Annotated in this window: 47 protein-coding genes (2 of these 47 cut by a window edge); 19 read left to right on the top strand and 28 right to left on the bottom strand. The window is 33.1% G+C overall.

Features of this window, described 5'->3' with window-relative positions:
- Positions 1-488, top strand: partial view of a uracil-DNA glycosylase family protein gene (locus I5M07_RS01370; RefSeq protein ID WP_200104398.1) — the 3' portion only. The gene continues 91 nt to the left of window position 1, outside the view; 488 of the gene's 579 nt are visible here — the last part of the coding sequence; its start codon lies beyond the left edge, outside the window; the stop codon is at positions 486-488.
- On the opposite strand, the gene I5M07_RS01365 is transcribed toward I5M07_RS01370, so the two are convergent.
- The 8 genes from I5M07_RS01365 to I5M07_RS01330 form a co-directional block, all read right to left on the bottom strand.
- Positions 485-1,186 (bottom strand): sulfite exporter TauE/SafE family protein, encoded by a 702-nt coding sequence (locus I5M07_RS01365; protein ID WP_200104397.1) that lies wholly within the window; start codon positions 1,184-1,186, stop codon positions 485-487. The two genes, I5M07_RS01370 and I5M07_RS01365, sit on opposite strands and share 4 nt — an antisense overlap.
- A gap of 21 nt (positions 1,187-1,207) precedes the next feature.
- Positions 1,208-1,657, bottom strand: coding sequence for a FixH family protein (locus tag I5M07_RS01360; protein WP_200104396.1), 450 nt, complete (start codon positions 1,655-1,657; stop codon positions 1,208-1,210).
- Positions 1,658-1,664: 7 nt separating this feature from the next.
- Positions 1,665-3,083, bottom strand: coding sequence for a cytochrome c oxidase accessory protein CcoG (gene ccoG, locus I5M07_RS01355; RefSeq protein ID WP_200104395.1), 1,419 nt, complete (start codon positions 3,081-3,083; stop codon positions 1,665-1,667).
- Between the two features lie 3 nt (positions 3,084-3,086).
- Positions 3,087-4,028, bottom strand: coding sequence for a cbb3-type cytochrome c oxidase N-terminal domain-containing protein (locus tag I5M07_RS01350; protein WP_200104394.1), 942 nt, complete (start codon positions 4,026-4,028; stop codon positions 3,087-3,089).
- A 19-nt stretch (positions 4,029-4,047) separates the two neighbouring features.
- Positions 4,048-4,224: a CcoQ/FixQ family Cbb3-type cytochrome c oxidase assembly chaperone gene (locus tag I5M07_RS01345; RefSeq protein ID WP_200104393.1), complete on the bottom strand. Its 177-nt coding sequence runs from the start codon at positions 4,222-4,224 to the stop codon at positions 4,048-4,050.
- A 4-nt stretch (positions 4,225-4,228) separates the two neighbouring features.
- Positions 4,229-6,418, bottom strand: coding sequence for a cytochrome-c oxidase, cbb3-type subunit I (gene ccoN, locus I5M07_RS01340; RefSeq protein ID WP_200104392.1), 2,190 nt, complete (start codon positions 6,416-6,418; stop codon positions 4,229-4,231).
- 8 nt (positions 6,419-6,426) lie between these two features.
- Complete coding sequence (gene ccoS / locus I5M07_RS01335; RefSeq protein WP_200104391.1) at positions 6,427-6,612, bottom strand: cbb3-type cytochrome oxidase assembly protein CcoS; 186 nt, start codon at positions 6,610-6,612, stop codon at positions 6,427-6,429.
- A 117-nt stretch (positions 6,613-6,729) separates the two neighbouring features.
- Positions 6,730-9,108: a heavy metal translocating P-type ATPase gene (locus I5M07_RS01330; RefSeq protein ID WP_200104390.1), complete on the bottom strand. Its 2,379-nt coding sequence runs from the start codon at positions 9,106-9,108 to the stop codon at positions 6,730-6,732.
- A gap of 197 nt (positions 9,109-9,305) precedes the next feature.
- Here I5M07_RS01330 and I5M07_RS01325 point away from each other — a divergent pair, with 197 nt between their 5' ends.
- Positions 9,306-9,986 (top strand): Crp/Fnr family transcriptional regulator, encoded by a 681-nt coding sequence (locus I5M07_RS01325; protein WP_200104389.1) that lies wholly within the window; start codon positions 9,306-9,308, stop codon positions 9,984-9,986.
- A 48-nt stretch (positions 9,987-10,034) separates the two neighbouring features.
- The gene (locus I5M07_RS01320) at positions 10,035-10,493 is read left to right on the top strand and encodes a DUF1801 domain-containing protein (RefSeq protein ID WP_200104388.1); all 459 of its coding nucleotides are present in this window, start codon (positions 10,035-10,037) and stop codon (positions 10,491-10,493) included.
- A gap of 78 nt (positions 10,494-10,571) precedes the next feature.
- Here I5M07_RS01320 and I5M07_RS01315 read toward each other — a convergent pair whose 3' ends face one another.
- From I5M07_RS01315 to I5M07_RS01295, 5 genes are all read right to left on the bottom strand, one after another.
- Positions 10,572-11,054, bottom strand: coding sequence for an ABC transporter ATPase (locus I5M07_RS01315; protein WP_200104387.1), 483 nt, complete (start codon positions 11,052-11,054; stop codon positions 10,572-10,574).
- A gap of 39 nt (positions 11,055-11,093) precedes the next feature.
- Positions 11,094-11,885, bottom strand: coding sequence for a (Fe-S)-binding protein (locus I5M07_RS01310; protein WP_200104386.1), 792 nt, complete (start codon positions 11,883-11,885; stop codon positions 11,094-11,096).
- A 64-nt stretch (positions 11,886-11,949) separates the two neighbouring features.
- On the bottom strand, positions 11,950-13,284 hold the full coding sequence (locus I5M07_RS01305) for a (Fe-S)-binding protein (protein WP_200104385.1): 1,335 nt from the start codon (positions 13,282-13,284) through the stop codon (positions 11,950-11,952).
- A 4-nt stretch (positions 13,285-13,288) separates the two neighbouring features.
- The gene (locus I5M07_RS01300; protein WP_200104384.1) at positions 13,289-14,245 is read right to left on the bottom strand and encodes an MlaD family protein; all 957 of its coding nucleotides are present in this window, start codon (positions 14,243-14,245) and stop codon (positions 13,289-13,291) included.
- 49 nt (positions 14,246-14,294) lie between these two features.
- A complete protein-coding gene (locus I5M07_RS01295) occupies positions 14,295-15,413 on the bottom strand; it encodes an N-acetylmuramoyl-L-alanine amidase family protein (RefSeq protein ID WP_200104383.1) in 1,119 nt (372 codons plus the stop codon).
- Between the two features lie 81 nt (positions 15,414-15,494).
- Here I5M07_RS01295 and I5M07_RS01290 point away from each other — a divergent pair, with 81 nt between their 5' ends.
- Both I5M07_RS01290 and I5M07_RS01285 read left to right on the top strand, forming a co-directional pair.
- The gene (locus tag I5M07_RS01290) at positions 15,495-18,185 is read left to right on the top strand and encodes a putative LPS assembly protein LptD (RefSeq protein ID WP_200105134.1); all 2,691 of its coding nucleotides are present in this window, start codon (positions 15,495-15,497) and stop codon (positions 18,183-18,185) included.
- 18 nt (positions 18,186-18,203) lie between these two features.
- Positions 18,204-18,584: a RidA family protein gene (locus I5M07_RS01285; protein ID WP_200104382.1), complete on the top strand. Its 381-nt coding sequence runs from the start codon at positions 18,204-18,206 to the stop codon at positions 18,582-18,584.
- On the opposite strand, the gene I5M07_RS01280 is transcribed toward I5M07_RS01285, so the two are convergent.
- The 5 genes from I5M07_RS01280 to I5M07_RS01260 form a co-directional block, all read right to left on the bottom strand.
- Positions 18,565-18,939: a methylglyoxal synthase gene (locus I5M07_RS01280; RefSeq protein WP_200105133.1), complete on the bottom strand. Its 375-nt coding sequence runs from the start codon at positions 18,937-18,939 to the stop codon at positions 18,565-18,567. The genes I5M07_RS01285 and I5M07_RS01280 overlap by 20 nt on opposite strands.
- A gap of 12 nt (positions 18,940-18,951) precedes the next feature.
- The gene (locus I5M07_RS01275; protein ID WP_200104381.1) at positions 18,952-19,803 is read right to left on the bottom strand and encodes an N-acetylglucosamine kinase; all 852 of its coding nucleotides are present in this window, start codon (positions 19,801-19,803) and stop codon (positions 18,952-18,954) included.
- A gap of 144 nt (positions 19,804-19,947) precedes the next feature.
- Entirely contained in the window at positions 19,948-20,952 is a 1,005-nt protein-coding gene (gap, locus tag I5M07_RS01270; RefSeq protein WP_200104380.1) for a type I glyceraldehyde-3-phosphate dehydrogenase, read from the bottom strand.
- A 38-nt stretch (positions 20,953-20,990) separates the two neighbouring features.
- Positions 20,991-21,977 carry a 6-phosphofructokinase gene (gene pfkA / locus I5M07_RS01265; protein WP_200104379.1) on the bottom strand — a complete coding sequence of 329 codons (987 nt, stop codon included), beginning with the start codon at positions 21,975-21,977 and terminating at the stop codon, positions 20,991-20,993.
- 276 nt (positions 21,978-22,253) lie between these two features.
- Positions 22,254-26,699, bottom strand: coding sequence for a translocation/assembly module TamB domain-containing protein (locus tag I5M07_RS01260; protein ID WP_200104378.1), 4,446 nt, complete (start codon positions 26,697-26,699; stop codon positions 22,254-22,256).
- A 218-nt stretch (positions 26,700-26,917) separates the two neighbouring features.
- On the opposite strand from I5M07_RS01260, the gene tsaD reads away from it, so the two are divergent.
- Genes tsaD through I5M07_RS01225 form a run of 7 tightly spaced genes read left to right on the top strand, consistent with a single transcriptional unit; the run spans position 26,918 to position 32,725 of the window.
- Complete coding sequence (gene tsaD / locus I5M07_RS01255) at positions 26,918-27,940, top strand: tRNA (adenosine(37)-N6)-threonylcarbamoyltransferase complex transferase subunit TsaD (protein WP_200104377.1); 1,023 nt, start codon at positions 26,918-26,920, stop codon at positions 27,938-27,940.
- A gap of 6 nt (positions 27,941-27,946) precedes the next feature.
- Positions 27,947-28,657 (top strand): 16S rRNA (uracil(1498)-N(3))-methyltransferase, encoded by a 711-nt coding sequence (locus I5M07_RS01250; RefSeq protein WP_200104376.1) that lies wholly within the window; start codon positions 27,947-27,949, stop codon positions 28,655-28,657.
- Between the two features lie 6 nt (positions 28,658-28,663).
- Entirely contained in the window at positions 28,664-29,308 is a 645-nt protein-coding gene (locus tag I5M07_RS01245; RefSeq protein ID WP_200104375.1) for a DUF4159 domain-containing protein, read from the top strand.
- Complete coding sequence (locus I5M07_RS01240) at positions 29,308-29,820, top strand: TrmH family RNA methyltransferase (RefSeq protein WP_200104374.1); 513 nt, start codon at positions 29,308-29,310, stop codon at positions 29,818-29,820. The genes I5M07_RS01245 and I5M07_RS01240 overlap by 1 nt, the downstream gene beginning before the upstream one ends.
- 59 nt (positions 29,821-29,879) lie before the next feature.
- Entirely contained in the window at positions 29,880-30,971 is a 1,092-nt protein-coding gene (locus tag I5M07_RS01235) for an AI-2E family transporter (RefSeq protein ID WP_200104373.1), read from the top strand.
- A 1-nt stretch (position 30,972) separates the two neighbouring features.
- Positions 30,973-32,151, top strand: coding sequence for a THUMP-like domain-containing protein (locus tag I5M07_RS01230; protein WP_200104372.1), 1,179 nt, complete (start codon positions 30,973-30,975; stop codon positions 32,149-32,151).
- A 7-nt stretch (positions 32,152-32,158) separates the two neighbouring features.
- Entirely contained in the window at positions 32,159-32,725 is a 567-nt protein-coding gene (locus tag I5M07_RS01225) for a hypothetical protein (RefSeq protein ID WP_200104371.1), read from the top strand.
- On the opposite strand, the gene I5M07_RS01220 is transcribed toward I5M07_RS01225, so the two are convergent.
- From I5M07_RS01220 to gyrA, 4 genes are all read right to left on the bottom strand, one after another.
- Positions 32,726-33,370, bottom strand: a complete 645-nt coding sequence (locus I5M07_RS01220; RefSeq protein WP_200104370.1) for a M15 family metallopeptidase — start codon at positions 33,368-33,370, stop codon at positions 32,726-32,728.
- 12 nt (positions 33,371-33,382) lie between these two features.
- Positions 33,383-35,656: an acyl-CoA dehydrogenase family protein gene (locus I5M07_RS01215; RefSeq protein WP_200104369.1), complete on the bottom strand. Its 2,274-nt coding sequence runs from the start codon at positions 35,654-35,656 to the stop codon at positions 33,383-33,385.
- A 146-nt stretch (positions 35,657-35,802) separates the two neighbouring features.
- Positions 35,803-37,080, bottom strand: coding sequence for a tetratricopeptide repeat protein (locus I5M07_RS01210; RefSeq protein WP_200104368.1), 1,278 nt, complete (start codon positions 37,078-37,080; stop codon positions 35,803-35,805).
- 35 nt (positions 37,081-37,115) lie between these two features.
- Positions 37,116-39,674, bottom strand: a complete 2,559-nt coding sequence (gyrA, locus tag I5M07_RS01205; protein WP_200104367.1) for a DNA gyrase subunit A — start codon at positions 39,672-39,674, stop codon at positions 37,116-37,118.
- 257 nt (positions 39,675-39,931) lie between these two features.
- Between gyrA and I5M07_RS01200 the strand changes: the two genes are divergently transcribed.
- The 5 genes from I5M07_RS01200 to I5M07_RS01180 all read left to right on the top strand — a co-directional run bounded on the left by I5M07_RS01200 (position 39,932) and on the right by I5M07_RS01180 (position 47,030).
- Positions 39,932-42,478 (top strand): ATP-dependent Clp protease ATP-binding subunit, encoded by a 2,547-nt coding sequence (locus I5M07_RS01200; RefSeq protein WP_200104366.1) that lies wholly within the window; start codon positions 39,932-39,934, stop codon positions 42,476-42,478.
- A gap of 140 nt (positions 42,479-42,618) precedes the next feature.
- Positions 42,619-43,989 carry a 30S ribosomal protein S6--L-glutamate ligase gene (gene rimK, locus I5M07_RS01195; protein WP_200104365.1) on the top strand — a complete coding sequence of 457 codons (1,371 nt, stop codon included), beginning with the start codon at positions 42,619-42,621 and terminating at the stop codon, positions 43,987-43,989.
- Positions 43,990-44,075: 86 nt separating this feature from the next.
- Complete coding sequence (locus I5M07_RS01190; RefSeq protein ID WP_200104364.1) at positions 44,076-44,600, top strand: hypothetical protein; 525 nt, start codon at positions 44,076-44,078, stop codon at positions 44,598-44,600.
- 18 nt (positions 44,601-44,618) lie between these two features.
- The gene (locus I5M07_RS01185; protein ID WP_200104363.1) at positions 44,619-45,095 is read left to right on the top strand and encodes a nuclear transport factor 2 family protein; all 477 of its coding nucleotides are present in this window, start codon (positions 44,619-44,621) and stop codon (positions 45,093-45,095) included.
- 192 nt (positions 45,096-45,287) lie between these two features.
- Positions 45,288-47,030 (top strand): APC family permease, encoded by a 1,743-nt coding sequence (locus tag I5M07_RS01180; protein ID WP_200104362.1) that lies wholly within the window; start codon positions 45,288-45,290, stop codon positions 47,028-47,030.
- On the opposite strand, the gene I5M07_RS01175 is transcribed toward I5M07_RS01180, so the two are convergent.
- Both I5M07_RS01175 and I5M07_RS01170 read right to left on the bottom strand, forming a co-directional pair.
- Positions 47,023-48,510 carry an aminotransferase class V-fold PLP-dependent enzyme gene (locus I5M07_RS01175; RefSeq protein ID WP_200104361.1) on the bottom strand — a complete coding sequence of 496 codons (1,488 nt, stop codon included), beginning with the start codon at positions 48,508-48,510 and terminating at the stop codon, positions 47,023-47,025. The genes I5M07_RS01180 and I5M07_RS01175 overlap by 8 nt on opposite strands.
- Positions 48,511-48,693: 183 nt before the next feature.
- Complete coding sequence (locus tag I5M07_RS01170; protein ID WP_233621905.1) at positions 48,694-49,986, bottom strand: BamA/TamA family outer membrane protein; 1,293 nt, start codon at positions 49,984-49,986, stop codon at positions 48,694-48,696.
- A 195-nt stretch (positions 49,987-50,181) separates the two neighbouring features.
- Between I5M07_RS01170 and msrA the strand changes: the two genes are divergently transcribed.
- Both msrA and I5M07_RS01160 read left to right on the top strand, forming a co-directional pair.
- Positions 50,182-50,712 (top strand): peptide-methionine (S)-S-oxide reductase MsrA, encoded by a 531-nt coding sequence (gene msrA / locus I5M07_RS01165; RefSeq protein WP_200104360.1) that lies wholly within the window; start codon positions 50,182-50,184, stop codon positions 50,710-50,712.
- A 3-nt stretch (positions 50,713-50,715) separates the two neighbouring features.
- On the top strand, positions 50,716-52,284 hold the full coding sequence (locus I5M07_RS01160) for a protein adenylyltransferase SelO (RefSeq protein WP_200104359.1): 1,569 nt from the start codon (positions 50,716-50,718) through the stop codon (positions 52,282-52,284).
- 202 nt (positions 52,285-52,486) lie between these two features.
- Here I5M07_RS01160 and ilvC read toward each other — a convergent pair whose 3' ends face one another.
- The 4 genes in view from ilvC to ilvD are tightly spaced (at most 55 nt apart) and all read right to left on the bottom strand, a layout consistent with a single transcriptional unit that may run on beyond the window.
- Complete coding sequence (gene ilvC / locus I5M07_RS01155; protein WP_200104358.1) at positions 52,487-53,956, bottom strand: ketol-acid reductoisomerase; 1,470 nt, start codon at positions 53,954-53,956, stop codon at positions 52,487-52,489.
- A 38-nt stretch (positions 53,957-53,994) separates the two neighbouring features.
- Complete coding sequence (gene ilvN / locus I5M07_RS01150) at positions 53,995-54,522, bottom strand: acetolactate synthase small subunit (protein WP_200104357.1); 528 nt, start codon at positions 54,520-54,522, stop codon at positions 53,995-53,997.
- Positions 54,523-54,526: 4 nt separating this feature from the next.
- Positions 54,527-56,224 (bottom strand): biosynthetic-type acetolactate synthase large subunit, encoded by a 1,698-nt coding sequence (gene ilvB, locus I5M07_RS01145; protein ID WP_200104356.1) that lies wholly within the window; start codon positions 56,222-56,224, stop codon positions 54,527-54,529.
- Between the two features lie 55 nt (positions 56,225-56,279).
- Positions 56,280-57,671, bottom strand: the 3' portion of a protein-coding gene (gene ilvD, locus I5M07_RS01140; protein ID WP_200104355.1) for a dihydroxy-acid dehydratase. 285 nt of this gene lie beyond the right edge of the window; 1,392 of the gene's 1,677 nt are visible here — the last part of the coding sequence; its start codon lies beyond the right edge, outside the window — the gene reads right to left on this strand; the stop codon is at positions 56,280-56,282.

Raw genomic sequence — 57,671 nt, 5'->3', positions numbered from 1 at the left:
AAAGTAAAATTATAATTGTTGGTCAGGCACCTGGACGAAAAGCGCATGATAGCCTTACACCTTGGAATGATATGAGTGGCGATAACTTAAGAAATTGGTTGGGGGTTTCGAGAGAACAATTTTACGACACCTCTAATTTTGCTTTAATTCCGATGGGATTTTGTTTTCCAGGCAGCGAAAAATATGGTGATGTTCCACCTCGAAAAGAATGTGCTCCTACTTGGCATCCTCCCCTTTTTGAAGCAATCGAAAATCCGGAATTAATTATTTTGATTGGGCAATTTGCAATGAAATATTACCTTCAAAAAAAAGCCTATAAAACCATTACCGAAAACGTAAGTCATTTTGAATCTTTTTTACCTGATTATTTTCCGTTGGTACATCCATCTCCTCGTAACCGAATATGGCTGAAAAAAAATCCTTGGTTTGAAACTACAATTATACCCGAATTACAAAAAATAGTGCATCAAATTCTTTTTAAAGACTAACGACAATGTGGAATTTCTTGAACAAACAAACTTACTGAAGAAGGTGAAATATAAGGAATTCCTAAGCCTAAACCCCGAAGAATAAATAAAATTCCGATGCAAACCCCAACATATGGAATTATTTTTTGGATTTTATTTCTAAAAGAAACCGAAATAAATTCCTTTAAATAAACTACAGCGCTCATTAAAGGCAATGTTCCTAAACCAAATGCCAGCATGTAAACAGCACCCCAACTTACACTTTGCATAGCCAAAGCGCCAAATAAACCCACATACACCATTCCGCAGGGCAACATTCCGTTTAAAATGCCAATTGTAAAAATAGAACTGTAGCTTTTGTTTTGAAATTGCTTTCCGAGTTTTGATTTTATTTTCCCAACAAAGCTAAAAACAGGTCTCGATAAATTGTAACCAGCTAATTTTTTTTCCGGAATTAAAATAACAACTATCATCAAAATACCGATAATTATGGATAAATTTTGTTGCAAACCAGCCACCAATAAACCTCTGCCAAACAAACCGAACACAATACCCATAAAGGTATACGTTGTTAACCTTCCTAAATGATAAGTGATTAATTGTATCGCTTTTTTTTTAGCATTATGATGATCTAACGGAAGCATAACCGCAATAGGGCCGCACATTCCGATGCAGTGAAAACTACTTAACAAACCAAATATAAAAGCCGTAAAAATCATTTATTTTGTTTCAAATAGTTATCAATCGACGAAAATTGATTCTTGTGAAAGAAATTTTTTCCCTTGATATTCCCATTCCATATTCACTTTCCATAATCCTTTGATAAGTTTTTTATTTTCAATTATCATTTGGGAATCTTTTAATTTTATCTCAGATTGAAAATCAAATTTTTTGTTTGAAGGTCTATAAAGAGCTACGTTACCTTTAATCTCAGAAGCATTAAAACTTTCCGGAAAATTTATAATTACAGCTGATTGACTGTATTGAATTTGCGGTTTTTCTTTTAAATGGATTGCATTTTCAGCACGTTTCATTTCATCGCTAAATGCCATATCGTGCACATAATAATCCTCAACCACTAAATCATTATCGTATTTTGAATCGGATTGAACCTTATACACAAAATACATGATGAAGGTGATAAATAACGCAAAAGCAATCACAATTCCGGTTCCCCAATTTATTTTCATATTTAATTTAGTTAAAAGTTCTTGGTCCTAAGAAATTTGTACTTGTAGTCTCTAATAATTCGGAACCATTATAAACTCCAATTTTTACTTTAGTTTTATCACTTTCTAAAAGGGCTCGGTTAATTTCAATAAACAAAGTACCTTCTGAAATTTCTTCTTTTTTAACTTTAAAATGTAAATTACCCACATTTCGAATACTGCCTTTTTGATCAATTAATTCGAAATGAATATCGTTGTAATCTTTCATCGTTTTATTGATAATTTTGTATGTGTACACATTGCTTATATTTTCTCCTTTGTGCTCAAACAATTGACCAGGCAAACGCAAAACAACAGCTTCAACATCGTTTCTTAAAAACAACATTCCGATTAAAACACCAATTAAAATAGTCAAAACAGCTGTATACCCTTTCATTCGAGCAGTAAAACGGAAAGGTTCTTTTTTTTCAATTTCGTCTTCGGTTGCGTACCGAATAAGCCCTTTTGGCAATCCAACGCTTTCCATTATAGTGTCACATTCATCAATACAAGCGGTGCAGTTGGTACACTCTAATTGAACACCATTTCTAATATCAATTCCCATCGGACAAACGTGCACACATTGATGACAATCAATACAATCGCCTTTTCCTGTAGCTTCCCGATTTTCTTTTTTATTAAATTTTGCTCTACCAACTTCTTTTTCGCCCCGAACAAAATCGTAAGCCACATTGATGGATTTGTTATCTAATAAAACCCCTTGCATACGCCCGTAAGGACAAGCAATTATACAAACTTGCTCACGAAACCAAACAAATACGAAATAAAATACTCCGGTAAAAATGAGCAATGCAATAAAATTATGTAATTGTTTTATAGGTCCTTCTTCTATCATCAAGAACAATTGGTCACTTCCGACCAAATAGGCTAAAAAAACATTGGCTATCAAAAAAGAAATAACAAAAAAAATGAACCATTTAAAGACTCTTTTTCTAATTTTCTCGGCATTCCATTCTTGCCGAGCTAATCGCATTTGCGCTCCCCTATCTCCATCAATTAAAAATTCAATTCGTCTAAAAACCATTTCTAGGAAAATAGTTTGAGGGCAAATCCAACCGCAAAAAATTCTCCCGAAAACGACTGTAAAAAGAATGACAAAAACCACTCCAATGACCATACAAATTACAAATAAATAAAAGTCTTGTGGCCAAAATGGAAATCCAAAAATATTAAAACGACGTTCTAAAATATTGAACATCATAAATTGATTTCCGTTTACTTTTATGAACGGATTGGCAAAAAGTATAATTAACAAACCATAACTCACCCATTTACGATAATCATAGAATTTTCCGGATGGTTTCTTCGGAAAAATGAATTTTCTTTTCCCTTCTTCATCCAAAGTTCCAATGGTATCTCTAAACGATTCGTTTTGTACGGTTGCCATTTTTTATTTTTTTATAGCAGTTGAGTCTTGAACAGCTGCAGTTGTTGTATTGGCATCTTGAGGAGCATTTTCATCCACCCAAACTTCTCCTTCGGGCGCTTTAGGATCAGCGGGATTGCTACCTTGCAATGAAATAATGTAACTGGCTACTTTTTGAATTTCCTTCGGTTTTAAGGAAGCTTTCCAAGCGATCATCCCCTTTCCATCACGACCGCCATTAGTAATGGTGTGAAAAATATTTTTAATTCCACCACCCAAAATCCAATGAGTATCTGTTAAATTTGGTCCGATTTGTCCACCCGCATCAGCTCTATGACAAGCTACGCAATTGGTAACAAAAATTCCTTTCCCAGCATCTAAATCGGCGGGATCAGTCAATAAAGTCACGCTGTTTTCATCCATTAAATCAGGTGCAGTTTTCATATACTCGTCTACCTCAATTTTAGCTTGAGCCAATTCTTTACGCAATTCATCTTCCTGATTATCATCTCCAAAAACCTCAAATCTAAACATATAAACAACTGCAAAAACAATGGTTGCGTAAAATAAATACACCCACCAAGGTGGTAAATTATTATCTAATTCTTTAATACCATCGTAGTCATGATTAAGCAGTAAACTACCTTCGTTTTCAATCGGTTCTGATTTTGTTAAGCGACGCATTAAGTTTTTGTACCATTTTTTTTCTCTAAAGGAAATGTTTTCTTCTTCGATTAATTTGGCTTTTTGTTCCTCTGTTAACAAACTATAGGTAACATTTTCGATAGCGCTGATGGTTATTTCGATTGCAATTAACAGAAAAAGAAAGACTGCTAAAAACACACTTACCATTGGGTATTTTATAAAAGCAGGTTTGTCTCCCGAGTCAATAAAAAATTCCATCAATCCAAAAATGGCAAAGAAAATGAAGGGAACTCGAACGTATACTGGAACTATTTTTTTCATTTTGATTAGCTTTTAAATATTAAACAACACTGTCATTTAATGGAATTTGACTCATTTCTTCTATTTTTTCTTTTTTATATGAAAAAACCCAAAAACCCAAACAAACAAAAAAGATAAAAAAGATCAATAGCGAAAGAACGGGATAAATTGCTACGCCCGCTATGGTTTCCATATTGTGTTTAATTTGTTCAAACATAGTCTTATTTTTTAGCGTTATCTTTTACTTTTATATCGGTTCCTAAACGTTGCATGTAAGCAATTAAGGCAATAATTTCTCTTTCGTTCATGGGTACAAATTTTTCGCCACGAGCTGCTGCTTTCTTTTTACTATCTTCATAACTAGCAACAAAATCTGGATCGTTTTCTAAACTTTTTTCAATTTGCATGGCTTGCGCTTTCATGGCTGCCGGAGCATTTTCAATTTCTGCTTCGGTGTAAGGAACACCTAATGTAACCATGGTTTTCATTTTCTTTTGAGTCAAAGAAATATCCATAGGTTTATTATCAAACAACCATTTGTAACTTGGCATTATGGATCCAGCTGAAATACTTTGTGGATTCCAAAAATGATTAAAATGCCAGTTGTCGTTGTATTTTCCTCCTACACGCAACAAATCGGGACCTGTTCGTTTAGAGCCCCATAAAAAAGGATGATCGTATACAAATTCTCCTGCTTTTGCTTGCGGTCCATAACGTTCGACTTCGCTTCTGAAGGGTCTAACTGATTGAGAGTGGCAACCCACACAACCTTCTCGAATATACAAATCACGGCCTTCTAATTCTAAAGGAGTGTATGGTTTTACGCTTGATATGGTTGGAATATTTGATTTTACCATTATAGTAGGTACAATTTGAATAATACCCCCAATAAGAATAGCAATTGTAGCCAAAATGGTCAATTGAATTGGCTTGCGCTCTAACCAAGAATGGTATTTTTCACCTCTTAAACGTTTACTACTAATAGTCTCTAAAGCCGGAGCTTGAGCCAGTTCATCTTCGATTGTACTTCCACTACGAATAGTTTGAACAATATTGTAAACTAAAACCAACATACCGGTTAGGTATAAAGTACCTCCTATAGCACGCATCCAATACATGGGCATTATTTGCGTTACAGTTTCTAAAAAATTTCCGTAAGTTAAAGTTCCATCTGGATTAAATTGTTTCCACATAGAGGCTTGTAAAAATCCTGCTACATACATCGGTAATGCATACAATACTATTCCTAAGGTACCAATCCAAAAATGGAAATTAGCCAATTTTACAGAGTGTAATTTGTTTTTAGTAAGTCTCGGAATTAGCCAATACACCATCCCAAAGGTCATAAATCCGTTCCAAGCTAAAGCTCCTACGTGTACGTGAGCAATAATCCAATCGGTATAATGGGCTATTGCATTTACATTTTTTAGAGATAACATAGGTCCTTCAAATGTAGCCATTCCGTAACCCGTGATGGCTACTACAAAAAACTTTAAAACTGGATCTACTCTTACTTTATCCCAAGCCCCTCTTAAAGTTAAAAGCCCATTAATCATACCACCCCAAGAGGGTGCTAATAACATGATTGAAAAAGCTACCCCTAAATTTTGTGCCCAATTTGGCAAAGCCGAATATAACAAATGATGTGGCCCTGCCCAGATATAAATAAAAATTAACGACCAAAAGTGAATAATTGATAAACGATAAGAATAAATTGGTCGGTTTGCGGCTTTAGGAACATAATAATACATTAAACCCAAAAAAGGTGTCGTTAAGAAAAAAGCTACTGCATTATGTCCGTACCACCATTGCACCAAAGCATCTTGAACCCCCGCATACACCGAATAACTTTTAAATGCAGAAACAGGCAATTCGATATTATTAAAAATATGCAATACAGCAACCGTTACAAAAGTGGCCAAATAAAACCAAATGGCAACATACAAATGACGTTCTCTACGACGCAACATAGTTCCTATCATGTTAATACCCATCACTACCCATATTATGGCTATAGCAATATCAATTGGCCATTCTAATTCGGCGTACTCTTTAGATGAAGAATAGCCAAGTGGTAAGGTAATGGCAGCCGCCACGATAATTAATTGCCATCCCCAAAAATGCAATTTGCTTAAAAAATCACTGTACATTCTTGCCTTTAGCAAACGTTGAATGGAATAATACATTCCCGCGAAAAAGGCATTTCCTACAAAGGCAAAAATTACCGCATTGGTATGTAAAGGACGTAACCTACCATAACTTAACCAAGATATTCCATCGGTTAGATTTGGAAATAAATAAAAATAGGCGACTAATAAACCGACTAACATTCCCACTACACCAAAAACAATGGTAGCGTAGATAAAGTTTTTTACAATTTTGTTGTCGTAGTAAAATTGCTGCATTTCCATAATTAAAATTATTTTTCTTGGTTTGATTGTTTTGTTTTATTTGGAGTAGATTGTAATTCGTCGTCAAAAAGCATTCGAACTGAAGGGGTGTAATCATCATCGTATTGACCTGATTTTACCGCTATTATAAAAGCAATAAAAAAACCGATGGCTATAACGATACTGATAGCAATAAGTAAATAGATGACACTCATAATATGCTAATAATATGTTAACAAATTTAACAGTGAGCTTTTTAACAAAATATGATAATTATCATAATCAGTTAATTATGTTAAATTTATAAAAAAATTTCTTACTATTATTTAGTACTATTCTAAATTAGCTTTTGCGTAGTAGTTGCTCATTAAAGTTACAAATGAGACAATTGTAATAGTACTGAGAGGCATAATGATGGCTGCCACTAACGGCAATAAGTTTCCTGTTAATGCAAATGATAACCCCACCACATTATATAATAAAGAAATAACAAAACTCATTTTGATTATTTTGGTGGCTTTATGTGATAGATTTAGAAAATTATTCAAATTTTTTAATCGATTGGCATCCAAAATAGCATCGCAAGCGGGAGAAAAAACATTCACATTTTCGGATACTGCAATTCCAACATTACTTTGAGCTAATGCACCAGCATCATTAAGACCATCTCCCACCATCATTACATTGTGTCCTTGTTCTTGTAATTTTTTAATAAACTCCAGTTTTTGTTCCGGTTTTTGATGAAAATTAAAAGTAGTTTCAGAAGGCATAATACTAACCAAGGTGTCTTTATCTCCTTCGTTATCACCCGACAAGACTTTTAAATTGTATTTTTTGTTTAATTGCTGAAATAAAGAACTTAAACCTTCTCGATATTCATTTTTAAATAAATATTTACCGTAATATTCATTATTTATTTCTATATGTAAGGTTGTTTGGATTGCATTCGAATCTGGTATTCCTAAAACAAAATCGGCAGAACCTAATTTAAATGGTATATTTTCAATAGTGGCTAAAATTCCTTTACCGGTAATTTCTTCAAAACTTGTAACACTTATTCGGTCGGATTCTGGTAAAAAATCATATAACATTCGGTTTATCGGATGGTTGGATGCATGAACGATATTCTTTAGCAATTGCAACTGAAGTGACGACAATAGTTTTCCTTCATACGAAATTTTAGATTTTTTATTTGAGGTCAACGTTCCTGTTTTATCAAAAACAATAGTATCCACCTTGGCCAATTGTTCTATTACTAAAGCATTTTTTAAATAGAATTGTTTTTTTCCTAAAATTCTTAAAATATTACCAAAGGTGAACGGTGCAGTTAACGCTAAAGCGCAAGGACAAGCTACAATTAATACCGCTGTAAAAACATTAAACGCGGTTGTCACATTTTTAAAAATCCAAAATCCAAATCCTAAAAACGCGATAAGCAATAAAATGGGTGTAAAATAGTGACTTAATTTATCGGTTAATGTTTGGTATTTTTGCTCTACTTCTTTTTGAAAAACTGCATTTCCCCATAATTGTGTTAAGTAGCTTTGCGATACCGAATGCAAAACTTCCATTTCGATTACTTTTCCAATTTGTTTTCCTCCTGCGAAAATTTTATCCCCCGATTTTTTGCTAATCGGAATGGCTTCTCCTGTCACAAAACTGTAATCAATCTCAGTGTTTTCGCTAATTAAAATCCCATCAACCGGAATTAATTCTTGGTTTCGAATCAATAATCGATTGCCTTTTTCGATATCGTACACAGGAACACTTTCTTCTTTATTAGCCCTTATTCGCGTTATTGCAATTGGAAAATAGGATTTAAAATCGCGCTCAAAACTCAAAAAACTATAGGTTTTAATTTGAAACATTTTACCGAGCAACATAAAAAAAATCAAACCTGTTAAACTGTCAAAAAAGCCCGAACCATAATCCATAATAATATCGAAAGTGCTCCTTAAAAACATGACAATTATTCCTAAGGCAATTGGAACATCAATGTTCAATATTTTTGATTTTAGACTCTTATAAGCCGATACGTAATAATCACTTGCAGAATACAATAAACTTGGTAAGCTCAATAAAAAAATTAAGCTTCTAAAAAAGGGTTTGTAATTGTCTAACCAATATTCGTTTACCTCAAAATATTCTGGAAACGACAATAACATTATGTTTCCAAAACAAAAAAAGGCAACGCCTAATTTGTAAATTAAACTGCGATTTTGACTCTTTTTCCCGGACTCATAATTATCTAAACTAATGTACGGTTCGTATCCAATTGAACTTAATAAATACACAATTTCCTTTAAGGTGGTTTGTTGTGAATTGTAATTAATACGTACTTTTTTCTCCGGAAAATTGACTTGAGAAAGAGTAATTCCTGATTGAAGCTTTTGTAAGTTTTCTAAAATCCATATGCAAGAACTACAATGTATATGTGGAATAGTTAACGAAACGATAGCTGTATGCTCTTCGTTAAAATCCAATATTTTAGAGGTGATGTTGTCGTTGTCTAAAAAATCATATTTTCCTTGAATATCTAATGGCGTGGCACCTGGAGCCTTTTCAAAATCATAGTAACCATCTAAATTGTTACTACTAAAAATTTCGTAGACTGTTTTACATCCATTACAGCAAAATTCTTTATCATCAAAAAGCAATAAATCGTTTTTTGAAATGGTTAATCCGCAGTGAAAACAAGTCTGAATGCTCATAAATCGGCTTTACTTTAGTTTTCTACAAAGTTTAAGAATCGCATTTAGTTATTTTATGATATTTATCAATTCTATTTAAGGTATAACTAAGTTAATGATTTTTGGTAATTTACCTAATTCCCATTCATTTTCTTATCGGTATTTCAAAAATTAATAGGCAATAATGATTAAATTTGTATAAAAACCCCATTACTCCAATGAATAAATGCGACCAATGTATAGTGAGGCAATTAAGTTCATTAAAAGCGCTAAACAAAGACGAAATCATTCAGTTAGCTAATACTAAAAAGACATTTACAGTAAAAAAAGGTGACACTCTTTTTGAAGAAGGCGACCTTACCAATGGTGTGTTTTGTGTGAAAGACGGAATGGGAAAACTTTCTAAATTGAGTGCTAACGGAAAAGATCAAATTGTAAAATTAGTCAAATCGGGCGAACTTCTTGGACAACGTTCCATGATTAGTCAGGAACCTGCTAATTTAACAGCAAAAGCCCTTTCGGATATGGAAGTTTGTTATATTCCAAAAAAAGAAATGTTGCATTTTTTTAATAACAACAACCAATTTTCGATGAATTTGATGCAAGCTGTTTGCGAAGATTTAAAAGAATCGGATAATGACAAAGTAGATTTTGCTCAAAAAACAGTCAAGGAAAGATTAGCTCAAACGCTTCTTTATTTGCAAAATACATTTGGGATAGAGGCTGATAAATCCTTAAAAATACAATTATCACGAGATGAATTGGCGAGTATTATTGGAACAGCTACCGAAAGTTGTATTCGTTTATTATCCGATTTTAAAAAGTTAGATTTGATTGAATTAGTAGGCAAAAAAATCATTATTAAAAACGAACGCGAACTTCAAAAAATAGCCGAATAATTTCTGTCTATCTATCCAAGCTTTTTTTATCTTTATTATAAAAATGCTATGAAATACAATGCCACCTCCGTGAGCGAATATATAGCTCAAATTCCAGAAGACAAAAAAGAGTCGGTAATTCAACTGCGTAAAGTCATTTTAGATTATATTCCAAAAGGATTTAAGGAGGAATTGAGTTACGGCATGATTGGTTATGTTGTTCCGCATGAATTATATCCTGATGGCTATCATTGTAATCCTAAATTACCATTGCCATTTGTTAGTTTGGCAGCTCAAAAAAACTTTATTTCGTTATATCATATGGGATTGTATACTGATTCTGAATTATTAAATTGGTTTTCTGCCGAATATCCAAAACACAGTCCGTATAAATTGGATATGGGAAAATGTTGCGTACGATTTAAAAAACCAGAAGCCATTCCTTTTGAGTTGATACAGCAATTGATTCAAAAAATATCTCCAGAAGAATATATTGAAATTTATAAAAGAATGATAAAAAAAACGTAGTCTAGAAAAATACATTTTAGAAATAAAAATCCCTTTTTGATTATTTTCAAAAAGGGATTTTTATTTTCATTCATGGGTTTAAAAAAACCGACTATGCCAACTGTCAATTGCTGGCACTTCCCAAGATTCGTTGAACTCTTGAATATTGTTTACCAAGTTATTAAAAACAATTGTATTTTGAGTAACCGACTTATCTTTCACCATTTTTTTAAAGTCTAGTAACGTTTTGTGCGCAATAAAATCACCTTGTTTGAAGGTAACATTCATTTTATCTAATAAATCAACGCTAAATTTTTGCTCTAAACCTTGAATAAATTCAACTGAAGAATCAATAGAACAACCCGTTGCCATTTGCACTTCCTGATTGACGGCTAAAATAATAAAACGGTTGTATTTTATTAAATAAGAAGCTTCTAGACTTGTGCCATGAGCTGCCCAATTTTCTAGAAATTGATCCAAATCTTTTTCTATAATTGCTATTTCGTCTTCAGAAAATTTTCGGTTAGATTGGTATATCCAAACTCTAGATTCTTCGGGCAAATTCTCAAAAGGTACGTACATGGTTTATCTTTTTTTAAAAAAACTTGAATACTATAAAATTTACAAGTCTTGTGCATTGGCAATTAATTCGGCGATATCCATAACTTTAATTTCGCCCTCTTTTTCTTTGTTTTTTATTCCGTCGGTTAACATAGTGTTACAAAACGGACATCCTGCTGCTATGATATCAGGTTGCGTTTCGAGAGCGTCTTCGGTTCGGGCAATGTTGACTTCTTTATTCCCCGGTTCTGCATCTTTAAACATTTGAGCACCTCCAGCACCACAACACAATCCATTAGCTTTAGATCGCTTCATTTCAACAAGTTCAACATCTAATTTTTCAATTAAATCTCTTGGTGCTTCATAAATTGAATTGGCTCTACCAAGGTAACAAGGATCATGAAAAGTAATTTTTTTACCTTTAAATTGCCCGCCTTCAATAGTTAATCTTCCTTCCTGTAATAATGATTTTAGAAATTCGGTATGATGAATTACTTCGTACTGCCCTCCTAATTCAGGATATTCATTTTTTAACGTATTAAAACAATGTGGACAAGCTGTTACAATTTTCTTTGCTTCGTAGGCGTTTAGCACTTCAATATTCATCATTGCTTGCATTTGAAACAAAAATTCATTGCCAGCACGTTTAGCAGGATCACCTGTGCAACTTTCTTCAGTTCCTAAAACAGCAAAAGAAACATTAGCACGATTTAAAATGCGAACAAATGCCTTTGTGATTTTTTTGGCTCTATCATCAAAACTTCCTGCACAGCCCACCCAAAACAATACCTCTGGCTGTTTTCCTTCGGCAAGCATTTCTGCCATTGTTGGTACTATTAAACTTTCTGACATGTTGTATGCAATTTATATTTAAAGAAAAGTAGTTGCCATTAGCGCAATACTTAAATTTGATTTTCTAGTTTTCGTTTTTCCAATTTAAACGATCTTGTTGATTATACTGCCAAGGCGCACCATTATTTTCTACATTCGTCATCATGGCATTTAATGGCATTGGAGCAGCACTTTGTTCCATCACAAGATAACGACGCATATCCATAATGATTGATAATGGACTAATATTAACCGGACATTCTTCTACACAAGCATTACAGGAAGTACAAGCCCATAATTCTTCGGGTGTGATATAATCGTTTAACAGCGTTTTATTATCGGGAACAAAAACACCTTTGTTAGCATCTATATTTTTTCCTACTTCTTCTAAACGATCACGTGTGTCCATCATAATTTTACGTGGAGATAATTTTTTTCCCGTTAGATTGGCAGGACAAGCCGAAGTACAACGTCCACACTCGGTACAAGTGTATGCATTCATCAATTGCACCCAATTTAAATCTTGAACATCGCTTGCACCAAATTTTGAATGTGCTTCTGCCGATGCATCTGCAGGAGCTGCAAACGGATCAACATTCGGGTCCATCATTAATTTTACTTCTTTGGTAACCGATTCTAAATTATCAAATTGACCTAGAGGTTTTAAATTGGCGTAATACGTATTAGGAAAAGCCAATAAAATGTGTAAATGCTTAGAAAAGTACAAATAGTTTAGAAAAATCAAAATCCCAACAATGTGAAGCCACCAAAACAATTCAGATAAAAGCAGAACCATTTCATTACTCATTCCGTTAAAAAGCGGTTCAATAAATTGACTTACCGGAAAACTTCCTGCTTTAATAAAATGCGAAAAGCCTCCAGGCACATTTTGCAAATGATAGTCGGATGCATTCATCAATAAAAAAAGCGACATCAAAACCATTTCAAAATACAAAATATAATTGGCATCGTTTTTTGGAAATCCTTTTAAATCAGGATTAAAAACACGCTTTAATTTAATCACATTTCGTCTAATCCAGAAAATAATTACCGAAACCAGAACCAATAAAGCTAATATTTCGAAAGAACCAATTAAAAAATCATAAAGACTTCCTAATGAAGCAAAAATTCGATGTGTACCAAATAAACCGTCGATAATTATTTCTAGTAGTTCAATATTGATTATAACAAAACCAACATACACAATAATATGCAAAACACCTGCAATAGGTCGCTTAATCATTTTAGATTGACCAAGCGCTATTAAGGCCATATTTTTCCAACGAGCACTAGGATTATCAGTTCGATTAACCGGCATACCTAAATTAATGTTTCGTATTAGTTTCTTTACATTAGAAACAAAATAACCAACACCTGCGGCTAAAATAATAGCAAATAATATATTATCTAAATAACTCATTTTGTTAGTTCGTGCTTGTTTCGGTTGTAGGCGCTACGTAAGGTTTGTTTTTCTTTCCGAAAAGAGACACATTAATGTAACGAGTAGGATTTAGTCGCACATCTTGCAGTAACATCTCCAATTCTTTAGAAGTATCATTCAGGTTGTTATACAAAGCTTCATCTTTTAAAAGTTTACCTGCCGTTCCTTTTCCGTTATCTAAACCAATCATTAATGCATCTACTTTTGACAGTGTTTCGTTTAATGATCTTACGGTTTTACCCAAATCGGCTTTATTAATAGAATCGGAAATTTTAGAAAAGTTATTCGAAACTTTATTAAAATTGGTCACCATACTGTTAATTTGACCTTTATTTTGATCCAAAATAACATTAATATTAGCCGAAGCTTTATGAAATTGCTCCATAGTTTGACTCAATTCGGCTAAACTCTTTTTAAGATTTGCTTGTCCTTTTTCGTCTAAAACTTGATTTAAACTCGTTACTAAAGTATCAACATTCCCTAGTAACTTTTCAAGTTTTAATTGAATTGGAGCTAACTTATCGCCTATAGAATCGGTTAATCCTAATTCTATTTTACTGTTTAAAAAGTCACCTTCTTGAATAATTTCCTTGTCGTTAAAATTAGGTTGAATGCCGATTTGTTTTCCTCCAACTAAACTAGGAGAATACATTACAGCACTACTTGTTTTAGAAATCGGAAAATCGGTTTTGATTTGCAATTGCACTTTTAATTTCCCTGTTGTTTCATCAATGGTTATGGCGCTTACTTTTCCAATAATTAATCCGTTAAGTGTAACCGGTGCCGAAGGAGAAAGTCCTTCAACATTGTCGTAAACAACGTAAAGGGTTTTATAATTTGTGAATAAATCTTTCCCTTTTAAAAAGCTATACCCCCAAATGAACAATAATATAGAAGCAATTACTAAAATTGCCGTTTTAATTTCGCGTGTTAGTTTCAAAATTTCAGATTTTTGTACAAATTTAATATAAATAAATCGAACTTTAAGCTTATTTAAGGGCTTCTTGAATATTGATTCTTTGCCCATTTTTGAATGCTACTAAGAAGGCTGAAGCATAACCTTTGTTCTTTGCTTCTGCTAAATACGATTTAGCTTTTTCATAATCAGCAGTTTGTTGGTAGGTGTATTTATAAATATTAGATTCGTGAGCAACAGATACCGGAGATAGACCTTTAAAGTTACTCGGATTTAAACCTATTTTTTTTGTACTCGCTACCAATTGTACTTTAAAAATAACTCCATCGGCTACTTTTACCGCTGGCTCTGCAGCAACAGGTTTTTCTTCTTTTTCTGGTGCTTTTTGAATTGGTTTTACTTCGATTGGTTCAGCTCCACCACCAAAATATTCTTTTTTATAGCTAATTATAGCATTTGCAATAGCTTTAGCCACTTCATTTTGCCCTGAATCAGAATTTAAAACATCCCCTTCTTCTGGGTTAGAAATAAAACCGGTTTCTATCAAAACTCTAGGCATATACGCTTTGTGTAAAACCATAAAAGGTGCTTGTTTAACTCCACCCCCTCTTAACTTTTTTCCTAATTTATCAAATTCTGTTTCGACTCTACTGGCTAGCGCAATACTATAATCCAAATATTCTTCTTGCATTAAAGTCATACCAATCATCGATTCGGGTGAATTGGGATCAAAACCGTCGTATTTACGTTTATAATCTTTCTCTAAAGTAATTACGGAGTTTTCTTTCTTGGCCGCTTCTAAATTGGATGCTGTTTTACTCAAACCCATTACATACGTTTCGGTTCCGAAGGCCGTTGTATTTTTATTAGCATTACAATGAATCGATACAAAAATATTAGCATTGGCACGATTTGCAATATTAGCACGTTCTACTAAATCGATAAAAACATCTGTTTTTCGAGTATAGGTAACATCTATATTAGGATAGGATTCTAAAATTTTACCTACTTTTAAAACAATTGCTAAAGCAATATTTTTTTCAATGCGTCCGCTATAAACGGCTCCAAAATCATGATCTCCATGACCCGCATCGAGCGTAACCTTAAATGTATTGTTTTGACTATAAGCACAAAATGAAATTATCGTTAGAAAAAAACTAAATATTACTCTAATTTTGTTGTATTGATTCATATAAATAAAGTTAGTTTTAATATTTTTCAAGTGTTATAATTTTTCCAATTGATTATTTTGGACAAAAAATTATATGTAAGTTTGACGTGGCAAAAAACGAGCCACATTTTTACAAAAATAGCATTAAAACCTTTGCATACAAACTTATTTAATATCGTTTTTTTATCATTTTTCCTTAGTTTAGGATGTGGTACTATCTATTCACAGGATATCAAGAAAAAGAAAAACGCAATAGGAGCTGTAAAACAGCCAGATACCTCAAATAAAACCATTACCGACACCATAAAACTGGATACCGTTAAAACAAAAAAAACTTTTTTGGACGGAAAAGTACGTTACGTAGCTAAGGATTATGCTCGAATTGATCAGAAAAATAAAAAAATAACGCTTTATAACGAAGCCGAACTTTATTATAAAGACATTGAACTAAAATCGGGTATCATTGTTTTGGATTATGCTAAAGATGAAGTATATGCTGGCCGAATTAAAGATTCTACCGGTGCTTTTACTCAATATCCCAATTTTAAACAAGGTCAAAACGAGGTTGAACCAGATTCTATTCGATTTAATTTCAAGACAAAAAAAGCGTTAATTTGGAATTCTAGAACCGAACAAGGCGAATTTAAAATTAAAGCAAGCATTACCAAAAAAGAAAACGATTCGGTTTATTTTTTAAAAGGAGCGCGTTTTACTACTTCGCAAAATGTTGACAATCCTGAATACTACTTTCGCACGAGCAAAGTAAAATTTATACCAGGTAAAAAAGTAATTACGGGTTTAACCAATATGGTTATTGCCGATGTCCCCACTCCTATTGCCTTGCCTTTTGCGTATTTTCCAATGACAGAAGAAAGTCGTTCGGGAATTATAATTCCTAGTTATAACGATTCAAACACACGTGGTTTTTCCTTACAAAATTTGGGTTACTATTTTGCTTTGAGTGACAATTACGATTTAACTGTTTTAGGCGATTATTATACCAACGGTAGTTACGCTATGCGTTTTGAATCCTCGTATGCTAAAAGATACCGGTACCGAGGTAATGTAAATATTCGTTATGAAAATTTAATTTCAAGTGAACGAGGTTACCCCGATTATTCCAAGCAAACCATATACAACATACAATGGACACATTCACGAGATTCAAAATCGAGTCCTAACTCCAACTTTTCTGCCTCGGTGAATATGGGAAGTAGTAAATATTTCCAACAATCGATTAATCAAATAAATGTAGGTTCAAGCCTAAACAATACTTTAAGTTCTTCTGTTTCATATAGCAAAACGTTCAATACGGTACCACAAGTTCGAACAGCAATTACCGCTACTCATTCGCAAAACACACAAACCGAAGAAATAAATATGACATTGCCTTCGTTAGAAGCCAGTGTAGACCGAATTTATCCTTTTGTTGGAAAAGATGGTGTGAAAAAAGGTTTTATTAAAAACATCAATTTACAGTATAATCTAAGTGGTAAAAATAGCATTACCACTACCGATTCTTTATTTTTCAAACCCGAAATGTTTGATAATGCACTACTTGGTTTAAAACATAGTATTCCGATTAGCACAAACTTTAAAATATTCAAATACATTAGTGCTTCGGCAAGTGCGAATTATGACGAAGTTTGGTATAACAAAACCACCAATCGCTATTACGATTCGGAGGCTAGTACGGTTGTAAACGAAACGGTAAAAGGTTTTGATGCATTTCGAACGTATTCGTTTTCTTCAAGTTTAGGAACCACTATTTACGGAACTTTTAATTTTGGAGATACTAAAAAAATCCAAGCAATCCGACATGTTCTTCGCCCATCTGTATCGTATAGTTACACTCCAAGTTTCGAAAAATATTACGATACTTATGCCATGGATGCTACCGGAAAATTAGCAGATTACACCCGTTTTGAAGGCGGAATTTATGGTGCTCCCGGAAAAAGTAATTCAAACATAATTGGATTTGATTTAAGCAATACTTTCGAAGCAAAAGTTACCGATAAAGACAGCACCAAAACCGATCCTAAAAAAATGATGTTGTTAAACAACTTGAATTTTTCTACAAGTTACAATTTCAATGCCGACGGAAAAACCACTTTAGCATGGCAACCCGTTCGTGTTAGTGGTGGTACACAATTATTTGATAGCAAAATGAGCGTGAATTTTGGCGCCACTTTAAACCCTTATGCTTTGGATAGTTCAAACAGAGTGATTAACGAATTCAACATCAACAATGGAGGTAGTTTGTTTCGATTGACTAGTGCCAACTTAACTATGAATTATTCGGTTTCGAGTAAAGATTTTACCGAGAAAAAAAATACGCAAAGTGTTAGAAATGGTGGTCGAGAAGATGACTTATTTGGTACGAATGTCGATTTAAATGATTCTCGAAAAAGCCAATTCAATTCTGAAAGTGATTCTGAAAATGTAATTACAGAGTTTTTTAAATCGAAAATTCCTTGGGATATGACGTTGGCCTACTCCTTGACTTACGGTAATGCCAGCAGAGAAAATGAAATTATTGGAAACTCCATCATGGTTTCTGTTAATGCTGATATCACTCCAAAATGGAAAGGCGGAATTTCAACTGGATACGATTTTGTTCAAAAGGGAATTACCTTTACGCAATTGCGTTTTGAACGTGATTTATTAAGCTGGAGAATGGATTTCAACTGGACTCCGCTTGGACAATACTCAAATTGGAATTTCTTTATCGGAATTAAATCGGGTATCTTAAGTGATATCAAATACAACAAAAGAAGCGCAACCAATCTTTAATTCGAAACACATTATAATATGAAAAAAATAATATTTACCGAAAAGGCTCCAGCTCCAATCGGACCTTACAATCAAGCTGTACTTTCTGGAAATACGCTTTATGCATCGGGACAAATCGCTATTAATCCAAATAACGGCGAATTGGTCACAAGCTCAATTGCAGAAGAAACACATCAGGTAATGCAAAATATTGCTGCCATTTTAGAAGCAGCCGAAATGACTTTTGAAAACGTGGTTAAAGCTTCTATTTTTATAATGGATATGAATAATTTTGGCGCTATTAACGAAGTTTACGGATCTTATTTTAACGAAAAAACCGCTCCAGCTCGTGAAACGGTTCAAGTGGCTTGTTTACCAAAAAATGTAAATGTAGAAATTTCTATAATTGCAGTGCAATAGCATTTAATAACAATTGTGCCGATGCTTCGTTTGTCGCAATTGGCACATTGTGCACATCGCAAACACGAAGTAACATGTTTATATCAACTTCATGTGCATGGCTGGACAAAGGATCTTTGAAAAAGAAAACCAATTTTGTCTTTCCTTCTGCAACTCGCGCCGCTATTTGTGCATCACCTCCTAATGGTCCAGAAAGCATCGTTTTTGTTTTAAAACCGGCATTGATTGCTTTTGACCCAGTGGTTCCTGTTGCAATTAATTTGATCTTTTCATTTTGTAAAACGGCTTTATTTTTATTTAAAAACTGAACCAAATCAGCTTTTTTACCGTCGTGTGCAATTACAGCAATTTCTATCATATTTATTTGTTATTTATTGGCAACATGGTAAGCAATTAAACCATCAATCGGTCTTCTTAAAACATTACCCAATTGCAAATCGTATTTATCAAAAGTTTCTTGAAGTTCCTCTTTTAAATAAAATGCTATCGAACCTACAAAATGATTGGGAACTTCTTTACAATTTTCAAATTGTTTAATGTAGTTTTTTACAAATGATTTCATTCCTTTAAAAATGATTTTTCTACAAAAATCAGTATCCTTATGCTTGATTAAAAATTTAGCAAAAGTGGCCATATAAGCATTAGGATTGGGTTCCTTATAAAGCTTATTTTTAATAAAATCTGGATCCATATTGTATTCTTTTTCAAGTTCAGCAGCTAATTCTTTTGGCATTTTATTAAAATAATATTTGCGAATTAACTCTTTCCCAAAAACATTTCCGCTACAATCATCCATGATAATATAACCTAACGATTGTACTTTTTGATGCAAAATATGACCATCATAAAAACTGCAATTAGAGCCAGTTCCTAAAATGCTAACAATAGCCGATTCGCCTTTTGGTGTTGTAGCATAGACCGCTGCATAAGTATCTTCATTTACTTCAACAAAAGCATTGCTAAAAAATTGTTGAAAAACTTCCGATAATGAATTTTTCATTCTATCGGTTCCGCAACCTGCACCGTAAAAAAACAAATGCGTCACTTCATTTTTATTGTGTAAAATATCAAAGCGATCGCTTATACGCGTTATGATTTCATCGCCATTTAAAATTTCTGGATTTAATCCTAAAGTTTGCGTTGTAAACAATACTTTTCCGGCGTCATTAATTGCAATCCAATCTGCTTTGGTAGAACCACTATCTACTATTAATTTCATATAAATTCGTTTTTTGAGTTTTTTGAATTTCTATTTTTTATCAATATAACAATTTAAAGTGTATATTTTACATTATTCTATTGATATATAAAGCAAAAATCCCGTTACAAAATTAGTAACGGGATTTTTTAAAGCAAATGGCTTTTATTTTAATCCAGCAATGTGAACTGATAAATCAATTAATTTACTAGAATATCCGTACTCGTTATCGTACCAAGAAACCAATTTGAAGAAAGTTGAATTTAAACCAATTCCAGCGTTTGCATCAACAATCGAAGTTCTTTTATCGGAAATGAAATCTTGAGAAACTACTGCATCTTCGGTATAACCTAAAATACCTTTTAATGACGTTTCAGAAGCATTTTTCAAAACAGACATAATTTCTTCATAAGAAGTTTCTTTAGCTAATTTTACCGTTAAATCTACTGTAGAAACGTCTGCAGTAGGAACACGGAAAGCCATACCTGTTAATTTTCCATTCAAATCTGGAATTACTTTTCCAACTGCTTTTGCAGCACCTGTAGAAGAAGGAATAATATTGATTGAAGCTGCACGTCCACCTCTCCAGTCTTTTCTAGAAGGGCCATCAGCTGTCATTTGAGTTGAAGTTGTAGCGTGAACCGTAGTCATTAATCCTTCAACGATTCCAAAATTATCATGAATAACTTTAGCTAGTGGAGCCAAACAGTTAGTCGTACAAGAAGCATTAGAAACAACTAAATCAGAAGCTTTTGCTGTTTCATGGTTTACACCCATTACAAACATTGGAGCATCAGCAGAAGGAGCCGAAATAATTACCTTTTTAGCTCCACCTTTTAAGTGCTCGCTAGCAGTTTCGATAGTTGTAAAAATACCTGTACATTCTGCAACCACATCAACATCTAAAGCATCCCATTTTAAGTCAGCTGGATTTCTTTCTGCAGTTACTCTAATTTCTCTATCATTAACAAACAATTTACCCTCTTTTACTTCTACCGTTCCATTGAAACGGCCGTGAACTGAATCATATTTCAATAAGTAAGCTAAATGATCAACATCTAACAAATCGTTGATGGCTACTACTTCTACATTATCTCTATTGAAAGATTCTCTAAAAACGATTCTTCCGATACGTCCAAATCCGTTAATTCCTAATTTTACTTTTGACATTTTTATTTAATTTTTGTTTTTACTTATTATTTAATTTTTTAGGTAGTCATAATATCTGAAACTCGTAACAAATCGCGATCAATTTCCGATTTTCCTTTAATAGCTTGTTCTAAAGGTGTTAAGGTCACTTTATCTTCAAGCAAACCCACCATTAAATTTGATTTACCTTCTAAAAGTGATTCCACAGCTTTAACGCCTAATCTACTAGCCAATACACGATCGAAGCATGAAGGCGCTCCCCCTCTTTGCATGTGCCCCAAAACAGAAACACGAACATCATATTCGGGTAAATTAGCATCTACGTAATCCTTTAATTCGAAGACATTCTTCCCAATTTTATCCCCTTCGGCAATAACGACAATACTCGAAGATTTTCCGGATGCTTTACTCTTTTTAAGTGATTCCAATAAACGATCTAAACCTAAGTTTTCTTCTGGAATCAAAATTTCCTCAGCTCCAGCTCCAATACCAGCATTTAAAGCAATATGACCGGCATCTCTTCCCATAACCTCTACAAAAAATAAACGGTTATGCGAACTTGCTGTATCACGAATTTTATCAATACAATCTACTACGGTATTTAATGCCGTATCGTATCCTAAAGTATGACTTGTACCAAAAATATCATTATCGATGGTTCCAGGAATTCCCATTACTGGAAAATTATATTCGGAATTAAAAACCAAACCTCCCGTAAAACTACCATCACCACCAATTACGACTAAGGCATCCATTCCCGCTTTAACTACATTGTCATAAGCCTTTTTTCTTCCTTCTGCGGTTCTAAATTCGGCTGATCGAGCTGACTTTAAAATAGTTCCTCCTTTATTCACGATGTTATTTACGCTTCGAGGCCCCATTTCTTTAAAATCACCTTCAATAAGACCTTGATAACCTCTGTAGATACCTACACATTCAATTCCGTGATAGGCACAAGTTCTAACTACAGAACGTATGGCGGCATTCATTCCAGGAGAATCTCCTCCTGAGGTTAGAACACCGATTTTTTTGATATTTTTTTGCATTTTTTGAGTTTTTAGAAATGTAAAATTAACAAACACTCCTTAATATTTGTTCTTTTATTATTATTTATTAAATTATAGCGTTAAATTCAAACGTTTTCGTTAATAAGTTTTAATAAAGTCGCATAAATACTAGAAAAAAGTATAGTTTGTGAATGTGTTGAAATTACAAAATACCAACAATAATCGCAAAAAAGGTTACAAAAAATATTGAAAATGAAAATTTTAAACTCAAAAAGAGGCAAGTCGGCAAATCGTTATTTTTGTAAACGATAAAATTTAGTCTTCTTCGGGCACCAAACCTTGAGTATTATTTTTCTCTTTTTGTTCCGATTCAGAATTTTTCTTTTCTTCCTCTTTTTTCTTTTTATTGATAAAATTAATATAATCCGGATTTAGAGAAGAATCCATAAATTCGTCGGTAGCTTCAGAGGCACGTCCTAATTTGTGATTTTTAAAAATCTTATTAACCAGCTCTTTAAAAGTATCAAAATCAACCTCATAGCTAATTCCAACTCCTTGTGTATATCCTATGCCTTGTCCTACATAATTGATATCATTTTCGCGATTGAAAAGTCTCAAATTTAATGATCCGTCTTCGCTAACACGGTATTGCACTTCAACGTCCCCCACAATTGCCGACTCGTTGATTCCGCCAACTGGAACACCAACTTTTCCGTTAATTGTGATACGTTCATTAACTTGCGAAGAAATATTTGCAACAAACTGTCCATCAGCCTCTTGCCCTACTCTTCTATCTGCAGCAATATAATTGAGGTTAACATTAAATTTATCGTTATCGGTTTTGATAATATCACCCAATAAATTGGTTGCTGTTTCAAATAAACTGCCCGAAAAATCAGATTGGTTTACTCCTTCAGGACTTAAAAATCCACCCGAAGACAATAAATATAATGCTTGCGTTTGTCGTACATCTTTATCATCTAATTTATATTGAATTTCGGATTTTAAAACGCTACTTACAGTTGGAAATTCAATATTAAAATCGGGTTCAGGACTAGCCAAATCTCCTCTTAATCCCACAATTACATTTACTGGTACTTTTTTGTTAAAAGAAGAGCTTTCGAGTAAAACAGCTGGATTGGCAGTGGTTTTATATACCGCTTCTAAATTTAATTGTGCTTTCATTGGGTTGCCTTCCCAAATAATTTGACCGCCTTTTTTAACATCGAACTTTTTATCAATTAAACCGCCGTATTTAAAATTATAAGTTCCTTCGTAGGCTTGGAAATCTCCCCACATATTGAATTTACCCAAGGTATTAATTTTAAATAAAAGCGAACCATATCCTTTCCCTTTCATACCATGACCGGAATTTCGATCCAAAATAACCTCAATTTCGGCATCGGGTGTAATGTCAAAATCAAATTCTAATTCCAGACCGTTATAATCTCTTGTTTTTTCTACAATTCCGTTGGCTAAATTGTACTTTTCTTTTGGAGTAATAAAATGAATATAACTACTTTGCCCTACACTTTCGGCATAATTAATCGGGATTTTGATTGTTGTACCCTTTTCTGATTTGGCTTGTACTTTTATAAAAAGTGCATCAATTGGTCCTTTGATACTCGCGTTTCCGTTAATAAATGCCGTTCCAAAATAAGCAGCATCATCACTGTCTTTGGTATCTAAAACTAATAACTTTTTTGAATTAACATCCAAATCCAATCGCCAATCGGTAAAATTGTGATGTTCAATAAAGCCGTTTAAATAGCCTTTTGTTTTGAATTTCGTATCGGTTAAGGTGTTATTTCTAAACAAGAATTTTTCATCCGTTAAGTCGATTATAGTTCGGTCATTTAAAGCGTAATCGACATTAAGATACGGAATCGTAATCCCCGCATCACTTATAAATAATCGGCCATTAACATCTGGTTTTTTTAAATTTCCAACTATCGAAGCGTTTCCTGTAACCAAACCACGAATGTTAGACAAAACTTCTCCACCAATATTGCCCAAAATTCCCAATTTAAAATCTTCCATTTTGAGTTTCATATCTAAAATGGTTTCTTTATTTACAATTTCAAAACTACCTGCTGCATTAAAAGATTCGGCAAAATCATTTTTAACCGAGGCATCAACGGTAAATTTTCTAAGACTTTCATTTCCTTGAATATTAAAGTTGAGCTCGCCCAACTCCGTGTCGTTAATATTTAAATCTTTGATAACAATTGCTGCTGTTGGCTGATACACATCTTTATCTTGTTTAAAATGAATTCCACCGACTAAATCGCCTTTAAACTTGAATTTTTCGCTTGCTGGCGTGATTTCATTTATATCAACATCATCAAATACCAAGTTAATATCTTTATAAGTATCTCCTTTTAAAACGCCTTCTAAATCAATTTTTTGATCTTCGTGTGATAAAATAATTTTTTCGATGGTAAAATTTTTGAGCTCTTTATCAAAAACAACACGGTTTTTATTGTCTTGATTTTCATTCAAATACCAAATATTTTCTTTGAATTTCATTTCCGATTTATGAATTCCAATAATATTGTGTTTCGCTTCATCAATGGTATGGTACAAATTCAGATTAAACTTATCTTCTCCTTTGTTACCTCCTTTAAATTCGGATCGAACAAAAAGCGTATCGTTCATCGTAACGTTTATCAAATTAAAATCGCTGACTTTGTAATATTTTGTTTTGATACTATCTAAAGAAACATACGCATTATACAACGGATTTTTATTGTCTAATCTAACATTAACTTGATCGAATGTATTGGTTCCTAGGGTAATTTTTTCGGAATTTAATCGGAATTTAAATTCTTTATCATCCGAATTAATAATACCTCTAATTTGGGTATCAGTACTAATATTCAAATCGGGATAAAAAATTTCTACAATTTTACTGTAAATATTAAAATTGAATTTTAAAAACTGTCCTTTGGTAACGCGCGTTGGTTTGTAGTTGGCATATAAACTCAATACCGAATTGGTTACTAAATCATCTAATTGATCAAATCTAAATTTACCAACCACTTTTCCGCTAATAACATCGTTCGAACTTACGGTGATGGTACGCACTCTATCATCATCAAATTCGGAAGTAACCGTAAATTCATCAAAAGGATAAATCGATTTGGAATTAACGTAAACTGCATTACTCAAATAAATAGTTCCGTATAAATTTTCGATATTATTTCCAGAAACGGCAACAATTGCATTTCCTTGAAAAGTGGATAAGGTATCGTTTACGAATTTCAATTTATGTAAATCTGCTTTTTCTACATTTATTTCAAAATCGTATTTGTTCTCTCTTTTACTTAAATCAACCAATCCGTTAAAGTTCAAAATCAAATTGGGGTCTTTAATTTTAATATTTCCTTTGTAATAAGGCAGTTTAAAATTACCATCAACATTGATGTTTTTGTAATTGTATTTATTAAAAAACAGCGTATTTATGTGTCCTTTTACAGCCGTATTTAAGTATTTCTGCGTAAACCCTTTGCCTTCTACCGCTACATTCAAACTCGTTTTCCCTAAATCCTTTCGGCCTAAAAAGGTACCAATATTAAAATCTTGCAAAACCACATTTCCATGATATGAAGCTCTATCGATAAAATCCATTTCATTAATACTTAAATCGGCATTACCATTACCTAAATCGGTAACCATAGTAAAATTGGTATTTAAAGCCGTTTTAGAAACAGTGGCGCCTCCAATTAAATTAACCATTCCTAACCGTTGAATTTCTTTTGGAAGTGTTTTACCCAAAACATTCGGTAAAATTTTGACCAAATTTCCATAAGAAGTCGAAAGCAATTTAAATTCGGAAAGCATTAAAAATTCTTGATCTTTGTTTCCAAAAAGATTTTTAAAATTGATTTTTCCAACAATTTTAGATTGATTGGAATCTACAAAACGCAATTTATCAAGTGTTAAGTTGTTTAAAGGTCCGTCAATTTTGCTTCGTAATTTAAAATGGATGTTTTTGCCCAATTCATTATAAAAGTACCGAATATCGTTAGAAGCCAAATTGGAAGAGTCAATCATCACATCAAACTGTACTTTGTCGGTAAAATGAGCAAAATCTTCAATTTTATAATTTAAGCTGGCATTTCCGTATAAATCAGATTCTTTTGTTTTAATGGCTAATTTATCAAGTTTAATTTGCTCTTTCGAATAACTAAAAACCGATGAAACATTGCTAACATATAAACCGCGATGATCTTTAAACGATAAACGGTGAATTTTGGTTGTAACGTTGGGACCCAAAATTTTGAAATCAGAAATAAAAGCATTGATTTTTTTAAAATCAACATCTTTAGGATTGGCTCTATTTTCGTCGCTTAAAATAAAATGTCCTTTTGTAATATAGGCATTTTTTGCCGTCATTAAAAAAGGCTTGCTCGGTTTTTTAGAAGGTTTATCCGAATCAAAAGCATTGATAAAAACGTCCAAATTGGTGTTTTTTTCGTTTTTATAGGTTTTCAAATTAAATAGAACTTCGGTTAACCGAATATCGCCAAAAATTAAATCGCCATCTAAAATTCTTCGAGCACCTAAAAGATTTGTTTTTAAAATCGAAGTATGAATTAAAGTGTCTTTGTGATGGTCTAAAATAAGGACATTTTTTAGTTTAACACCTCCAAATAAAGAAACCGCTACTTTATCAACATGAATATCTGTTTTAAAGTCTTTATTAATTTTTTCGGTAAAATAAACTGCAATTTTGGTTTGCACAGAAGGTAATGCCAATAGTATAGCCGTCACCAACAAAAGAAGGATTATGCCCAGTATTACTCGAAATACTATTTTACTAAATGTTCTGATAGGACTTATTTACTTTAATTTTTATTTTTTGGATAACCAAATCAAAGCTCTTTTGATAAAAATTCTTTAATTTTGGCAACTACCCAAAATAAATTACGAAAACAATTTATTAGTCAAATATAATTCAAAATTCGTGCCTTTATATGCAAAAATCTGAGGTTTTTATACTTGCCATAGAAAGTTCTTGCGATGATACTGCAGCAGCCGTATTACATAACGATAAAGTACTCTCCAATGTTGTTGCCAACCAATTAATTCACAACCAATACGGCGGTGTGGTTCCTGAATTGGCTTCGAGAGCACATCAACAAAATATTGTTCCTGTTATAGATGCTGCTTTGCGCAAAGCAAATGTACAAAAAGAACAACTAAATGCAATTGCTTTTACCCAAGGACCCGGCTTAATGGGCTCACTTTTGGTTGGAAGTTCTTTTAGCAAATCGATGGCTTTGGCATTAAACATTCCGTTGATTGCTGTAAACCACATGCAAGCACACATTTTGGCTCATTTTATAGATGAAGAAGGTTTTGAAAAACCCACTTTTCCCTTTTTGGCATTAACCATAAGTGGCGGTCATACACAAATTGTAAAAGTGAATGATTTTTTCGATATGGAAATTATTGGCGAAACAACCGACGATGCTGTAGGAGAAGCTTTTGACAAAAGTGCTAAAATTTTAAATTTACCGTATCCGGGCGGTCCTTTAATCGATAAATATGCGCAGTTGGGAAATCCAAAAGCATTTACTTTTACCAAACCGAAAGTTCCTGGTCTGGATTTTAGTTTTTCGGGATTAAAAACCGCTATTTTGTATTTCATCCAAAAGAATGTCGCACAAAATCCAAGTTTTATCGAAGAAAATCGAAATGATATTTGCTCATCCATTCAATATACCATTATCGAAATTTTGATGGACAAAATTAAACTAGCTGTCAAAGAAACCGGAATAAAACAAATTGCCATTGGCGGAGGTGTTTCGGCTAATTCGGGAATTAGAAAACGATTAAAAGAAACCGAAAAAAAATACGGCTGGAAAACGTTTATTCCAAAATTTGAATACACAACCGATAATGCCGCTATGATTGGAATTGTGGGATATCAAAAATATTTAAATGAACAATTTGAAACTTCAAAAGTGGTTTCTAAAGCACGAATTTCATTCTAAAAAAGTATGCAATTATTTTACAATTCTTCACTCGATGTTACTACAACAGAATTTTCTTTTGATAAAGAAGAAAGTCGACACATTATTAAAGTTCTTCGTAAGAAAGAAGGTGCTATTTTACACGTTACCAATGGAGAAGGTTTTTTATTCGAAACCGAAATTGTATTAGCTTCAGATAATAAATGTACTGTTCGTGTGCTTTCGTTTGACCAAAAAGAAAAACCGAATTTTAAACTGCATTTGGCTGTTGCACCAACTAAAATGAATGATCGTTACGAGTGGTTTTTAGAAAAGGCAACCGAAATCGGAATTCAAGAAATAACACCTATTATTTGTGATCGTTCCGAACGGAAAACAATAAACAGCGAGCGTTATGAAAAAATTATTTTATCGGCCTTAAAGCAAGCTAACGAATTGTATTTACCTAAATTAAATCCGGCTATTTCTTTCAAAGATTTTATTAAAAACAATGAAACTAACGGTCTGAAACTTATTGCTCATTGTGAAGAAACGGATAAAAAAACGTTGAAATCGGTCTTACAAGTTAATCAAGACGTTACCATTTTAATAGGTCCAGAAGGAGATTTTTCAAACTCAGAGATTGAAATGGCTCTTCAAAATAAATACATACCCGTTTCTTTAGGCAATACGCGTTTACGAACAGAAACTGCTGCTGTTGTAGCTTGTCATAGCGTCGTTTTTTTTAATGAAAATTAAATCATCATGAAAACAAATTATTTTATTTGCTTCTTGTTTTTCATTTCTGGTACTCTTTTTTCACAAGAATTAGCTTTATTAAAATACAGCGGTGGCGGCGATTGGTATGCAAACCCCACAGCTTTACCCAATTTGATTTCATTTTGTAACGCTAACATTCATACTCGTTTGAAGGCAAAACCTAAAACTGTTACTCCAAGTGACCCCGATTTGTTTTCCTATCCTTTTGTACACATGACCGGACATGGAAATGTTGTCTTTAGCGAATCGGACATTGCAAATCTGAAAAATTACTTACATGGTGGTGGGTTTTTACATATTGATGATAATTACGGAATGGATCAATATATTCGGATTCAAATAAAAAAAATATTTCCGAATAACGCTTTGATTGAACTACCAACAAGCCATCCTATTTTTCAAAAACCTTATTTGTTTTCTGAAGGTTTACCAAAAATTCACGAACACGACAACAAAAGACCTCAGGCTTTTGGAATATTTGTCGATAATAAATTAGTTTTATTATACACGTACCAATGCGATTTAGGCGATGGTTGGGAGGATTCGGAAGTGCACAATGATCCGCCATCGGTTCGAGAAAAAGCTTTAAAAATGGGTGCAAACATTATCAATTATATTTTTACTAATTAATGCAACTTTCTCATTTCGATACCCATTTTGAACGCGCCAACTTCCCTGTTTCGGTAATTTGTGACCATATTTATTTTCAGCAAAATATTGGTTCCCTTTTCAGAATTTGTGAAGCATTTGGAGTGAATGAAATTATTTTTACAGGCAAAGATATTCCGTTAAATCCTCGAAAAATAAACAAAACTTCTAGAAGCACTCATCTAAAAGTTCCATATAAAATTTTTGAAGATTCAATCGAGTTAAAGCACTATTTACAAGAAAATAATTTCCAAATCATTGCTTTAGAAATAACCCAAAACAGTCAATCACTATCATCAGTAAAAATTCCGAAAAACCAAAAAATAGCCTTACTTCTTGGAAGCGAAATCAACGGAATTTCCGAAATATTATTACAAATAGCCCATCAAATCTTGCATATTAATATGTATGGCGAAAACAGTAGTATGAATGTAGTTCAGGCCGCTAGCATTTGTTTATACGAAATTACAAACCGTATTCAGAATTTAAAATAATCATTTTAAATATTTTTTAAGCAGTATTTTTCTATATTTATACTCTAATTACACAACAAATGGTAACACCTAAAATCATTTCTAATGGGCTTTTAAGAGCTTTAGCAACTATACTCATTATTGGTTTAGTATTATATTTTGCTTACTTAATTCAAACGGTAATTGTCTATTTGATTGTTTCTTTAATTTTAGCACTTATTGCTAATCCATTAGTACAATTTTTAGAACACAAATTAAAAATAAGCAGTACTTGGGCGGCAACCATTTCAATAATATTATTTATTGTAACGATTTGTGGTTTCATCTTTTTGTTTGTGCCGCTAATTATCTCGCAAGCCAATAATTTAGCTTTATTGGACACCGATAATTTACAAACGCAATTTATAAATATGGAATATAAAATTGAAGATTATTTCAATATAGAGCATGTAGACTTAAACACCTTGGCCAAAAAAACAAACTTAGCCGAAAAAATCAATTTCGGTTTTTTCACCAATTTCATCAATATTATCCTTAATTTTTTGGCAAATTTCGGAATGGGATTAGTTTCGGTTCTTTTTATTACCTTCTTTTTTATTAAAGATCAAAAGGTATTTAAAGAAAATGCTCGTAGAATTTTACCCGATAATAATGAAGAGAAAATCTTAAATTCGATTACAAAAATCAACCATTTGTTAACTCGCTATTTTATTGGACTTTTAATGCAATTATCAGTTGTATTTGTTCTTTATTTGATTGTTTTATTGATTTTTGGAAGTCAAAATGCCTTTATCATTGCCTTTTTATGTGCCCTATTAAATGTGATTCCTTACATTGGTCCTATCATTGGGACTGTTTTGGCTGCTATTTTAACTATGTTGAGTTTAATTGGACATGATTTTCAAACCGAAATTTTACCAACAACCATTTATGTGGTAATCGGATTTTTATTGGTTCAGGCTATCGATAACAATATTAGTCAGCCCATCATTTCATCTAAAAGCGTAAATTCGCATCCGTTAGAAATCTTTTTAATTGTTTTGATTTGTGGCATTTCATTCGGAATTGTCGGAATGATTATCGCTATTCCTATGTTTACCATGATTAAAGTAATTTTAAAAGAATTTTTCCCTAATAACAGAATTGTAATGGTATTAACTGAAAAAATTTAATTTGACTTTTCCTTTTTTACAATCCGAAATTCAAGATTTTATAAACGAAAAAATAGGCGAGCCAATTGCTAAACTGGCTCTTCAAAAGAATCCGTTTCCAAACGTTGAATGGGTTACAATTCTCAATCAAATTGAAGCAAAAGCCAAAGCCAAAAGCAAATTGCCGACTTGGTTTGCCAGTAAAAACATAATTTATCCAAGCAAAATTTCGATTGAACAATCTTCTTCTGAAAAAACAGCTTTATACAAATCAAGTTTACTTTCTGGAAAATCACTTATTGACCTTACCGGTGGATTTGGAATTGATGATTACTATTTTGCACAAAAATTTGAAACAGTTGCTCATTGCGAATTAAATACCGAATTATCGGCTATAGTAGAGCATAATTTTAAACAACTCAACGTTTCAAATCTTGATTGTTATGCCGACGATAGTTATGTAATTTTACAAGATTTGAACAAAAAATGGGATTGGATTTACATTGATCCTTCCCGGCGAAATGATGCTAAAGGTAAAGTTTTTATGCTTGCCGATTGCCTGCCAAATGTACCCGAAAATATTGATTTTTACTTTCAATTCGCTCCAGCTATTCTGATAAAAACAGCTCCGTTATTAGATCTATCGGCTGGATTATCCGAATTAAAAAATGTGAAAAAAATCCATATTGTGGCACTCGAAAATGAGGTTAAAGAACTTTTATGGGAAATTCATCAAAATTATACTAGCGAAATTACCATTTCGACAGTTAATTTTGGTAAAAACGAAATTCAACAATTTGATTTTATTTTAGATGATAATCAAATACTTGCCACATATAATACTCCTCAAAAGTACCTTTATGAACCCAATAGCGCTTTGATGAAATCGGGAGGTTTTGAAGTTATTAGCTCGCATTTTAAGATTGATAAACTTCATAAACATTCGCATTTATACACATCGAATGAAAAAATCGATTTTCCTGGCCGGATTTTTGAAATCGAAAACACAATTGGTTATAATAAACATGATTTAAAAACACATTTATTAAATCAAAAAGCAAATATTACTACTCGTAATTTCCCAGATAATGTAGAAAGTATTCGGAAAAAATGGAAAATTAAAGAAGGAGGAAATTGTTATTGTTTTTTTACAACAGACATAAAAAACAATAAAATAGTTTTAATTTGCAAAAAAATTTAATTCTAAAATGAAACAATTACTTTCTCTTACTTTTTTATTCTTGACACTACAATTAACGGCTCAAAAAGGATGCGATTACAGTTCTAACGTTACAGATTCTATTGGAACTTACAAATCTACTCGAGATTATATCATTAGCGAAAAACACTTTGGCGGAACAGCTAGTTACGTTTTTTTTAGTTTAGCCTCTACTGATGGTATGCCCACTTTAAATTTGCAATTAATTAATAAAAGTAAAGATTTTATGACTGCAAATTGTTTCGATAAAAATTCGAGACTAATTTTGCAATTGGCTAATGGTAAAATTGTTACGTTATACCATATGGATCAAGAGAATTGCGGTACATTAATTAGAGATGATAAAGGTTTTGACAACCGTGTTACCGTTGGAATTTTTATGTTTATAAAAGGTAGTATAGAAGAATTGAAAAAATCTCCCGTTTCGGTAATGCGAATTAAATATTTGACAGGCTCGGAAGATTATGTGATTCGTCATGAATTAACCTCCGAAATGGACGGCAAAAAATACGAGCCCGATACTTATTTCATGAATAATTTAAAATGTGTGGAGTAATTAATCACATTTCCATTTGGTATTTGACACTTTTTCATTCAAACCTGCTTTTAAATTGTAATGCCACCATTCGGAATCGAAAGAATTAAATCCATTTTTTTGCATAACAGACTTTAACAATTTACGATTGTTTTTTACTTGTTTGGATAATTTAGAATATTGATGACTAGCTTCAATTCCGAAATGGTCAAAAGCCGTACCCATTTCCAATTCTGTTCCGTCTAAACTAACAAGCGAAATATCAACCGCTCCTCCTCTATTGTGGATGGAGCCTTTTTTAGGATCGGCTACATAAATAGGATTCGGGACAATTTCCCACATTTTTTTTTGAATAGAAAGTGGCCTATAACAATCATAAAGCTTGATTTTATAACCTCTTTGCAAAAATGCTGCATTTGCCAAAATTAAAGCGCGTACCGTTTGCAATCTTAAAAAACATTCAGCACAATCGTACACTTTTGTTTTTAAAAAATTATCATTAGTTGCGTACTTCATATCGTAAACGAAATCAGCGCTGTAATCTTTTAAATTTACAAATGTAGTATCGGCTAATTGTGTGGAATTGATATCTTTTGGTTGCGCTAAAATTGAAAACGAAAAAAATAAAAATGACAGCAAAAAAATACTTCTAAAATTAAATTTCATAAAACGGAGGATTTATTTTTGTTCTTGAAAAGCAATTGGTGCCGCCAAACAGGAAGCTGGAATTGCAAATGCATCTACCAAAGCTACAGCATCTGGACGAATATCCCAACACAATTGATTGACCATTTTTCGTATTGCTTTAGTTTTTACAGGCTCTAAATACCCGTCTTCTAAAAACCAAGCCTTATTTTTTTCGATTTGTGCAAGAGCATATAATTGGGCTAATTTTTCTAAAACAGCTTGTATCGCTTTGTCTTCTACCGTGTCAATAGCAAAAAGAAATTGTTCTAATGTAACACGTTCTAAGTACGCTTGTGCAACATCAATCATATGGTGTTGTACCACATTAAAAGCATCATAAGCCGCTAATCCATCTTCAATTAATTTCTTAATTCTTTTTGCGGCCGAAGCTAAAATACTTTTTTCTCTATATTGAAAAGCTTGCAAATGAAATTGTTTATCTAACAAATGAGCTTCGTCTGTTCTTCGAGTGGCTATCGGATTTTTTTCTGAAAAAACCGTTTTCGCATTTTCGTAAACATACTGTATCAAACCAACTGAATCCATTTTACCAAAGGATTTTCTAAATTCGGATAACCTATTTTTAGCCACTAATTGCATTAAAACCGTATTGTCTCCTTCAAAAGTGGTATAAATTTCGGTGTCATTTTTTAATCGGTCCAATCGGTTTATGGATAAATATCCTTTTCCACCACAAGCTTCCCTACACTCTTGTAAAATGGCTGTAGTACTCCAAGAAGAATAGGATTTCATTCCGGCTGCTAAAGCTTCAATTTCTTGCATATCTGCCTCCGTTCTCGAAACAAATCGCTTGGTCAAATATTGAAGCGCAAAATGAACAGCATAGGTTTTAGCCAAATGAGGCAACAATCGACGTTGGTGAATACGATAATTTAAAATAGGCACTTCGCTTTCTCCATCGGGACCAAATTGTTTTCGTTGATCGCCATATTTAATTGCAATTGCCAATCCAGATTTCGCCGCGGCTAATGCAGAACGTGGAATCCCAATTCGGCCACCTACGAGTGTTCCGAGCATCGTAAAAAAACGTCGGTTATCGCTTGGTATCGGACTTTCGAATACACCCTTTTCATTTACTGAAGCAAACCGATCCAGCATATTTTCTTTTGGAACAATAACGTTATCAAAACGAATAGTGCCGTTATCCACGCCATTGAGTCCCATTTTAGGTCCACAATCTCCAATTTTAATTCCGTTTAAAACATTACCCTCCGAATCGCGTAACGGAACAATAAATGCATTAACACCATAGTCGTGATTATTGATAATTAATTTTGCGAAAACAGTGGCCATTTGTCCATGTACAGCAGCATTTCCAATGTATTCTTTTTGTGCATTAGGGTAAGGCGTTTGAATGATAAAAGTTTTATTTTGATGATCATAAGTGGCAGTAGTTTCTAAACCTTTGACATTGGAACCATGATTGGTTTCGGTCATTGCAAAACAACCCGGAAGTTTCAAAGAACCTATATCTTTCAGGTATTTTTCATGATGTTTTTTTGTTCCTAATAATTGAACACTCATTCCCCAAAGTCCAAATTGAACCCCAAATTTGATAACCAAACTCAGGTCATGATAACTTAAGGTTTCCATAATGCTAAAATAATTCAATATGTCATCGCCACCACCATATTCTTTGGGAAAGGCCATATTTCCAAAATTTTCATTAGCCAAAATTTTACACCATTCATAAACTTTATCACGGTAACTGCTGATACTTTCTTCGGTATAATAGGCAAATTCAGGCTGCGAAATTACTTTCTTTACTTTATCAATAATCTCTGCTTGATCACCATTTAAAAGAGCCGTAATTTTAGTTATATCAAAATTAGACGCGGTTTTTGATTTAGAAGTGGCTAAATTAATTTTCGATTTGAATTGGCTCACTACTTCTTCACCTAAAACCCCTAAATCGTTTTCGAGCTGTAAAAAATCGTTTTTAAATTCACCCAAAGCAGTTTTACTAGCAGTCGACATATCTACAATTATGTCAAAAATGGAAGATATATTCGGATTATTTTGAACAATAGTTTCCAATTGATTTTTCCAACCAATTATTTCTTCTCTTGTAGGCGGATTTTGTTTATCAATTTTGGTAAGTAAATAGAGTTTGTCTTTTTCTTGCAACCATGTTTGAGAATTGATGAAACTTTTAAGTGTTTCAAATTCGATATCGGTTAAATTATCATCGGACCAAACCAAGTAAAAAAGAGGGATAAAAGCTTGTATGTTGAAATTTTCCATGAATTTATTTTGTAAAATAATAGCTATCTAATTTAAGAAAATATCAGTAAACACTGCCTATTTTAGGACTGAATTAACTTTATAAAATAAAAAAAGGTTTGACTAAACTAATAGCCAAACCTTTTAATTATTTAAATTTCAAGAAATTATTTTCCTAATTGTGCTTTAAGCGCTTTGTATTCTGGAGTCATTTCTAAAGCTCTGTAAACACTTAATAAAGTGCTAGAAGCTCCTTCATTTTTAGGATCCAATTCTACTGCTTTTTTAAGATAAGGGATGGTACTTCTAAATATGTCTTCTCTTTGTTTTTTCAACACATCATAACGTGCCATATCTTTAGATGAAGTTCCTAACTTATTCATTTCATCAATGATTGGCTTTTCAGCATCTAGTTTTAATGCAGCTAAATTCACATATGCATTAGCATAATTCGGATCAATTTCGATGGCTTTTTTATAATATTTTTCAGCATCATCAAATTTTTTCGCATTGTAACTAATTACACCTAAATTAAAGACCATATCAACATTGTTCGGGTCTTTTTGCAAAGCCTCTTCAACCAATTTCTGGTAGGTATCATAATCTTTTGTTTCGAGATACAAATTAGCTTCAGTTAAAATTAAGGTTGCATCATCAGGGTTTGCTTTTCTTGCATCTGAGATTTCTTTTTTAGCTCTCTCAATATCTTTTTTCTGAATTAAAATAAGTGCGATGTTTTTATAAATTTCGCCTCTTTTAGATGGAATTTTTTCAACAGTTGGTTTTTCGTGCGTACCTAATTTCACGGCCATATCACGTTGGCTTGCTGTAGAAAATGCATCTTCTTGACCATTTGCTTTATTTACTGCTAAATAAGAGGTTCCTTTTCCTGAATAATTAATTTTTTTCAACTCCTCATACATTGATAAGGCAGTATCATACTCACCAGCGTTTACGTTAGTAGAAGCAGCATAATACAAATTGATGGTATCTTTTTTATCCAATAAATAGGCATCATATAATTTTTTAGCACCTTCTTTGTTTCGTTTTGCTTCTGTATCAGCAATAGCACTGTTAATCAATTTTCCTTTTATTTCTGTAATAGAAGCAGCAGCTTGTGTAGAATATTTCATTTTACCAGAAGCTTTTTCAACTTCTAATAATTTGTTATATGATTCTGCAGCTAACGAAAGATTTTTGCCTTCTTCTGCTCCTTTTTTGTTTGCAAGATCCAAGTAAGCGTTTCCTTTTAAGAAATAAAACTGGGCTTGCTCCGTATCTTTAGCACTCGAGATTGAACCTTCAACTCCATTTAAAACGGTAATTGCTCCTTGCGCATCACCACCTTTTAATGATTTTTCTGCACTTTTAATTTCATCCTTTTGCGCAAATCCACTTGCTGAAATGATAAATGCAGCTGCAACTATTGCAAATTTATTTTTCATAATATTCAATTTATATTTAATTTTTATTTACAGTTTTATTCTTCAGAAGTTGGTTCAGAATCTTCTTCGGTAGCGGTTTCTTCATTTGAAGTTGCATTTTCATCACTATCTTCTACTACTTCTTCTTCGTCATCTTTCATTACTTTGGCAACAGCAGCAATAGAATCGGTTCCTTTAATATTAATCAAACGAACACCTTGAGTTGCACGCCCCATTACACGTAAATCCGAAACAGCCAAACGAATTGTTAATCCAGATTTATTGATAATCATCAAATCATCAGCATCGGTAACCGCACTAATAGAGATAAGAGCTCCCGTTTTCTCGGTAATATTTAATGTTTTCACACCTTTACCACCTCTATTGGTAATTCGGTAAACCTCTTCTCCATCATCGTCTACCAATTTGGTACGTTTTCCGTATCCGTTTTCGGTAACTACTAAAATTTGAGTATCGTTAATATCTTCTTTATTTACCGAAACCATTCCGATAACTTCGTCTTGGTCATCTTGCAGCGTAATTCCACGAACTCCAGAGGCAGTTCTACCCATCGGACGTGTTTTACTTTCTTCAAAACGAACCAATTTACCCGATTTAACAGCTACTAAAATTTGACTTTCTCCATTAGTTAATTTAGCTTCTAACAATTCATCATCTTCTTTGATGGTAATGGCTGCAACTCCATTAACCCTTGGACGTGAATATTGTTCTAAAGAAGTTTTCTTAACCTGACCTTTTTTAGTCACCATAATTAAATTATGGGTATTGATATACTCTTGGTCTTTTAAATCTTTTGTACAAATTACAGCCTTCACTTTATCATCACTTTCAATGTTGATAAGGTTTTGAATAGCGCGACCTTTTGCTGTTTTGCTTCCTTCTGGAATTTCGTAAACGCGCATCCAATAACATTTTCCTTTTTGTGTAAAGAACATCATGTATTGGTGATTGGTAGCTACGAACATGTGCTCTAAGAAATCTTGATCACGTGTTCCTGCACTCTTTTGTCCTACTCCTCCTCTGTTTTGTGTTTTGTATTCTGTTAAATTGGTACGTTTGATGTAACCTGCATGTGAAATAGTAATCACCACATTTTCATCGGCAATTAAATCCTCAATACTCACATCGCCACCAGCATATTCAATAGTAGAACGTCTTTCATCTCCGTATTTATCTCGAATTTCGGTTAATTCTTCTTTAATCAAATCTGTTCTTAAATCAACATTTGCTAATAAAGCTTTCAAATGCTCAATTAATTTCATCAGTTCTTCGTATTCCGCTCTTAACTTGTCTTGCTCAAGACCTGTTAATTGACGCAAACGCATTTCTACAATAGCACGAGCTTGAATATCACTTAATTGGAAACGCTCAATTAATTTTTCACGAGCTTCTTCGGTATTTTTAGAACCTCGAATGATAGCAATTACTTCATCAATATTATCCGATGCAATTATTAAACCTTCTAAAATATGCGCTCTTTCTTCTGCTTTTCGTAATTCAAATTGTGTTCTACGAACCACTACATCGTGGCGGTGTTCTACAAAATAATGAATCATATCTTTTAGATTCAACATTTGCGGACGACCTTTTACTAAAGCAATATTATTTACACTAAAAGAAGATTGTAATTGTGTAAATTTATAAAGTGTGTTTAAAACCACATTTGGAGTTGCATCGCGTTTTAAAATATAAACGATACGCATTCCGTTACGATCCGATTCGTCACGAATATTAGCAATTCCTTCTATTTTTTTCTCGTTAACCAAATCAGCAGTACGCTTAATCATGTCTGCTTTGTTAACTTGATAAGGTATTTCGGTTGCAATGATGCATTCTCTTCCGTCAACTTCTTCAAAATTTACTTTGGCACGCATTACGATACGACCTCTTCCTGTTTTAAAAGCTTCGCGAACACCATCATAACCATAAATTACACCACCAGTTGGAAAATCGGGTGCTTTAATATGGCTCATTAATTCATCAACTTCGATATCGTTGTTATCTAAATAAGCTAATGTTCCGTTGATTACTTCGGTAAGATTATGAGGAGGCATATTGGTTGCCATACCTACTGCAATTCCTGTTGCTCCATTTACCAATAAAGTAGGAATACGAGTTGGCATTACTTTTGGCTCGTAAATAGTATCGTCAAAATTCAATTGAAAATCAACTGTTTCTTTTTCGATATCGGCCATAATTTCTTCCGAAATTTTATGCATTCTGGCCTCTGTATAACGCATTGCTGCTGGGCTATCACCATCGACAGAACCAAAGTTACCCTGCCCATCGACTAATAAATAACGCATACTCCATTCTTGCGCCATACGAACCATAGCATCATAAACAGAAGTATCGCCATGTGGGTGATACTTACCTAAAACTTCTCCAACAATTCTAGCGGATTTTTTATGGGCTTTATTTGAAAAAACTCCTAAATCGTACATTCCGTATAATACTCTACGGTGTACTGGTTTTAAGCCATCTCTAACATCAGGAAGTGCTCTTGATACAATAACCGACATTGAATAATCAATGTAAGCTGATTTCATTTCATCCTCTATGTTAATAGGAATTAACTTTTCTCCTTCAGACATAAGTTGTTATATTAAATAATTATTTTAGTTTCAAAACGTGCCAATATACGGCTTTTTAAAATTTTTGCATCTATTTTACAGCAGTTATTTCTGCAATTTATTAACAACTTTTCTTTAACTTTTAGTTAATAAAATAAAGGCGTTTTAGCATAGTTTTTGCCTTTTTTTTCGTCAATTAGCTGACAATAGTTGTTAAGAGGTACGATTTTTGTTTTTCAAACTGTAATTCATTAAATTTACAATACCAACAATATATTATGGACGACAATTTTTCACCAAGAGTAAAAGACGTAATCACATACAGTAAAGAAGAAGCTTTACGTTTGGGTCACGACTTTATAGGTACCGAACATTTGATGCTTGGTATTTTAAGAGATGGGAACGGAAAAGCTATTCGTATCCTGAACAATCTTTCTGTAGATTTGGAACACCTGCGCAGAAAAGTAGAAATATTAAGTCCTGCCAACGCTAATGCGGAACCAAACGTCGAAAAGAAAAACTTACACTTAACACGCCAAGCCGAAAGGGCTTTGAAAACCACTTTTTTAGAAGCTAAAGTTTTCCAGAGTTCTTCTATCAGCACAGCGCATTTGTTATTGTGTATTTTAAGAAACGAAAATGATCCTACAACCAAGTTGCTTCATAAACTAAAAATAGATTATGATACGGCTAAAGAACAATATGTAAATATGATTCCAAACGAAGAAGAATTTTTAGATAATTTCCCAAGAAACGAATCTTACAATGAAGATTCAGGACAAGATGACAGTCTAAAAGAAGGGAATTTTAATAATCCAGCCAATAAGTCAAACAAAAAATCTAAAACGCCTGTTTTGGATAATTTTGGGAGAGATTTAACAGAAATGGCGGAAGAAGGTAAACTCGATCCTGTAGTAGGTCGTGAGAAAGAAATTGAACGCGTTTCGCAAATTTTAAGCCGAAGAAAAAAGAACAATCCTTTGCTTATTGGAGAACCCGGAGTTGGTAAATCGGCAATTGCAGAAGGTTTAGCTTTACGCATCGTGCAGAAAAAGGTTTCCAGAATCCTCTTTCACAAACGTGTAGTAACTCTTGATTTGGCAAGCTTAGTTGCGGGTACAAAATACCGTGGACAATTTGAAGAACGCATGAAAGCGGTGATGAATGAGTTAGAAAAAAACGATGATATAATTTTATTCATTGATGAAATTCATACCATTGTTGGTGCAGGTGGCGCAACGGGTTCTTTAGACGCTTCAAACATGTTCAAACCAGCTTTATCGAGAGGAGAAATTCAATGTATTGGAGCAACCACTTTAGATGAATACCGACAATACATCGAAAAAGATGGAGCCTTAGAAAGACGTTTCCAAAAAGTAATTGTAGAACCAACTACTGTAGAAGAAACCATCGCTATTTTAAATAATATTAAAGAAAAATACGAAGATCACCATAATGTGACTTTTACACCCGAAGCTATCGAAGCTTGTGTTAAATTAACCAACCGATACATGTCGGAGCGATTTTTACCAGACAAAGCCATCGATGCTTTAGATGAAGCGGGTTCTCGTGTACATATTACCAATATTGATGTTCCGAAACAAATTTTAGATTTAGAACGACAATTAGAAGATGTTCGCGAACTTAAAAACGTAGTAGTTAAAAAACAGAAATACGAAGAGGCCGCTAAACTAAGAGATGATGAAAAACGCATCGAAAAAGACTTAGCTCTTGCTCAAGAACAATGGGAAGAAGATTCTAAAAACAACCGAATTACAGTAACCGAAGATAATGTAGCTGATGTAGTTTCGATGATGACAGGAATTCCTGTAAACCGAATTGCGCAAACTGAAAGTAACAAATTAGCTAAATTACCCGAATTAATTCAAGATAAAGTAATTGGCCAAAATGAAGCAGTTCTTAAAATTGCCCGTTCGATTCAACGAAATCGAGCTGGTCTTAAAGATCCAAACAAGCCAATTGGTTCGTTTATTTTCTTAGGTCAAACTGGTGTTGGTAAAACCCAATTAGCAAAAGTAATTGCAAAAGAGCTTTTTGATTCGGAAGATGCTTTAGTACGCATTGACATGAGCGAATACATGGAAAAATTTGCTATTTCGAGATTAGTCGGTGCGCCTCCGGGATATGTTGGCTACGAAGAAGGTGGACAATTAACCGAAAAAGTACGCAGAAAACCATATAGCGTGGTTCTTTTAGACGAAATTGAAAAAGCACATCCTGATGTTTTCAACATGATGTTACAAGTTTTGGATGACGGTTATTTGACCGATAGCTTAGGTAGAAAAATTGATTTTAAAAACACCATTATCATCATGACTTCTAATGTAGGAGCCAGACAATTAAAGGATTTTGGACAAGGTGTTGGGTTTGGAACAGCTGCAAAAGTAGCTCAAGCAGAAGAACACTCTAAAAGCATTATCGAAAATGCCTTGAAAAAAACATTTGCACCAGAATTCTTAAACCGAATTGATGATGTAATCGTATTTAACAGTTTAGAGAAAAAAGACATCGATTTAATTATAGAAATTGAATTGAAAAAATTATACTCTCGAATTGCTGAATTAGGCTATAAATTGAGTTTAACCGATAGCGCAAAAGCATTTATTGCTGAGAAAGGTTTTGACAAGCAGTTTGGGGCTCGACCTTTAAAAAGAGCCATCCAAAAATATGTTGAAGACATTCTTGCAGAAGAAATCATCACTTCTAAAATAGGAACAGGTGATGAAATCATAATCGATTTAAACGAAACAACTCAAGAGTTAACCGTAGAAGTTCATAAAGCCGAAGAGCCTTCTAATCAATAAATAGCAACTTATTTATAACAATAACTTAAACCCCGTTACGTTTTTATAACATAACGGGGTTTTTCTTAACCAAAAAACAGTAATTTAGCAAAAGGTAATACTTACATTTGATTCATTTTTTTTAAAATAAAATACCGCTTATGCTTCAAAATAAAGTCATTGTTGGTAGCGAAGAATGGTGCTCTTTTCCTGACTTAGGAATTCCAACCATCAAAGCTAGAGTAGATTCAGGTGCTAAAACATCTGCTTTGCATGCTATTAATATCGCACCCTTCATAAAAAATGACACTAATTGGGTAAAATTTGATATCAATCCTATTCAAAATAACATTAAAACTGTAATACATTGTGAGGCGCCTTTGGTTGATAAACGTGTAGTAAAAAGTTCCAGCGGTTATCGTGAACAACGCTATGTTATTCAGACAATGTTAGAAATAGGTGATTCTAAATGGCCAATTGAAGTCACACTCACCAATAGAGATTCTATGGGATTTCGAATGCTTTTGGGGCGTGAAGCCATGAGCGGACGTATTTTGGTCGATCCAGAACAAAAGTATTTACTTGGTCAACCAACCTCTGAAAAATTAAACGAATTATATAAAAACTCAGAAAAAGCAAGTTCTGGTTTACGAATTGGTTTATTAGCCAGCAATCCCGAGCTTTACAGCAACAAACGCATCATGGAAGCTGGTGAAATGCGTGGACATGAAATGCATTTTTTAAATATTAAGGAATGTTATATTAAACTAGATGCTAAAACACCCGAAATTCATTACAGAGGCGGTATTATTTTAAATCAGTTCGATGCTATAATTCCACGTATTCGGCCAAGTATGACCTTTTATGGCTGTGCTTTAACAAGGCAATTTGAAGCTTTAAAAGTTTTTTGCTTGAATTCGGCATCGGCAATTACACAATCACGCGATAAATTGTATTCGTTACAATTGTTATTAAATCACGGTGTTGGAATTCCCACTACCGGATTTGCCAATTCACCACTTGATACCGATGATTTAATTAAAATGGTCGGTGGATCACCTCTTATCGTCAAACTATTAGAGGGGACTCAAGGAAAAGGCGTCGTTTTAGCAGAAACTAAAAAAGCTGCAGAAAGTGTTATAAATGCCTTTAAAAGCCTGAACGCTAATATTTTGGTTCAAGAATTCATTAAAGAAGCTAACGGAAAAGACATTCGTTGTTTTGTAATTGACGGAAAAGTAGTTGCTGCTATTCAGCGAGAAGCGCTACCAGGTGAATTTAGGGCAAATATTCATTTAGGCGGAACTGCTTCTATAATAAAAGTAACTCCAGAGGAAAAGAAAATTGCCATCAAAGCCGCCAAAGCAATGGATTTAAAAGTGGCTGGAGTTGATATCATTCGCTCTTCTAAAGGCCCTTTATTACTCGAAGTAAATTCATCTCCAGGCCTTGAAGGAATTGAAGGTGCCACTAATAAAGATGTTGCTAGCGAAATGATAAAAGCCATTGAGAAAAATTTTAAGTTACTATAATTAAATGTTAATAAAGCCAGATCCATCTAAAAATTAGACTGGCTTTATTACTTTTAAAAGTAATTTCAAATCGTAACTATATCTTAATGAAACATTCGTTTTTTACATTCCTTTTATCGCTTTTTATTTATTCAACTTCATATTGTCAAGAACAAATTCAGTTCAAAAATAACATTTACAAGGCTACCCCAACGTGGCAATTTATATGTAATAATTATGCTGCAAGTGGATTTTTAAAAGTTCAAATAACCACAACTAAAACTGGCGGTATTTTAAAAATTGCTATTCCAACAAATAATGAAAATAACCGGATAACTGGAAATATTTATGTTGATTTAAAAGATGTTAGTTTTATTGTGTGTACCGATAAAAATGAAAATCAGTACCTTGATGGTGAAACTATTTCCTATTATAACTTCACTATTTCAGAAATGGAACGACTAAAAAAAGTTAACATACAAGACATTCGATTTAGTATTTCAGGCAAAAGTGAAGTCTTTGGTAATCAAACCGGCAATTTTACAGCAATAAACCAAAAAGATTATTTTAAAACCCAATATAATACTGAAAGCAGTATTTTTGAAACTGCAACAGCTATACGTTTGTTATAAGTTTTAGTACTTTTTTTAATGAATCAAAACGAAAAAACCATTCAGGAATTTTATACTGCTTTCGCAAATAGCGATGTTTCCAAAATGCAAAGTTGTTATCATCCGAAAATTCAGTTTCGTGATCCGATTTTTGGCATGTTAGAAGGAAATGATGTGATATTGATGTGGGAAATGTTGCTTTCAAAAGCTAATGGAAATTTAAAAATTGATTATAATGCTATCCAAGCAGATGAATTCTCTGGCACAGCAAAATGGTCGGCTAGTTATCCTTTTGGCCCTTCTAAAAAAACAATAAAAAATCATGTTTCGGCCGAATTTATTTTCCAAGATAGCTTAATCATCAAACATACCGATTCATTTGATGTTTGGAAATGGTCTATTCAAGCCTTCGGAAGTAAAGGTTATCTATTTGGGTGGACAGGTTTCTTTCAAAAAAAGATAAATCAAACCGCTTTAGTTTCATTATCAAAATATAAATTGACAAAATCGCTTTAGCACTCCTTCGCTTCTATTCCACGATTTTGAGGTTGTAAATCATTTGAATTATTCAATAGTAAAAACTTTAATTTAATTTTTTGTTAAAGCCAATAATTAAAGCTAATTTTATAAGAGTTTTAAGTCAAGAAAATATATTTCTTTAAAAAATTTTATAAAAACGAACTTCGAAAATACTTACCTCTTTTCCTAATGAAAAAAACAATACATAAAAAATTAAATGAGCTTCAATCTACCGCCATTTCAGGAAATGATATTAGCTCTTCTTGTTTATACGTTTCCGCTTTAACAATTTTATACGCAGGGCAATATGCATGGATTTCACTAGGGGTTGTAGCAATTGTTTTGTTTATGTTTCGAAAAATTTATGGAGAAGTTGTAGGTGCAATTCCTTTAAATGGAGGCGCTTACAATGTACTTTTAAATACTTCTACAAAAAGATTAGCTTCGCTTGCTGCCACTTTAACTGTTTTATCTTACATGGCTACAGCAGTTATTTCGGCCTCAGAGGGCATGCATTATTTACACGGTATTTTTGAAGGTTTAAATGTAACGATTGCAACCATTGTGGTACTTTCCATATTTACAGGTTTAGCCATATTAGGAATCGGCGAGTCGGCAATTGTAGCCGTAATTATTTTTATTATCCATTTGGCTTCTTTGTCGTTATTGGTTGTAACCTCGCTTTGGTATATTTTAAATAATGGACTAGACACTTTTACAATAAACTGGCATTTGCCTATTGGAGTTGGAAACATTACAACGGCACTATTTTTAGGTTTTTCGGCTGCTATGTTAGGAATTTCAGGTTTTGAAAGTTCTGCCAATTTTGTCGAAGAACAAGAACAAGGTGTTTTTCCAAAAACTTTGCGCAACATGTGGGCAATAGTAAGTTTTTTTAATCCAGTAATTGCATTGTTATTAATTGCAATTATTCCACTTGCCGAAGTTGGAGAACACAAAGAATCCTTATTAGCATATTTAGGACATACAACGGGAGGAAGTTGGCTATCAAGCTTAATATCTATTGATGCTGTTTTGGTTTTATGCGGAGCTGTTTTAACCTCATTTGTGGGTGTATCAGGGCTTTTAAACCGAATGACATTAGACCGAATTTTGCCTAACTACTTTTTAAAACAAAACAAAAGAGGTTCTAATTACCGCATTATTATTAGCTTTTTAATTCTTTGTTTATCGGTTTTATTTGCTACAAGCGGACATTTAGAATCGCTAGCTGGAGTTTATACATTTTCGTTTTTAGCTGTAATGGCTTTATTTGGATTAGGAAATCTTTTATTGAAATTCAAACGAAAAAAATTACCAAGACCCGAAAAAGCAAGAGGTATAGTAGTAGTAATTGCCATTGGTTTTATAGTAGCGGCCTTTATTGGAAATATGGAACTCAACATTGAGTCTTTTTACACTTTTATAAAATACTTAATTCCAGCTCTTATTTTTATATCCATCATGCTAAATCGCACTTTTATTATTCAATTGTTAATTGATGGTTTAGAATATTTTTACACGCCTTTACGTCGCATGGTTGTTTTGAGCAATCGTTATTTATCGAAACTCCATGTAAAAATCAATTCACAAGAATTTGTTTTTTTTACAAAAGGAGATGATATAGCTGTACTAAACAAAGTTATGCAGTATGTTCAAGATAATGAAACAACTAAAAAATTAAAAGTGGTAAACATTAATTCGGACGGAATTTCTAATACCTTATTAATTAATGATTTGAAAGTATTAGATCGTGCTTATCCCGAAATAGATATTGAGTTTATTGAATTAAAAGGCGAATTTGGACCCGAAATAATTGATCAATTATCCGAAAAATGGAATATCCCGAAAAACTTTATGTTTATTGGTTCTCCGGGAGATCGTTTCTCTTTCCGTGTTTCCGAATTAGGTGGTGTACGTTTGATTATGTAAGTTGAAGCTGAAAAGAAGTTGCAAACCAACTATTTACTAATTCATCTTCAAATGAACATGCATTTGTGTGAATAAATTCATTGGTTTCTTTATTATAAATATAATCTTTTGACCATTCTTGATGGTTAGCTGCTAATTCTTTTATGCTTTCGCAAACAAATGCAATTTCTTCATCGGTTGTCGTTGGATGTATAGACATTCGAATCCAACCTGGTTTTTTAATTAAATCTCCAATGGTAATTTCGTTCACCAATTTAGTTGACGTTTCTTGATCAACATGCAGTAAAAAATGCCCATAAGTTCCGGCACAACTACAGCCTCCTCTAGTTTGAATTCCAAAACGATCATTTAAAATTTTAACCCCTAAATTAAAATGCAAATCATCTATAAAAAATGATATTACACCCAAGCGTTCTTGGTGTTGACCAGCCAAAATTTTAATATTATCGATAGCTTTTAATTCTTCAAAAACAAAATCAACAATTTGATGTTCCCTTTTCAAAATATTTTCAACACCCATTTCTTCTTTCAATTCAATGGCTAAAGCTGTTTTAATCACTTGTAAAAATCCAGGAGTTCCACCATCTTCACGCTCTTCAATATTTTCGATGTATTTATGCTCGCCCCAAGGGTTTGTCCAGCTTACGGTACCGCCTCCAGGACAATCTGGAATCATATTTTTATATAATTTTTTATTAAAAATAAGCACACCCGAAGTTCCTGGCCCACCCAAAAATTTATGAGGAGAAAAAAAGATGGCATCCAAATACGCTTCTGAGTCAGTTGGATGCATGTCAATGGAAACATAAGGAGCCGAACAAGCAAAATCAACCAAACAAATACCATGGTGTTGGTGCATCAATTTAGCCACTTCATGATAAGGTGTACGCAAGCCTGTAACGTTTGAACAAGCTGTGATAGAAGCTATTTTTAGCGTTCTATCCTTATGTTTTTCCAATAAAACTTCTAAATTTTTTAAACTGAATAATCCTTGTTCACAACTTGGGATAATTTCAACATCAGCAATGGTTTCCAACCAAGAAGTCTGATTTGAATGGTGTTCCATATGAGAAATAAACACAACTGGTTTCATTTCGTCGGGTACTTGCGTATGTTTTTTTAAATTTTCAGGAACTTTTAAACCTAATATTCGTTGAAATTTATTGATAACACCGGTCATTCCAGTTCCATCATTAATTAAAACATCATCTTTACTTGCATTGACATGTTTTTTAATAATAGCTCTCGCATGATGGTATGCTTTTGTCATTGCAGTTCCAGAAACAGTTGTTTCGGTATGGGTATTGGCTACAAAAGGGCCGAATTTATTAACCAATTTTTCTTCAATGGGACGGTAAAGTCTCCCACTAGCAGTCCAATCGGTGTAAATTATTTTTTTATTTCCGTAAGGAGATTCAAATTCTTGATCAATCCCTATAATATTATTTCGAAATTGTTGAAAATAGTTTTCTGAGGCCATTTTAGTTTTTGGAATTTATAAATTGAATAGCGTTTGACAAAAGTATCAATTCTAATCAATATTATAAAATATTCAGCTATAAACTTATTTTTAAACCAATATTAACAAAATACTCAACAAGAAATGGTATTTATTGAAAAATAATCAATTTACCCTATCTGACTTCTAGACTAAATAGACCGTTTAAAATGTTTCACCAGCATTTAAATAAAATCCTTTTGAGCGCGTACCCCAAGCATTATCTATAACCAAATTTGTTCTGGATTTCTTATCAATTAGCAATCGTAAGCCAACGCCAGCCGCTGGCTGAATGTATTCAAACAAATGCACGTTTTCGGCACGGCTACTGGTTGATATAAAATTGGCAAAAACTGTAGCCCCCAACATTTGATTACAAGTAATTGGAAAACGGAATTCAGTTGATAAGTAAACTAAATTTTCACCTCGATACAATCCCTGCTTATAACCTTCTCCACTTCTACTTCGTTGATCCCAACCTAAAGCAGGTAAATTCAAATACGGAACTTGACCTTTAGTAATGAATTGTCCGTACAACCAAAATCCCAATACATAATTCGGATTCTTTCTAGAAACCTGTACAAAATGTCGGTACTCTGCAAACAAAACATTACTATAATTTTGATTCGAAAAAACATAGGGATTCACTCTGTAATTGATATTGGCATACCAACCTTTTCTAGAATTAATTTGATTATCACGAGAATCATACACTAAATTTAAACTTACACCATTGATAAAATATTCTAGATAATCAAAATTATGCTTGATATTATAATTGTAATGGTATGTAAATTGTCCGTTTTCAATATCTAAATTCAAATCTTCTACCGAAGAATACCAATCGATATTAACTCCTAAACCGGCATAAAAATTTTTACTTAATGCAAACGAAGCCGATTGGTGAAATTTTAAATAATTGTAATTCATTGGTTCTTCTATGGAACTAATATCAAAATTTTCATCTGCTTTTTTTGAGGGTACAATATTGGTTCCTAATCCATAGTTGGATTGCGAAAACACATAAAATCTAAAATCACCACTTAAAAAAAACTTGTTTCCGTTTAATAAAATGTTGTTTTTTAAATTAATCATTAATTGTTTTTTCTCTGTATAAGTCACCCCTAAATTAGCAATAGAGTATTTATCGGCCGCGCCTTTTCCTTTAAAAGTATATTGTGTTACAGCACCATACATAAATCCTGTTGCGGGTTGTGAACCAATAATGGGGATAAACAGAAAAAAATTATCCTTTGATTTTTTCGGAATAGAATCGAGTTTCTTTTTTTTGAAAATCTCAAAAATAGTTTTAGGCTCACAAGTATTTTCGGTATTTTCATCGATTTGAGCATAAGCAGAAAAAAAGGTACAGAGAAAAACTCCAATAAAAAAAATACCCTTTAAAATATTTTTTGAAGGACAACCAATTGATTTTTTATAATTTACAGACTTGTTCAAAAACTTTAAGACTTTCACAATAATAGCACCGTTTTTCTAGGTAAAGATAGACATATCTATAAACAACTTAATTATTTTAAATAAATTTTAATAGCGCGAAATTATTATATCATAATTAGTTCTAAAAGCAATGCTTATTCCGAGTAAATAGTTTTAACTTTGATATAAAATCAAGTAATTTTTAAAAAAATAAACATGCAAAATATAGAAATTGCAACATTTGGAGGTGGTTGTTTTTGGTGCATCGAAGCTGTAATGCAACGATTAAAAGGAGTTATTTCTGTGGAGTCTGGTTATTCGGGAGGTTTTATTAAAAATCCGCCTTATCGTGAAGTTTGTACCGGAAGAACAGGACATTCCGAAGTTATACAAGTTACTTTTGATTCAGATATTATCTCTTACAAAGAATTAGTACTGATTTTTATGTCGAGTCATGACCCAACCACTTTAAACCAACAAGGAGCAGACATCGGTACGCAATACCGTTCCATTATTTTATATCACAACGAAAACCAACATAAGGATGCATTGGAGGTTTTTCAATTAATTCAACCAATTATTGAAAAACCTATTGTTACCGAAATTGTTCCTTTTGAAGTGTTTTACAAAGCCGAAGAAGAACATCAAAATTACTACAACAATAATAACGAAGCTCGGTATTGCCAAATTGTTATAGATCCAAAAATCGAAAAATTGAAAAAACTTTTTGCCGACAAATTAGCTTAAATAATGAATCCACTTCAAATCAAAAATCGTTTTACAGAAGAATTGCCAGCTGACTCTGAACAATCTAATGAAATTAGACAAGTTAAAAATGCTTGCTTTTCGTATGTTTTGCCTAAAAAAACAAGTAATCCTAAATTAATTCATGCTTCTATTGAAGTAGGAAATTTAATAGGATTGGACGCTAATGATTTAAAATCGGATACCTTTTTAAAAATATTTTCAGGCAATGAGCTACTTCCCAACTCAAAACCATTTTCTATGTGTTATGCAGGACATCAATTTGGAAATTGGGCAGGACAATTAGGAGATGGAAGGGCAATAAATTTAGCCGAAGTAGAAAATAAAGGCAAATTCTATACGCTACAATTAAAAGGCGCAGGAAAAACACCTTATTCTAGAACAGCTGATGGATTAGCGGTTTTAAGATCTTCTATACGCGAATATCTTTGTGCCGAAGCCATGTTTCACTTGGGCGTACCTACCACTCGTTCGTTGTCGCTAATTTTATCGGGAGATGAAGTTCTGCGAGATATGCTTTATGATGGACATCCTGAATATGAAAAAGGAGCTATTGTTTGTCGGGTAGCGCCCTCCTTTATTCGGTTTGGTAGTTTTGAAATGTTGACTGCTCGAAATGAACTAAAAAACCTAAAACAATTAGTCGATTTTACTATTAAATATTATTATCCAGAAATTACTGGAAATACAAAAACAGATTATATTTCCTTTTTTAAAAAGATCGCCAACAAAACACTAGACATGATTTTAGAATGGCAACGTGTCGGTTTTGTTCATGGTGTAATGAATACCGATAACATGTCTATTCACGGACTCACTATTGATTATGGTCCTTATGGTTGGCTTGATAATTACGATCCGAATTGGACACCCAACACAACCGATAGGCAACATAAACGATACCGCTTTGGCAACCAACCAAATGTGGCACAATGGAATTTGTATCAATTAGCCAATGCTATATTCCCTTTGGTAAATGATGCTGCGCCATTAGAAGCAATTTTAGAATCTTTCCAAAAAGATTTCCAAGTAAAATATAATAACATGATGTTGAGTAAAATCGGAATTTTTTCTACAAAAGAAACCAATTCTATTTTAATTGATTATTTAGAGCATAACTTGCAGCTTTCTGAGACCGATATGACAATTTTTTTCAGAAAATTAAGTACAATAAGTCTTAAGGATACTGCAATTGAAGCTTTAGAAAAAATTAAACTAGCTTTTTATAACCCTTCTGAAATACAACAAAATATTTTAGAAACTTGGTTAGAATGGTTTTCGCAATATCTGGAACGATTAAACGTAGAAAGCTTATCAGATGAAGGACGAAAAACAAAAATGAATCTCATCAACCCTAAATATGTTTTACGTAATTATATGGCTCAAATGAGTATTGATTTAGCTAATAAAGATAATTTTTCATTAATTGATGAATTGTATCAATTACTTCGAAAACCCTATGATGAGCAACCCAAAAATGAAAAGTGGTTTGCAAAACGTCCCGACTGGGCACGTTCTAAAGTAGGTTGTTCAATGTTATCGTGTAGTTCTTAAACCAAACGAGAATAACTTATTAGGAATTACTTCACCTAACTATCAAACGAATTTGAAGTTAAGTGAAAGTAATCAATCTACAACTATATCTTTAAAATCTAATAAGTGCTTACTAATTCAAAATATTATATAAAAACAGATACAGTGCAAATCATGCTTCGGTTCATACACTATGAAGCAATCCTAATTTTTATTCATGTAATTATCCAATTTTTTTCATAGCAGTCATTGACTCTCTCAACCACTCACCTACTTCTTCAATTGGGTGTTGACGGATAGACTTATTTACTGCAATCAAAAGTGAATTATCAACTTGGTTAGATGTTCCGTAAGGCTTACCAATGATATCAGTTTCAACAGTTTTCATAAAATCTGTTAATAATGGTTTACAAGCGTGATCAAACAAATAACATCCGTACTCAGCAGTATCAGAAATAACACGATTCATTTCGTATAATTTTTTTCTTGCGATAGTATTCGCAATTAAAGGCAATTCGTGTAAAGACTCGTAATAAGCTGATTCTTCAATAATTCCAGCTTCTGTCATGGTTTCAAATGCTAATTCAACACCTGCTTTAACCATAGCAACCATTAACACACCGTTATCAAAGTATTCTTGTTCTGGAATAGCAGCTGCTTGAGGAGCTGTTTTTTCAAAATTTGTATTTTCGGTAGCGGCTCTCCAAGTTAACAAGTTCACATCATCATTTGCCCAATCAGCCATCATAGTACTTGAAAATTCTCCAGAAATAATATCGTCTTGGTGTTTTTGAAACAAGGGACGCATGATATCTTTCAATTCTTCTGAAATTTCATAAGCCTTAATTTTTGCAGGATTAGAAAGACGATCCATCATATTGGTAATACCTCCGTGTTTCAATGCTTCGGTAATAGTTTCCCAACCGTATTGAATTAATTTAGAAGCATAAGCTGCATCGATTCCTTTTTCAACCATTTTATCAAAACATAAAATAGATCCTGTTTGCAACAAACCACAAAGAATAGTTTGCTCACCCATTAAATCCGATTTTACTTCAGCAACAAATGATGATCTTAAAACACCTGCTCTATGACCTCCAGTTGCAACAGCATAAGCTTTAGCTTGATCTAAACCAAGTCCTTTAGGATCATTTTCTGGGTGTACAGCGATTAGGGTTGGAACTCCAAATCCTCTTTTGTACTCTTCACGAACTTCAGAACCAGGACATTTCGGAGCACACATAATTACCGTAATATCTTTACGAATTTGCATTCCTTCCTCTACAATATTAAAACCATGCGAATATGCTAAGGTAGATCCTTCTTTCATTAATGGCATAATTGCAGTAACAACAGCAGTATGTTGTTTGTCTGGTGTTAAATTACATACTAAATCAGCAGTTGGAATTAACTCTTCATAAGTACCTACTTTAAATCCGTTTTCTGTAGCATTTTTAAAAGAGGCTCTTTTTTCAGTAATTGCATCGGCACGCAATGCATACGATATATCTAATCCAGAATCTCTCATGTTTAAACCTTGGTTTAAACCTTGAGCTCCACAACCTACGATTACTACTTTTTTACCTTTAAGTGCTTCAATTCCATCTGCAAATTCAGATTGATCCATAAATTCACAAACTCCTAATTGCTCTAACTGTAATCTTAACGGTAATGTGTTGAAATAATTTGCCATTTTCTAGTTTTAATTTTAATCTTAATTTATTTGATTTTTTAATTATGTTTTAAATCTTGTAACATTTGCGAAATTTCCATTTTTTCTTTTGAAACTGAAATTCTGCCCGAACGAACAAATTGCATGATACCATACGGTTTTAATTTTGAATGCAATGCTTTTATATCCGAACGTTTTCCGGCTTTTGAAATAACAAAGAAGTCATGTTCCGTTGTAATAACAACGGAATTGCTTTCCTTAATTATGGCCTTAATTTCTTCATTTTCAAACAAGTCCGAATGAATTTTAAACAAGGCGTTTTCTAAAAATACCGTTTCTTCATCAATGTGATAAAAAGCTTTAATTACTTCAATTTGCTTTTCAATTTGACCTACAATGTTTTGAACCCATTTCTCGGTAGTATGAACTACGATTATAAAACGAGAAACATCTTCAATTTCTGATTCTGAAACATTTAGACTTAATATATTAATGTGACGCTTTAAGAATATTCCTGATATTCTATTTAACAATCCAACATTATTTTCTGAATACACCGAAATGGTGAATGTTTTATTTTCTTCCATAATTTTAACTTAAACGAATATCAGTTACAGATGCACCAGTTGGTATCATTGGAAAAACATTGTTTTCCTTTTCAACAATAACTTCTAAGAAATAAGAATCTTTTGATACTAACATTTCTTCTACAGCTTTATCCAAATCTTCGCGTTTCGCTACTTGTTTTGCTTTAATATAATACCCTTCGGCAATTGCTACAAAATTAGGATTAATCATTTCAGTAGAAGCATAACGATAATCATAAAACAACTCTTGCCATTGGCGAACCATTCCTAAAAATTGATTGTTTAAAACAACGATTTTAACGGGAACTTTAGATTGAAAAATAGTTCCTAATTCCTGAATATTCATTTGAAAACCACCGTCTCCTATAACCGCTACAACTTCCTTATTGGGTTGACCCATTTTAGCACCAATAGCAGCAGGAAGTGCAAATCCCATCGTACCCAAACCTCCTGAAGTAACATTACTTTTGGTACTATTAAATTTAGAATAACGACAAGCAAACATTTGATGCTGACCTACATCGGACACAATAATAGCATCACCTTTTGAATGTTTGTTAATCATTTCAATGGTTTCACCCATCGAAATTCCTTTACCATTCGTAGGATTTAATTCTTCTTTAATTACAGCATCGTATTCAATAACGGCTTTCTCTTTAAATCCGTTGTGCCATTCATCGTGTTTTTTTGTCTCGATTAACGGAATCAATTCGGTTAAAGCTTCTTTTAAATCTGCTAAAACAGCAATCTCTGTTTTAACATTTTTATCAATTTCTGCCGGATCAATTTCAAAATGAATCACTTTTGCTTGTTTGGCATACGTATTTAAATTTCCCGTAACGCGATCATCAAATCGCATTCCTAGCGCAATTAATACGTCACATTCATTTGTCATTAAATTAGGCGCATAATTACCATGCATTCCCAACATTCCAACATTTAAAGGATGATCTGTTGGTAAAGCCGATAAACCTAAAATTGTCCAAGCAGCCGGTATTCCTGATTTTTCAACAAGCGTCTTTAATTCAGTTTCAGCCTCACTTAAAATTACTCCTTGACCAAACACTATAAATGGTTTTTGGGCAGAATTAATCACTTGAGCTGCTTCTTTAATCTTTTCAATATTTAATTTAGGTACAGGCGTGTAACTTCTTACACTTGTGCATTTTTCGTATTTAAAATCAAACTCTTCAACCTGTGCATTTTTGGTAATATCTACCAAAACTGGACCTGGACGACCTGAGCGCGCAATATAAAACGCTTTTGCAATTGCAGCAGGAATATCGCGAGCTTCTGTAACCTGAATATTCCATTTGGTTACTGGTGTAGAAATACCGATAATATCCGTTTCCTGAAAAGCATCCGAACCTAATAAATGTTTTGCTACTTGACCTGTAATACATACTATAGGTGTTGAATCAATTTGCGCATCGGCAATTCCTGTGACTAAATTTGTAGCCCCTGGACCCGAAGTAGCGATAGCAACTCCAACCTTCCCTGTTGCTCTAGCAAAACCCTGAGCAGCATGAATAGCACCTTGTTCGTGGCGTACTAAAGTATGATTTAACTTATCTCTAAACTTATATAATTCATCATAAACAGGCATGATGGCTCCTCCTGGATAACCATAAATTAAATCTGCCCCTTCTTCTAATAAACATCTTATAACGGCTTCTGCGCCTGATATTCTAATTGTTTCCATTTTTTGGATTCTATTTTTTCAAGAAATTTTAAATATTTAAAACCTCAATGTAATATTATAATCTATCAGTAACACAACCTGTAGAGGCACTCGAAACTGATTTTGCATATTTTAGTAAAACTCCATTCGAAGCTTTTAAAGCTGGTTTAACCCAATTGGCTTTTCTTTTTGAGAATTCCTCTTCTGAAATCCTCAAATCAATCGTGTTTTTAACCGCATCAATAGCAATCAAATCACCGTCTTGAACAAGCGCAATTGCTCCTCCTTCATAAGCTTCTGGTGTAACGTGGCCAACCACGAATCCATGTGAACCACCAGAAAATCTACCGTCTGTAATCAACGCAACACTATTTCCTAATCCTGCCCCAATAATAGCTGATGTAGGTTTAAGCATTTCTGGCATTCCTGGCCCACCTTTTGGTCCACAATACCTAATGACGACTACATTACCCGGTTTTATCATTCCTTTTTCAAGACCTGGAATTACTTCGAATTCACTTTCAAAAACTACAGCAGTACCTTCAAAATATTCTCCTTCTTTTCCACTAATTTTAGCTACACAACCTTCCGAAGCTAAATTTCCGTATAAAACTTGAATATTTCCTGTTGGTTTTAATGCTTTATGAATTTCATAAACCACATCTTGACCATCATTTAAATCAGGAACAGATTCTAAATTTTCGGCTAGCGTTTTCCCTGTAACTGTTAAACATTCACCGTGTAAAAACCCTTCTTTTAAAAGATATTTCATTACAGCTGGAATTCCACCAACGTGATGCAAATCTTCCATCATATATTTTCCGCTTGGCTTTAAATCTGCTAAAACCGGCGTTCTATCATTTATTGCTTGAAAATCTTGTAATGTAATTTCGATACCAACCGAATGCGCCATTGCGATTAAATGCATAACCGCATTAGTCGAACCACCTAAAACGGCTACAATTGTTATGGCATTTTCAAAAGCTTTGCGAGTCATGATGTCTTTTGGTTTAATATCTTTTTCCAAAAGTATTCTTATAGCTTTTCCAACTTCAGCACATTCATTTCTTTTTTCTTGACTTAAAGCCGGATTTGAAGAACTATATGGCAAACTCATCCCCAAAGCTTCAATAGCCGAAGCCATAGTATTAGCCGTATACATTCCACCGCAAGCACCAGCTCCAGGGCAAGAATTTTGAATTACACCTTTAAAATCTTCAGGATTAATAGTGTTATTAAACTTTTTACCTAAAGCTTCAAATGCAGAAACAATATTTAAAGACTCCCCTTTCCATTTTCCTGAATGTATAGTACCACCATAGACCATAATGGCTGGGCGATTTACACGTCCCATTGCCATAACAGCACCTGGCATGTTTTTATCACAGCCTGGTATTGCAATCATACCATCATACCATTGTGCTCCCATCACTGTTTCAATAGAGTCTGCAATTACATCTCTTGAAAC

This window comes from Flavobacterium agrisoli (genome assembly GCF_016522065.1).
In the GTDB taxonomy this organism is placed as follows: Bacteria; Bacteroidota; Bacteroidia; order Flavobacteriales; family Flavobacteriaceae; genus Flavobacterium; species Flavobacterium agrisoli.
This window is presented reverse-complemented; position numbering and strand designations above follow the sequence as displayed.

Excerpts from the sequence above, each read along its gene's own strand:
- I5M07_RS01180 (WP_200104362.1), top strand. The coding sequence starts at position 45,288 with ATGAAAAAAACAATACATAAAAAATTAAATGAGCTTCAATCTACCGCC.
- ilvB (WP_200104356.1), bottom strand. The coding sequence starts at position 56,224 with ATGGAAACAATTAGAATATCAGGCGCAGAAGCCGTTATAAGATGTTTA.
- I5M07_RS01185 (WP_200104363.1), top strand. The coding sequence starts at position 44,619 with ATGAATCAAAACGAAAAAACCATTCAGGAATTTTATACTGCTTTCGCA.
- ilvC (WP_200104358.1), bottom strand. The coding sequence starts at position 53,956 with ATGGCAAATTATTTCAACACATTACCGTTAAGATTACAGTTAGAGCAA.
- I5M07_RS01275 (WP_200104381.1), bottom strand. The coding sequence starts at position 19,803 with ATGAAATTAATAGTAGATAGTGGTTCTACCAAAGCAGATTGGATTGCA.
- ilvN (WP_200104357.1), bottom strand. The coding sequence starts at position 54,522 with ATGGAAGAAAATAAAACATTCACCATTTCGGTGTATTCAGAAAATAAT.
- I5M07_RS01305 (WP_200104385.1), bottom strand. The coding sequence starts at position 13,284 with ATGAGTTATTTAGATAATATATTATTTGCTATTATTTTAGCCGCAGGT.
- I5M07_RS01245 (WP_200104375.1), top strand. The coding sequence starts at position 28,664 with ATGAAAACAAATTATTTTATTTGCTTCTTGTTTTTCATTTCTGGTACT.
- I5M07_RS01225 (WP_200104371.1), top strand. The coding sequence starts at position 32,159 with ATGAAACAATTACTTTCTCTTACTTTTTTATTCTTGACACTACAATTA.
- I5M07_RS01160 (WP_200104359.1), top strand. The coding sequence starts at position 50,716 with ATGAATCCACTTCAAATCAAAAATCGTTTTACAGAAGAATTGCCAGCT.
- I5M07_RS01220 (WP_200104370.1), bottom strand. The coding sequence starts at position 33,370 with ATGAAATTTAATTTTAGAAGTATTTTTTTGCTGTCATTTTTATTTTTT.
- I5M07_RS01320 (WP_200104388.1), top strand. The coding sequence starts at position 10,035 with ATGAAATACAATGCCACCTCCGTGAGCGAATATATAGCTCAAATTCCA.
- I5M07_RS01360 (WP_200104396.1), bottom strand. The coding sequence starts at position 1,657 with ATGAAAATAAATTGGGGAACCGGAATTGTGATTGCTTTTGCGTTATTT.
- msrA (WP_200104360.1), top strand. The coding sequence starts at position 50,182 with ATGCAAAATATAGAAATTGCAACATTTGGAGGTGGTTGTTTTTGGTGC.
- I5M07_RS01235 (WP_200104373.1), top strand. The coding sequence starts at position 29,880 with ATGGTAACACCTAAAATCATTTCTAATGGGCTTTTAAGAGCTTTAGCA.
- I5M07_RS01345 (WP_200104393.1), bottom strand. The coding sequence starts at position 4,224 with ATGTTTGAACAAATTAAACACAATATGGAAACCATAGCGGGCGTAGCA.
- I5M07_RS01190 (WP_200104364.1), top strand. The coding sequence starts at position 44,076 with ATGAAACATTCGTTTTTTACATTCCTTTTATCGCTTTTTATTTATTCA.
- I5M07_RS01175 (WP_200104361.1), bottom strand. The coding sequence starts at position 48,510 with ATGGCCTCAGAAAACTATTTTCAACAATTTCGAAATAATATTATAGGG.
- I5M07_RS01315 (WP_200104387.1), bottom strand. The coding sequence starts at position 11,054 with ATGTACGTACCTTTTGAGAATTTGCCCGAAGAATCTAGAGTTTGGATA.
- I5M07_RS01365 (WP_200104397.1), bottom strand. The coding sequence starts at position 1,186 with ATGATTTTTACGGCTTTTATATTTGGTTTGTTAAGTAGTTTTCACTGC.
- tsaD (WP_200104377.1), top strand. The coding sequence starts at position 26,918 with ATGCAAAAATCTGAGGTTTTTATACTTGCCATAGAAAGTTCTTGCGAT.
- I5M07_RS01240 (WP_200104374.1), top strand. The coding sequence starts at position 29,308 with ATGCAACTTTCTCATTTCGATACCCATTTTGAACGCGCCAACTTCCCT.
- ccoN (WP_200104392.1), bottom strand. The coding sequence starts at position 6,418 with ATGGAAATGCAGCAATTTTACTACGACAACAAAATTGTAAAAAACTTT.
- gyrA (WP_200104367.1), bottom strand. The coding sequence starts at position 39,674 with ATGTCTGAAGGAGAAAAGTTAATTCCTATTAACATAGAGGATGAAATG.
- I5M07_RS01285 (WP_200104382.1), top strand. The coding sequence starts at position 18,204 with ATGAAAAAAATAATATTTACCGAAAAGGCTCCAGCTCCAATCGGACCT.
- I5M07_RS01325 (WP_200104389.1), top strand. The coding sequence starts at position 9,306 with ATGAATAAATGCGACCAATGTATAGTGAGGCAATTAAGTTCATTAAAA.
- I5M07_RS01310 (WP_200104386.1), bottom strand. The coding sequence starts at position 11,885 with ATGTCAGAAAGTTTAATAGTACCAACAATGGCAGAAATGCTTGCCGAA.
- I5M07_RS01210 (WP_200104368.1), bottom strand. The coding sequence starts at position 37,080 with ATGAAAAATAAATTTGCAATAGTTGCAGCTGCATTTATCATTTCAGCA.
- I5M07_RS01330 (WP_200104390.1), bottom strand. The coding sequence starts at position 9,108 with ATGAGCATTCAGACTTGTTTTCACTGCGGATTAACCATTTCAAAAAAC.
- I5M07_RS01215 (WP_200104369.1), bottom strand. The coding sequence starts at position 35,656 with ATGGAAAATTTCAACATACAAGCTTTTATCCCTCTTTTTTACTTGGTT.
- ccoG (WP_200104395.1), bottom strand. The coding sequence starts at position 3,083 with ATGGCAACCGTACAAAACGAATCGTTTAGAGATACCATTGGAACTTTG.
- I5M07_RS01350 (WP_200104394.1), bottom strand. The coding sequence starts at position 4,028 with ATGAAAAAAATAGTTCCAGTATACGTTCGAGTTCCCTTCATTTTCTTT.
- gap (WP_200104380.1), bottom strand. The coding sequence starts at position 20,952 with ATGTCAAAAGTAAAATTAGGAATTAACGGATTTGGACGTATCGGAAGA.
- I5M07_RS01200 (WP_200104366.1), top strand. The coding sequence starts at position 39,932 with ATGGACGACAATTTTTCACCAAGAGTAAAAGACGTAATCACATACAGT.
- I5M07_RS01295 (WP_200104383.1), bottom strand. The coding sequence starts at position 15,413 with ATGAATCAATACAACAAAATTAGAGTAATATTTAGTTTTTTTCTAACG.
- pfkA (WP_200104379.1), bottom strand. The coding sequence starts at position 21,977 with ATGCAAAAAAATATCAAAAAAATCGGTGTTCTAACCTCAGGAGGAGAT.
- I5M07_RS01250 (WP_200104376.1), top strand. The coding sequence starts at position 27,947 with ATGCAATTATTTTACAATTCTTCACTCGATGTTACTACAACAGAATTT.
- rimK (WP_200104365.1), top strand. The coding sequence starts at position 42,619 with ATGCTTCAAAATAAAGTCATTGTTGGTAGCGAAGAATGGTGCTCTTTT.
- ccoS (WP_200104391.1), bottom strand. The coding sequence starts at position 6,612 with ATGAGTGTCATCTATTTACTTATTGCTATCAGTATCGTTATAGCCATC.